Source organism: Streptomyces sp. NPDC002845, from assembly GCF_053591955.1.
In genome coordinates this window covers 2,097-59,767 of sequence record NZ_JBSFUU010000036.1, presented here as the reverse complement: position 1 = coordinate 59,767, position 57,671 = coordinate 2,097, and the positions used below count along the sequence as shown (strand labels likewise).

The window sequence follows — 57,671 nt, the reverse complement described above, 5'->3', positions numbered from 1 at the left end:
GGCGTGTGGCAGGTCGCCTCCTTCGCGGAGAGCATCACAAAGTTCGAGTGGGCGAGCGTCCCGACTCCCGCCCAGCCGGTGCAGGCCAGTGACGTCAACAGCGGCGGCATGACGGTGGGCTTCAACAACAACGCCGACGCGGCCACCGCCGCGGAGAAGTTCCTGTCCTGGCTGTACGAGCCGGCCCACTACCAGGAGCTGTGTGAGGCGTCCGGGTTCCTGCCGGTCGAGAGCGGTCTGAACCCGGAGTACCCCTTCAAGTCCGAGGCGGCGCAGGCGGCGTTCAAGCTGTACAACGAGTCGATCCCGCTCTACGACCCGATCTCCGGCTACTTCAACAGCGCGCAGACGAACTGGGTGCTCAAGGGCAAGAGCCTCACCGAGGACCCGACCAAGACGGAGCTCGGCAAGGCGATCAACGGCCAGCAGTCGGCCGACGAGGCCCTGGAGAACATCGTGGCCGGCTACAACCAGCAGGTCGGCGGCTGAGCGTGGGCCCGAGGCCGGGCGGCGGTGTTCTCGACCCCGCCGCCCGGCCTCGGGCCCCCACGTGATGCCGGGCTCATGGCCTGAGCCCAGGAACCTATTTCACCAGCACGGAGTCAGGAAGATGACAAAACGCGCCTCGGACGTGTCCGTGAGCCCGCCCAGGAGACGCAGTAAGTACACCCTTGCGCCGCTCGTCCTCATCGCGGCCAATGTCGTGCTCTTCGCGCTGTTCTTCGCCTGGCCGGCGGTGATCGGGCTCGTCTACTCCTTCACGAACTACACGGGCGTAGGGGCGTTCCAGTTCGTCGGACTGGACAACTACCAGAACCTGGCTGGGGACTCCACCTTCTACGGCGCGCTGACCCGGACGCTGCTGTACACCGTGCTCTTCGTTCCGCTGAACTTCGTGCTCTCGCTGCTCATCGCCAACGTGCTGGTGGGCAAGCACGCCAAGGGTGTGTCGGTCGCCCGCGTCTTCTTCTTCATCCCGTGGCTGCTGTCGCCCATCGTCGTGGGTGTCCTGTGGCGGTGGCTGTTCGGTGAGAACTTCGGACTGGTCAACTACGTCATCGAGAAGTTCGGCGGAAGCGCGGTTCCGTGGCAGTCAAACGCGGACCTGTCGCTGATGGTGGTGGTCGTGGCGGCGTCCTGGGCCTGGACGGGCTTCTCGATGCTGCTGTTCATCGCGGCGATCAAGAACGTACCGGTGTCCTACTACGAGGCGGCCTCGCTCGACGGCGCCGGTCCGTGGCGCCAGTTCATCAGCATCACACTGCCGAGCATCGCGCCGACTTCCTTCATTGTCATCCTGCTCAACACGATCCACGCGATGAAGGAATACCCGCTGTTCGCCTCCCTCAACAACGGCGGACCCGGAACGTCGAACAACCTGCTTGTCCAGTACATCTACCAGACCGGCTTCAAATCGGGCCAGATCGGCTACGCGAGCGCCGCGTCGTTCGTGCTCATGCTCATCCTGATGGCCGTCGCGATCATCCAGCTGATCGTCAACCGGCGGGTGGAGAACCGATGACAACCACAGACATGCCACGCCCGGTCGACGCCGAGCCCGGACGGGCCGTTCCCAAGAAGCGGCCCCGCGGCGCGGCCGGCGGTGGGCTTCGGCGCGCGGTGCCCGCGACGACACTGCTGTGGGTCCTGGCGGCCATCTACGGGTTTCCGGTGCTGTGGTTCGTCCTCAGCTCCTTCAAACCGGCGGGAGACTTGTTCACCTCGCTGTCGCTGTTTCCGAGCGACCCCACCCTGTCGGGCTACCAGGCAGCGTGGGACGGCGCCAACTTCTCCCAGTACTTCATCAACACGGCCATCGTGTGTGTGATCGCGACGATCCTCACGGTGGGAGTCAGCTGCTGCACGGGGTACGCGCTGGCCAAGTACGACAACAAGTGGCTCAAGGTGTTCTTCATCTGCGTCCTGGCCACGACGATGCTGCCGTCCGAGGTCATGCTCGCCCCGCAGTTCCTGGTGGTCCGCGACCTGGGCCTCTACAACTCGCTCGCCGGCATCATCTTCCCGGCCCTGCTCACCGCGACCGGGTGCTTCATGTTCCGCCAGTTCTTCCTGACGGTCCCCGACGAGCTCATCGAGGCCGCCCGCATCGACGGGGCGCGTGAGCTGTCGATCTTTCTGAGGATCATGGTGCCGGTCTCCCGGCCCATCATGCTGACGCTCGCCATCCTGTCGTTCCAGTGGCGGTGGAACGACTACATCTGGCCGCTGCTGATGCTCAACGACCCCGAGAAGTTCACCGTGCAGATCGGCATCCAGAGCCTCGTCGGCGCGCAGAACATCAACTGGTCGGTGGTGCTCGGCGGATCGGTCATCTCCATGATTCCGCTGATCGTCGTCTTCCTGGTGTTCCAGCGTTACGTCATGAACGCCGACATCAACGCCGGACTGAAGGACTGACCTTGCCCACCCCGCTCGACCACGAGTTCGTCCGCGCGGCGGCCCGCGCCGCCGACCGGCCGGCCGCCCCGCTGGCGGCCGACCCCGGCGAGGAACCCGCCGGTGTGCCCCACCGCGCTCTGGCCCGCCGGGTGAAGACCCTGGTCGCGGCGTACCGTTCCACGGACTCGGCACTGCACGGCAGCGGGCAGGCCGTCGCCGCCGCGATGACCCACCTGCGCGCCCTGCGGGCCGTGCAGACCACCACCGGCCTCTTCGCCGGCGGCGACAACGTGCAGTCACCGCCGGACTCCGCGTTCACCGTCAACGACGTGTGCGACGCGCACGTCCTCGCCGCCGGCGCGGGGCCGGAACTGCGCGACGTCACGGCCGCGCTCGCCGAGATCGCCGACGCCGCCACCGGCAGTCTCCTGACCGGTGGGGTGCACACCCCGAACCATCGCTGGGAGCTGTGCGCGGCGCTCACCCGGCTGCACCGGTCGTTCCCGGACGACCGGCTGCTCGACCGCGTGGAGGAGTGGCTCGCCGAGGGCGTCGACATCGACGCGGAGGGCCTGTACTCGGAACGAAGCGCCAACTATGCGGCCCATGTGTCCAACCCATCGCTGCTCCTGCTGGCCGACGTGCTCGGCCGCGCCGACCTGCTGGACGCCGTCGAACACAACCTCGCCACCACCCTGGACCTCATCAGGCCGGACGGCACGGTGGAGACCGTGCACTCGCGACGGCAGGACCAGAACCGCCCGTTCCCGCTGGCGCCCTACCTGCCGCACTACCGGCTGCTCGCGATCCGCACCGGCCGGGGCGACTTCAGCCGGGCGGCGCGGCTGGCGGCCGTCGGCGGCATCGACGACGCCGACCTGCTCGCCCAGACCCTCCTCACCCCGGCCCTGTGCCGCGCCCTGCCGGCCCCGGCCGCGGAGACACTTCCGCGCGACCGGTACATCACCACCGCACGCCTCGCCGCACACGCCTCGGCCGACGTGCACACGGTGGTGTACGGCGGCTCCGACGTGCCCGAGCACCGGCGCATCCGCTCGGGCCTCGCCTGCAATCCCACCTTCCTGCGCCTGTTCGCCGGCGACGCCGTCCTGGACGCGGTCCGTCTGACGCGGGGGTTCTTCGACCTGGGCCCGTTCCGCGCCGCCGGCATGCAACAGCTCGCCGACAACCGGTACCGGCTCACCGAGACCCTCACGGCCGCCTACTACCAGCCGCTCCCGACCGACCGGAGGCGCGACGACGGCGGCTACCGGCTGGTGGACGAGGGACGCTTCTCGGCCGCGATGGCCTTCCCGGACCGGCCTCGGGACGAGGTCTCCCACACGACCCGCGTCGAGGTGGACCTGCGGGAGGACGGCGCGGACCTGCGGATCGACATCAGCGGACCACGGGTGCCCTGGGCCCTCGAACTGACCTTCCGGCCTGGTGGCGTGCCAGAGGGCGCCGTACCGATCGGCGACGGACGCTGGTGCCTGACGACCGAACCGATGACCTACCGGGTCGGCGACGACGAGATCCGGGTCGAGGCCGGCGTCGAGGCAGGCGAACCGCCGGCCGGGCCGGACCGGAGCGACGTACTGCGGTACGACCCGGGTCAGGACTACACCGTGGTGGGCGGCACCGATGCGACGACCGGGAACCGTGTCTACATCGGTGGACTCGGCCCGCACACACTGACCGTCGCACTGCGTGCCCGCCGGCCCGCACCTGTCGTGTGACCCGGACGACCCACGCCATGGCGACCTCCGGCCTGAAGGGCTGATCCCCGTGCACCGCACGCCCCCTCCCGTACACCTCACGCACCAGCGCGGCCCGCTGCACGACCTGCCGGACAGCCCGCAGGCATACGACGCCGTCCTCGCGGACGTCGTCGAGCAGGCCCTTGCGCGCCTGACGCCCGAGGGCAACCTCGAACACCCCGACTGCGTCGACGACATCGGTGACACCTCCCTCGGCATCACCTCCCTGCTCGCGCTCGGCTGGCAGCGCACCAAGGACCCGCGGCTGCCGACGGCCATCCACCGCAGCACCCAGTTCCATCTGCGCCGGCGGGTCTTCACCGAGGACAATCCCGGCTATCCCAACCTGAAGATCCGCGGCTCCGGCCTGCCGTACGCCCGTTACGTGCCGGCACCGGGCGCCCACCCCATCGGCGACTGGCCGAGCACGGTGTGGGCGCTGCTGCAACTCGTCAACGTCGTCGAGGCGGCCGAGAACATCCTCGACGACGAACTTCGCTGGGAGCTCATCGAGCTGGGACACGGCTACTGGCACTGGCTGACCGAGGCGACCTTCTTCAACCCGCAGGAAGCCGGCAACCAGGCCATCGGCTGCGTCGTGGGCGGCCTCATGCTGGCCCGCCACCTGCCGTACGCCGAGGCCGAGACGGTCCGCTCCCGCGCGCTCGGCCTCTACGCCGACGAGATCCGCGCCCACCGCGTACGCGACCGGGGCGCGCTGCTGCCCCCGGAGCACGGCGGCGCGTACGACAACAACTACGGCCCGATCTCCCTGTCCTTCCTCGCCCAGGCCCACCGCGTCAGCGGCGAGCAGGTCTTCGCCGAGGACGGCCAGGCGCTGGCCCGCTACCTCGACGCCCGCCTGACCAACAGCGGCTTCGACGTCGGCGGCCCCCGCTACAGCGAACAGCACTCCGGCTTCGAGTCCGTCCTCGGCCTGCGCTACTTCGGCCACCGCATCGGCGCCGACCTCGGCCGCTACCGCGGCGACACCCGCTGGGGCCGGCACGCGGTCGCGGCGGACGGCGGCATCGACGGCCACTTCGCGTTCATGCTGGTCTGGCAGATCCAGGACACGACCCCCTGGCACCGCACACCGTCGGGGGAACCGGTCCGCCACCAGTTGCGCGCGGGCACGGTCTCGGTCGCCTTCGACGACCGGATGACGCCGTCACTGGTGGAGGCGGCCGGCACGTATCTGCTGCCCGCCGCCGTCAACCGCCAGCACGGGTTCGGCCCCGTCACGGACGGCTTCCTGCTCAGCCGCCCCATGGGCGAGGTCCGGGTCCGGGACGTCCAGGCCGACGGCCTGACCGCCAAGCTCGTCACCAAGCCCGTCGTCACCCGCGACCACGTCCTGCGGCACGTCCGGTCCCTGTACGTCACCGACGGCACCCGGCTGTGGATGACGGTCGCCGTCGAACGGCTCGACGGCACGCCGTACCTGCTCGCCGGACTGCCGTATGTGACGGACGACGAAGGGCGCCTGCGCAGGGTCGCCGAGGCCGACGTGACCTCCGCAGGTCCCCTGCGCCTGACCCACCCGTCGGCCGGGGGCGCCGAGTTCTTCGACGCCCGTTCGGAGACGACCCAGGAGCAGGCGGCCTTCGCCCTCGCGGCCGACCCGCGCGGCTACGGCAACCCCGACGAGGGCTGGCGGTACGTCGTGGCGTCCACGGCCTACGAGGCGGAACCGGCGCCGGGCGCCCCGGAGGACCTGAACATCTTCGCCGTGCGCTACGGGGCGGGCGGCGGTTTCGCCCCCGCCTTCGAGCGCGTGCCGGAAGGCCTGACCGTCCGGACCGAGGCGTTCACCGCGGTGATCGGAGGCATGGCGGGTGACGCCGCGGGGGAGCCGGTGCTGACACTGCGGGGGGTCTGAGCGGCGAGCTCATCCCGGCAGCACGGCGCCGGGCACGACGAGGTCGGCCAGGTCCCGGGTCGCGGCCACCAGTTGGGCATTGCGCCGGTCGGAGCCCATGACCCAGGCCACGGCCTCCTCGTGCCCCTTGCCGAACTCCTCGTGGCGGGCGACGAGACGCCGTACGCGCTCCTCCTCGTCGATCTCGCAGAACCACACCTCGTCGACCAGGGACCGCACACGGGCCCAGGCGCCGTCGTCCAGGAGCAGGTAGTTCCCCTCGGTGACGACGAGCCGGGCCGTGCGCGGCACCGGGATCGCGCCCGCGATCGGCTGCTCCAGGGTGCGTTCGAAGCCCGGGGCGTAGACCACGTCGTCCGCGTCGACTCCTTCATCCCCCTCATCCCCTTCGTCCCGCAGCCTGCGCAGCAGCGCCGCGTAGCCGGCCGCGTCGAACGTGTCGGGCGCCCCCTTGCGGTCACGGCGCCCGAGGCGCTCCAACTCGACGTCCGCGAGGTGGAACCCGTCCATCGGCACATGCGCCACCCACGGTTCCCCGTCGCCGTTCAGCGCCCGGACCAGGTGCTCGGCCAGCGTCGTCTTGCCCGCCCCGGGGCTGCCCGCGATGCCGAGGAGGGCGCGGTGGCCGGGACGTACCAGTGACGCGGCCCGCCGCACCAGGCCGGCGAACGTCAGGGTGCGTACCAGGCGAGTCTGCTGGATCTCCGGGCCGAGTGTCATGCCGAGACCGTAAGGCTTTGGGGGCAGGGCGCGCATCAGCCGGGGTACCGGCCCAGCGGTGCCCTCGGCAGGAGCTCCGCGTCCGTCAGGCCCAGCAGCCGGGCCGCGTTGCCCAGGAGCCAGTCGTGGGTGACGGTGTCGCCGAGGCCGAGGTCGGCGACCTCCTGGACCAGGGTGCGGGCGGGGACGGAGTGGACCCAGGTCGCCGTGCCGAACATGACCTTGCGTAGCGCGTTCACCATCCCGGTACCCGTGGAGGCCGGCCGCGCCGTCCTCGCCATGTGCCAGGCGGTCGCCCAGTGGTACCGCCCCGACGGCCCCCTCCCGCCCCACGAGATCGCCCACCGCTACGTCACCATCGCCCTGGCGACGGTGGGCCACCGCGGGCGTCCCTGACACCGAGGCAAGCACCTGCCGGACGTGGACGGGATGACCGTGGAACCGGCCGGGGCGCCGGTGGTCGCGCACTCCGGCAAGCGGGACGCCGCCGCGACCCGGACCCGTGAGCGTATGTGCGGCCACCGTCCACGCCGGCTCGGAGCAGCCCCCGTGCCACCCGGCGTCGGCGGAAGACCGGCCGACCGGTGCGGTGCCAGCGGGACCGAGGCCTCCGCGGAACCCGTCGGCAGCGGGGCCCGGACCGGCAGGGTGACGACAAGGGTTCTGCCGTCCGCCCGGCCGCCGAGTCCGGTCGTCGGCCATGGCGTTCAGGACAGCGGCGCCGTGGACCCCCTGATCACCATCCGGCAGGGCAGGGCCTCGACCCCCGAGCGCCGCGCCCCGGCGATCGCCGTGAACAAGGCGTGCGCGGCCGCGCGGCCGACCTGTTCGAGGTTCATGTCGACGCTGGTCAGCGGCGGGCGGGAGGCGGAGGTCAGGACCTGCCAGTTGTCGAAGCCCATGACCGCCACGTCCTCCGGCACCCGGTGGCCGCGCTCGCGCAGGACGTCCATGACGCCCCGGGCGATCTGATCGCTGCCGCACAGGACGGCGTCCACGTCCGGGTGCTGGTCGAGCAGCATCGCGGTGGCCGCGCGCCCCCAGCCCTCCGACCACGCCCCGAAGCGCGGTTCACCGACCAGGGCCAGGCCGGCGTCGGCGAGCGCGGCCCGAGCGCCGTCCGCCCGCTCCCGCGCCGCGGCGTACCCGGGGTCGCCGGTGATGTGCGCGATCCGGGTACGGCCGCACGCGAGCAGATGGTCCACGGCGATCCGGCCGGCGCCGACACTGTCGGGGACGATGGACAGATCCTCCGGATCCTCCGACGGCGCGTACGCGTAGACGACGGGAACGGACAGTTCGCGACCGAGGGACGGGCGCGGATCGGTCCGGCTGCCCACCACGATGAGGCCGTCCACCCGGCGGCCGAGCAGCGCGCGTACATGGTGCTGCTCGCGGATCGCGTCACCACGGGCGTCGCAGAGGAACACCGCGACCTCGCCCGCTCCGAACGCGTCCTCGGCGCCCATGAGGATCGGAATGCTGAACCGGCCCTCCAGGTCGCTGGTGAGCAGACCGACAGTACCCGTCCGCCCGGCCAGCAGGCCACGGGCCAGCTGGTTGGGCCGGAACGACAGCCGCTCGGCCGCTTCGATCACCCGCTGTCTCGTCTCCGCGCGCACCTGACTGCGGCCGTTGAGTGCCTTGGACGCCGTGGCGATGGACACGCCCGCGAGCCGGGCGACATCGCTGAGCGTGGCGGGATGCGAACGAGAGGGGCCGGTGGCCCGTGCCATGGGTGTTCTCCTGTCTCGCGTCGCGTGCCGACGCCGTTGAGGGTGGCATGCCGCGCGTAGAACCGTACGCGAAAAGTTTCGGACAAGGCGCTGTCGCAAGTTTCGGTGATCCTCCAAAATCCTTGCGTCCCAAGGGGATTGACGGGCAGTGAGTCGAGTCCTAGCTTCGCAGAAAGCCTTTTCGGCCCGTTTTTGTCGGAGAACTCGCGGAGTTCACGGAGTTCGCGGAGTTCGCGGAGTTCAGTGCCACCGCATCCATCGTCCCGACCGGCAGGCCTGCCCACGGTCCGCCGCCACACAAGGGGGATCGACCATGGGGAGCACGGCCGGACCACTTGGACGCTTACGCCGCCTCGCCACCGGCGCCGTCGCGCTGCTCGCCGCCGCGAGTCTGGTCACGGCATGCGGCTCGGGGGAGGGCGCCTCGGGCGACGGCGGAGGAGGCGGAACGGCGGACGCCACGGGGGTCGACGACGGCACCACGCTCACGATGTGGACGCGTGCCGCGACCCGGCCGCAGAGCGAGGCCCTTGTCGAGGCGTACAACGCGAGCCACGAGAACAAGGTCGAACTCACCGTCGTCCCCACCGACGACTACCAGGCCAAGGTCGGCGCCGCCGCAGGCTCCCGCGACCTCCCCGACCTGTTCGCCTCCGACGTCGTCTTCGTCCCGAACTACACCTCCAGCGGCCTCTTCGCCGACATCACCGAACGCGTCGACGCCCTGCCCTTCGCCGAGCACCTGGCCCAGTCGCACATCAAGGCCGGTACGTACGAGGACCGGAAGTACGTCGTGCCGCACACCCTCGACCTGTCGGTGCTCTTCTACAACAAGGAGCTCTACCGGCGGGCGAAGCTCGACCCGGAGCAACCGCCCGCCAGCCTGCGCGAGTGGGACCGGCACGCCCGGGCCGTGGACGCGCTGGGCGGGAACGTCAGCGGCACCTTCTTCGGCGGCAACTGCGGTGGCTGCGGCGTCTTCACCTGGTGGCCGTCCATCTGGGCCGCGGGCGAGGACGTACTGAACGAGGAGGGAACCGAGGCGCTGCTCTCCTCCAGTACCGCGCAGAAGGTCTACGAGACCTACCGCGGATGGGTGGAGGACGACATCGTGGCCCCCGGCGCACGCGACGAGACGGGCACGACCTGGACCGGCGTCTTCCCGAAGGGCGAGGTCGGCGTGATGCCCATGCCGTCGACCACGCTCGGGCTGATGCCCAAGGACCTCGACCTCGGCGTCGCGCCCATCCCCGGACCCGACGGCGGCAGGTCCACCTTCGTCGGCGGTGACGCCATCGGCATCTCCGCCACCAGCGAGTCGGCCGACCAGGCCTGGAACTTCCTCGCCTGGTCACTGGGCGACAAGGCACAGGTCGATGTCGTCGCCGCGCACAAGGACGTGGTGGCGCGCACCGATCTCGCTTCCAACAAGCACTCCGACGCGGACCCGAGGCTCGTGACGATCAACGAACTCGTGGCCGACGGGCACACCCCGTACGCGCTGAAGTTCGGCCAGACCTTCAACGACCCCAACGGGCCCTGGCTGACCCTGATGCGCAACGCCGTCTTCGGCGACGGGGCGTCCGTCGAGAAGGACAACGACGCGGTCAGTGCCTCGCTCGCCGACTGACAGGAGAGCCATGCAGGTGAAGGCGCCCGACCGAGCGGCAGCCGAGCCCCGGGTCCGGCCGGAACACCCGACGCGCCGACCCCGTACGTTCAAGCCCCTGTGGCGCTCCCGCAAGGTCCAGGGGCTCGGCTACGCCGCCCCCACGGCCGTATTCGTCGCGGTCTTCTTCCTGCTGCCCCTGCTGCTCGTCGGGCAGATGTCGCTCAGCGACTGGCCCCTGCTCATGGGAGACCAGGGCGTCAACGCCCCCGAGAACTACACCGACGTCACCGACAGCCCCCTGTTCTGGCCCGCGATCCGCTTCACCCTCCTCTACACCGTGATCGTCACGGTCGTACTCCTCGGACTGGCCCTCCTCCTCGCGCTGCTGGTGCAGGAGTCCCGCCCCGGCGCGGGCCTCTTCCGCACGGTCTACTTCCTGCCCGGCGCCCTCGGACTGGCCTCCGCCTCCCTGCTGTTCTGGGGCCTGTACAGCCCCACCACCGGCCCGCTCAGCCGCATCCTGGAAAACCTGGGCCTCGTCGACGAGCCGGTGTCCTTCCTCGGCACGCCGACCGCCGCCCTGCTGTCGACGGTCTTCCTCATCGTCTGGAAGTTCGCCGGCTTCTACATGCTCATCCTGCTCGTGGGTCTCCAGCGCATCCCCCACGAGGTGTACGAGGCGGCGCGGATGGACGGCGCGAGCCGCGGCCAGATCTTCCGCTCCATCACGCTGCCGCTGCTGCGGCCGTCCCTCGCCCTGTCCCTGCTGCTCTGTGTGACCGGGTCGCTGCTCGCCTTCGACCAGTTCTTCATCCTCACCAAGGGCGGACCGGACAACAGCACCGTCACCGTGGTCCAGTTGATCTACCGCGAGGCCTTCCAGCGGCTCGACCTCGGTACCGCGGCGGCCCTCTCGATCATCGTGCTGGCCGCGCTGCTCCTGCTCAACGTCGTGCAGTTCCGCGGTCTGCGCCGCGCCGACGAGTCATGACGCCCACCTTCCGGAGAAGGGACCCCACGGTGCTCACCCGCGCCCTCGGCCGGACGCCCCACTACGTCGTCGCCGGAGGTCTGGCCGTCATCTTCCTCTTCCCCCTGCTGTGGAACGCCTGGGCCTCGGTCAGCGCACAGCCGGGCACCGCACAGGAATCGGGCTACGGCCTCGGCAACTACCGCACGCTCCTCGACTACGACGCGGGCCTGTGGCAGTACCTCCTCAACAGCACCGTCGTCTCGGCCCTGACCGTCGCCCTGACCCTCGGTGTGTCACTGCTGGGCGGCTACGCCTTCGCCCGCTTCGACTTCCCCGGCAAGAACCTGCTGTTCCTGCTGACCCTGGCCATCCTCATGGTCCCGTACGCCACGCTCCTCATCCCGCTCTACGTGCTGCTCGGGAGGCTCCATCTGCAGAACTCGCTGGTCGGGCTGAGCCTGGTCCTGGCCATGTTCCAGCTGCCGTTCGCCACCTTCATGATGCGGATCTCCTTCGAGGCCGTGCCACGCGAACTGGAGGAGTCGGCGCTCGTCGACGGCTGCGGCACGGCGGGCGCACTGCGCCGGGTCCTCCTCCCGGCGGTGCGACCGGGCCTGATCACCGTCGGGCTCTTCGCCTTCCTCGCGGCCTGGAACGACTTCATCGCGCCGCTGATCCTCATCTCCGACAGCGAGAAGGCGCCGCTGCCGCTGGCCGTCGCGAATCTGCGGCAGCAGAGCATGGGCGCCGTCGACTACGGCGCCACCGAGGCGGGCGTGGTGGTCCTCGCCGTGCCCTGCCTCCTGCTCTTCCTGCTGCTGCAACGGCACTACGTACGGGGCTTCATGTCGGGCGCGCTCAAGGGCTGAGGCACCGGACCACACAGACGGACAACCGAAGGGACGAGCCGAAGGCATGAACTGGTGAGGGAGAACACGGCGCGGTCATCCGTCCTGCCGGCGGCACCGACCCGGGGCCGGCTGCGACCGCTCGGCCTCGACGAGGTCAGGATCACCGGCGGCTTCTGGGCCCGGCGCCGGCACACGAACGCCACCGCCACACTCGCCCACTGCCGCGACTGGATGGAACGCGTGGGCTGGATCGGCAACTTCCGGGCCGCCGCCGAGGGCCGGGTCCACCGCGACCGGCGCGGCCGGGAGTTCGCCGACTCCGATGTCTACAAGCTCCTCGAAGCCATGGCCTGGCACGCCGGGCACGGCGGCGCCGACATCCCCTCGCTCGACGCGGAGATCGCCGCACTCACCGAGACCATCGCACCCGCCCAGGAACCGGACGGCTACCTGAACACCGCCTTCGGCCGCCCCGGTCAGCAGCCCCGGTACAGCGACCTCGCATGGGGCCACGAGCTGTACTGCTACGGGCACTTGATCCAGGCGGGCGTGGCCCAGACCCGGGCCCGGGGCGAGGGCGAGCTGGCCAAGATCGCCCGGCGCGCCGCCGACCACGTCTGCGCCACCTTCGGCCAAGGAGGCATCGAGGGCGTCTGCGGGCACCCCGAGATCGAGACGGCCCTGGTGGAGCTGGCCAGGCTGACGGGGGAGCAGCGCTACCTCGACCAGGCCGCGCTCTTCGTCGACCGCCGAGGACACCGCACGCTCGCCGACACCGAGTTCGGCCGGGCCTACTACCAGGACGACATCCCCGTACGGGAGGCCACGGTGCTGCGCGGCCACGCCGTCCGCGCCCTCTACCTCGCGGCCGGTGCCGTCGACGTGGCCGTGGAGACCGGGGACGACGCCTTGCTCGCCGCGGTCGTACGGCAGTGGGAGGCGACGGTCGCCCGGCGGACCCATCTGACCGGCGGCATGGGCTCGCACCACCGGGACGAGTCCTTCGGCGACGACTTCGTACTCCCGCCGGACCGCGCCTACGCGGAGACCTGCGCCGGTGTCGCCTCCGTGATGCTCAGCTGGCGCCTGCTGCTGGCCACCGGCGAGCCGCGCTTCGCCGACCTGGCCGAGCGGACCCTGTTCAACGTGGTCGCGACCTCACCGTCCGAGGACGGCCGCGCCTTCTTCTACGCCAACACCCTGCACCGGCGCCGCCGGGGCACCGTGCCCCCCGCGGACACCGCAAGCCCGCGTGCCGAATCGAGCCTGCGCGCACCCTGGTTCGCGGTGTCCTGCTGCCCGACCAACGTGGCCCGGACCCTGGCCCAACTGCCCGCGCATCTGGCGACGGTGGACGACCACGGCGTCCAGCTCCACCAGTACGCCGACGCGGAGATCGCCACCTCCCTCGCCGACGGCCACGGCGTAGCGTTGCGGGTCCGTACCGGCTACCCCTCCGATGGCAACGTGGTCGTGCGGATCGGCCGGTCCCTGGACCACAGCCCGTGGACCCTGTCGCTGCGCGTCCCCGCATGGACGGCGGGCGCCACCGCGTGGCTGACCGACCCGGACGGGGTACGCTGTGCCGTCACCCCGGGCACGGCCGAGGTCACCCAGGTCTTCCGGCCCGGTGACGAGGTACGCCTCGAACTGCCCGTCACGCCGCGCTGGACCGGCGCCGATCCGCGCATCGACGCGGTACGCGGCACCGTGGCCGTCCAGCGCGGGCCGCTGGTCTACTGCGCCGAGTCGGTGGACCTGCCGGGCGGACACGACGTCGACGCGATACGCGTGGACCCGTCCGCCGAGCCGGAGGACGGGCCGGACGGGACCGTAGTCGTCGCCGGTGAACTTGCCGCGCACGCCGAGCAGAACGAAGCGGCCTGGCCGTACCAGCCGCTCGACCGCCCCGCCGCCGCACCTGCCCCCGACCACGGAGGGATCGTCCTGGTGCCCTACCACTCCTGGGCGAACCGCGGGCCCTCGACGATGCGGGTGTGGCTGCCGACCACCGACCCGGACCGTCCCGCCGACCCGGACCACCCCACAGCACCGGACAGCACTCCCACAGGGAGGTAGTCGTGCACGGACCGCGAAGACGGCACCACCGGAGAACCCTCGCCGGAGCGCTGGCCCTGGGGCTGCTGGCCTCGCTCGCCGCCACCGCCCCGGCCACGGCGGACAACTCGGCCATCGGCTACCCGGTGTACTCCGGAACCGACGAGCCCGTTCCCGCCCTCCCGGCGGGCTTCACCGTCCACCGCACGATGCACGCCCAGTACGAGGCCGACCGGCGGACCGGGGACGGCACCGACTTCTGGATGGACCGGATGCTGGCCCGCAAGGGCCAGGACCCCGCCGGCGACTGGCTGTTCACCCGGGGCCGGGCGGTGTTCATGAAGGAGCACGCCCCCTCCCGGCTCGGGTTCGGCGGCAAGGTGGCGTACTGGGAGAGCATCGACAACCGGTCCGCGTACACCATCGACCTGTCCGTCAACGGCGAGAACCTCACCCTCCGGGAGAACACCGACGCCAGAACCCAGACCCCCAGCCACTGGCGCAGCGAGTTCACCCACGAGGCCACCGGCCTGAAGGTGACGCAGACCAAGTTCATCACCGACGCCAACGTCGCCGTGACGAACCTGGCCCTCACCAACACCGGTTCCGCACCCCGCGAGGTCACGCTGCGCGCCTCGTCCCCGTACACCACGACTGCCGAAGGCCGTGAACTCACCGGCGCGGTGGCCGCCAAGAACAACCTCACCACCGTCTTCCCCCGGTTGAGCGGTGACGGCATGGCCCCCGCACCCGGCAGCAAGGCCCTGACACGCTCCCTCGCGGTGCCGGTCGGCGACACCGTCACCACCAAAGTCCAACTCGGCTTCGTCACCGAGGAGATCACCCGCTCCCGTCCGGAGTACGACTCCGTGCGCACCGCGACCCCGGCCGCCGCCTTCCGGAACCACGTACAGACGTACAACCGCTGGTGGGCGGATAACCTGCCGTACACCGACATCCCGGACGACAACATCGAGAAGACGCTCTACTACCGCTGGTGGCTGCTGCGTTACAACTACCTCGACGCCGACATTCCCGGCAACGACTACCAGTTCCCCACCTCGATGGAAGGCGTACTGGGCTACAACAACGCCATCGCCCTGACCGTCGGCATGTTCGTCGACGACCTCAAGTACCTGCGCGATCCGAGCTATTCCTACGGCCCCTGGGTATCGGCCGGAGAGGTGTCGAAGAACAGCAAGTACACCGACAACCCGGGCGACCCGGAGAACTGGTCCAACAGCTACACCCAGTACATCTCCGAGGCCGCCTGGCGCTCCTACCAGGTGCACGGCGGACCCGACGGAATCGTGCGCAACCTCGCGCGGTACGCCGAGAAGGACGTGCGCGGCCAGCTGGCGAACTACGACCACGACGGCAACGGCCTGATCGAGTACGACTGGGGCGCCATGACCGGCAACGACGCCGACGCGGTGTCCTTCGACTGGCGGCCCGGGAACCTCGACCGCGCCGAATCGGCGTACGTCCACAGCAACGCCACAGCGGCGGCCCGCGCGTACGAACTGCTCGGCGAGAACGCCAAGGCGGAGGACATGCGCGGCGTCGCGAACCGGGTGAAGGACGCCGTCCTGGAGCACCTGTGGGACCCGCAGGACAAGCTGCTCAAGCACCGGCACGTGGCCACCGACGCCCTGGTGCCCTGGAAGGAGATCAACAACTACTACCCGTACAGCGTCGGCCTGATGCCCACACCGGACGAGGACCCCCAGTACCTCGAAGCCCTGCGGCTGTGGGCGGACGCCGAGCAGTACCCCGTCTTCCCGTTCTTCACCGCCAACCAGGCCGACAAGGCGGAAGCGGCGGAGCAGGGGCACCCGGGGAGCAACAACTTCTCCGTCATCAACTCCACCGTCACCTTCCGCTTCCTCTCCTCGGTGCTGCGGAAGTACCCGAACACGTACATCGACAGCACCTGGTACAAGAAGCTGCTGTCCTGGAACGCCTGGGCGCACTACATCGACGGTGACAACCGGTGGCCCGACCAGAACGAGTTCTGGGCCGACGGCAGCGCCGACCCGCAGCGGATCGGCTACCGCTCCTGGATCCACCACACCATCCTCGGCACCACCAACTGGACCGTGATCGAGGACGCGATGGGCTTCCGGCCGCGCACCGACGACAAGATCGAGCTGCGGCCGATCGACGTCGACTGGCCGCACTTCGCCGTCACCGACATCAACTACCGCGGCACCGACGTGGCCGTCCTGTGGGACGAACCGGGCGACGGGAAACGGCCGTACGGCCGTCAGGTCCCCGAGGGCTACTCCGTCTACCTCGACGGGAACCTCGCCCTCACCGCCGACTCCCTCACCCACCTCGTCTACGACCCCGCCACCCGCAAGGTCACTTTCCCCGACGGAGGAGGGGCCAAGGCCCGAACCACTGCTCTGCGTACGGATGTTGCCGAACCGCAGGACGTCGAATACGGCCCGGAGGACCGCGTCACCGACCTCTTCGCCAAGGCGGGCCGCGACCTGACAGGTGTGGCGAAGGAGAACGTCGCCGCCGGAGCCACCGCCCGCGCATCCCACGCGGCCCAGGGGCGTGGCGTGGCCGGCGCGGTCGACGGCTTCACGATCAACGAGCCTTTCTGGGGCGCCCGCGGCTCGGGCAACACCGAGGACTGGTACGAGATCGACTTCGGTCGGCCGCGCCAGGTCGACGACGTCAGGCTCCACTTCTACAGCGACAAACGGCCGGGCGGATACACCGAGCCCGCTCTCTACACCGTGCAGTACCAGGACGGCGCCGGGCAGTGGAAGGACGTGGCCCGCCCCGCCAAGTCACCGGTCAACCCGAGAGCCAACCTCAACCAGGTGAGCTTCGAAGAGGTGACGACCGAGAAGCTACGGGTGCTGATGCGCCACCGGGACGGCCACACCACCGGCCTGAAGGAGGTTCAGGCGTTCGCCACCGGTGTCCAGCCCTCAGCGGCCCGGAACCAGCCTCCGTACGTCGAGGCGTGGCGCGACACCACGTACAGCCGCCCCGGCCAGGTCAGGCTGACGGGGATCGTCGAGGACGACGGGCTCCCGGAGCGGAAGCTCTCCGCCACGTGGACGACGGCGGACGGCCCGGACGGCGGCACCGTCATCTTCGACGATCCGCGCGCCTCGACGACCGTCGCCCGCTTCACCGAGGCGGGCACCTACACCCTCGAACTCACCGCCACCGACGGCGCGTTGCAGTCGTCCAAGAAGGTCGTGGTCAGGGCGGAGGGGTCCGGGGACGGGCAGCTGAACCTGGCGCCGTCCGCCACACCCACCGCGTCCTACACCTCGGGCTGGGAGTCCGTGGCTGCGATCAACGACGGCCGGGAACCCGCCTCGTCCTCCGACGCCCCGCGCTGGGGCAGCTGGCCCCAGAAGGGCACCCAGTGGGTCCAGTACACCTGGAACGACCCGGTCCGCGTGACCGGCTCCGACATGTACTTCTTCCGCGACGCACAGCCGGGCGCGGCCGACGGCGTCGGCGTCCCGGCGTCCTGGGTAATCGAGTACCGCGACGGCGACACCTGGCGCGAGGTCGCCTCACCCAGCGACTACGGCACCGCCGAGAACCGCTACAACCGGACCACCTTCACCCCCGTCACCACGACGGCCCTGCGGGCCCGGCTGACCGGACACCCGGGCCTCGCGCTGGGCGTGCAGGAGTGGAAGGTGTACGCCGAGGCACCTCAGTCCGTACGCGAGGTCCATGTGCCCACTCTCCGAGGCGAGATCCCCGACCTGCCCGGACAGGTGACGCTGGTGTACGCCGACGGCTCGACGGCGCGCTCGCCCGTGGTCTGGCCCGCCCTCACCGAGGAGCAGGTCGCCGAGGGCGGCACCAGCGTACGGATCACCGGCCTCGCCGACCGGACCGCGCGGCCCGTCACCGTGACCGTGTGGGTGCGCCACACCGACGCGGTCGAGATCACCAGCGTCGCGGAGGAACACATCACCACCCGGGCGGGCACGGCACCCGCACTCCCGGCGGCCGTCGTCGCCACCTACAACGACGGCTCCAAGGACAGCCGGGTCCCGGTCACTTGGGACCCGGTGGAGCCCGACCAGTACGCCGGGCCGGGCACCTTCGAGGTGCAGGGAACCGTGGCGGGCACCACCTACCGTGCCACGGCGACCGTCACGGTGACTGCTACTTGGTGACTGCTTCTTCATGTCCGCGCGACGCCGTTCCCCTGCCCAAGCCGACCGATGACCGACAACCGACACGACCGGAGTTCGAGCATGTCCCAACCCCCCACCCGCCGACGACTGTTGAGTCTCGCCGCCGGGGCCGCGGCTGCCTCGCCGCTCGTACACGCGGCCTCGCCGGCGCATGCCACCCCAACCGCGCCCGCCCAGGCCACCACCGCGGCTTCGGTGCCCGCCCCGCCCGCCTGGGCGGTACGCCCCTTCCCCCTGGACCAAGTGACCCTCGGCGACGGCGTCTTCCGCCACAAGCGCGACCTGATGCTCGACTACGCCAGGTCCTACCCGGCCGACCGCATCCTGGCCGTCTTCCGGGCCAACGCCGGTCTCGACACCCGCGGTGCCCGGCCGCCCGGCGGCTGGGAGACCTCCGACGGCAACCTGCGCGGCCACTACGGCGGCCACTTCCTGACCCTCGTCGCCCAGGCGTACGCCGACACACAGGAGGCGGCGCTGAAGGACAAGGTCGACTACTTGGTCACCGCGCTCGCAGAGTGCCAGAAGGCCCTGGCGGAACACGGCTCACCGAGACCCAGTCACCTCGGCTACCTGGCGGCGTACCCGGAGACGCAGTTCATCCTCCTGGAGAGCTACACGACGTACCCCACCATCTGGGCGCCGTACTACACCTGCCACAAGATCATGCGCGGTCTCCTCGACGCGCACACCCTGGCCGGGAACGAGCAGGCGCTGTCCATCGCCTCGAAGATGGGCGACTGGGTGCACAGCCGGCTCGGCCGTCTGCCGAAGGCGCAGCTGGAGCGCATGTGGTCCATCTACATCGCGGGTGAGTACGGCGGAATGAACGAGGTCATGGCGGATCTGTACGCCCTCACCAACCGGGCGGAACACCTCGCCGCCGCCCGCTGCTTCGACAACACCGCACTGCTGGACGCCTGCGCCGAGGACCGCGACATCCTGGAGGGACGGCACGCCAACCAGCACATCCCGCAGTTCACCGGCTATCTGCGGCTGTTCGACCACACGGGGGAGGAGGAGTACGCCGCCGCGGCCCGCAACTTCTGGGGCATGGTCGCGGGCCCCCGGATGTACAGCCTGGGCGGCACGGGCCAGGGTGAGATGTTCCGGGCCCGGGGTGCCGTCGCGGCCACCCTGGACGACAAGAACGCCGAGACCTGCGCGACGTACAACATGCTCAAGCTGACCCGGCAGCTGTTCTTCCGCGAGCCGGACCCCGCTTACATGGACTACTACGAGCGGGGCCTGACCAACCACATCCTCGCCTCCCGCCGGGACGCGCCCAGCACGGGCAGCCCGGAGGTCACCTACTTCGTCGGAATGGGCCCGGGGGTCGTGCGCCAGTACGGCAACACCGGCACCTGCTGCGGCGGCACCGGCATGGAGAACCACACCAAGTACCAGGACTCCGTCTACTTCCGCTCCGCCGACGGAAGCGCGCTGTACGTCAACCTCTACCTCGCCTCGACGCTGCGGTGGCCGGAGCGGGGCTTCGTGATCGAGCAGACGAGCGACTACCCGGCCGAGGGCGTACGCACCCTGACGTTCGTTCAGGGCAGCGGCAGGCTCGATCTGAAACTCCGGGTCCCCTCCTGGGCCACGGGCGGCTTCACCGTCACGGTCAACGGAGTCCGCCAACGGGTGGCGGCGGCCGGGGCCGTGCCCGGCAGCTACCTCACCCTGAGCAGAAGCTGGCGGCGCGGCGACCGCGTGCGGATCTCCGCTCCGTACCGCCTGCGCGTCGAAAGGGCCCTGGACGATCGCGCCGTCCAGTCCGTGTTCTACGGGCCGGTACTGCTGGTCGCCCAGAGCGCGGCACAGGAGTTCCGCGCGTTCTCCTTCTACAAGGACTTCACGCTCCGGGGCGACCTCGCCGCCGCGATCAGGCCCGAGGGCCGGCCGATGCACTTCACCACGCACGGCCTGACCCTCGCACCGTTCTTCGTCGCGGACGACACCCGCTACCACGCCTACTTCAGGCGTGCCGAACCCGTCGTCGTGTTCGGCACCGCCGACTCGGGCGTACCCAACCGCGCCCTCGGTGACGGTCCGACCTTCCTCGATGTGCTCTGGGAGCAGGCACCCTTCGCGACAGCCGGGCACTTCGTACGGACGGTGCGCACCCTCGCCGACAGCTGGCTGTCCGAGGGGGTGTTCACGCGCACCGAGCGGGACCGCGTCGTGGCGGCGGCAGTCGGTGCGGACCTGAGGCACTGAGCACTGGGACCACGGCCGCGCCGCCGGGTGCGGTCACCCGGAGTGCGGGCGTGCTGCGGGAGGATCCCGGCATGATGCGACGACAGGCGGTGACGGTGGGCGTCGACCTGGCCGCGAGCGCACGGCGTACCGCTGTGTGCCGGATGGTCTGGCGGGACGAGGGCGGCTTGGCGGCGGAGTTCGTGGTGCCTGAGGGGGACGAGGATCTGCTGGCGGTGGTCCGGGCGGCCGGCAAGACGGGCCTCGACTGTCCTCTCGGCTGGCCGTCGAGCTTCGTGGACACGGTCCTGGCCCACCACCGGGGCGAGCGGCTGCCGCCTCCCGCCCGGTTCGAGGAGCGTGCGGACGGCAGGCCGGGGCTGGACGCGCTGCGGTTCCGGCTGACCGACGACGTCACCTGGAAGGTCACCGCGATGCGGCCTCCGCTGTCGGTTTCCACCGATCTTCTCGGTGTCGTGGCGCTGCGAGCGGCCCGTCTGCTGGACGCCCTCGCGGCGACGGGCGTCCCTGTGCCGCGGGACGGATCCGGACCGGTCGCCGAGGTCTACCCCGCCGCCGCACTGCGGCGGTGGGGAATCCGCACCACCGGCAGCTACAAGCGCGCCACCCCCGAAGCGCGTGCTGTCCGGGAGCACATCGTCCGCTCGGTCGAGGCCGGCTTGGGGGTGCCTCTCCCCGAGCCGGTGCGCGCGAAGTGCGTCGACAGCCACGACCATCTCGACGCCGTGGTCTGCGCCCTGGTCGCGCGCGCGGTCCAGGTCGGGGACACCCTGTGGCCGCGTTCTCCGGACGAGCACGCGGCCGCCCGGCAGGAGGGCTGGATCCACCTGCCCGGCGAGGATCTCGCCGCCCTTCGCCGCTGACGTTCTGGTGACGGTCCCTCAGCGGATGCGGGCGCGGAGGTGTGCCTGGGGTGTGCCTGGGAGCGGTTGCCGCCCCCAGGCGTCGGCTCGTGAGGTTCTCGTGAGGCTACAGACCGTCACGCACCATGGCGGAGACGATCCGGACGTGACGATCGGCCGCCGTGTTCGAGAACTCGTTTTCGTAGTTCAGGCCGTACGGCCAGAAGTGCCCACCGCCGGTGGACAGCGTGGCGCCCGAACCGTCGAACTGCCTGACGAGTGCCGTGGCCTGCGCGCCGCGCCAGGTACCCCCGGCGGCGAGAGAGGACCAGCCCGAACTGGTGCCCACGCCGATGGTGTGGGCGATCTCGTGCAGAGCGGTCCTCTCGGTCATGTAACTGCGGTTGCCGAAGCGGATGGTTCCGTTGATGTTGCCGTCAGCGGTGGGCACGCCCGGGTCGTAGCGGACGGTGATGTTCTTGCCCAGGTCGCTGAGGTTGTTGTACCGGGCCACCGCGGCGTTCATGGCCGCCGTGATCAGGTTGTAGGCCGTCTGCTGGTCCTGGGTGGGGTTGCTCGCCCGTTCGAGGGTCCAGGTGATGTCGGCCGCCGCCACCTGTTCCTGGGATGCCGGTACGGCCGGCGGTGCGGTCTGAGGTGCGGCCTGCGCGACGCTGGGCCCGGCCAGCACGGCGGCTGCCAGCGCGGCCGAGACCACCTTGCCGCGCCAGGGTATGGCCGTTCGCTCAGCGGGCTCCTGGGTTCGTCCTGAACTCATCGAGGGGTCCTCCTGTGGGGGTGGGCCGTCGAGTGTGGGGATGACGGCATGAACAGTCCTTCCGCCGAGGACGCGGAAGGCCGGAACGGCAGTTCTTCTCACTGCGGGTGGGGCGTCGCGTGAAGCAATGGCACTTGAAAAGCCTTGAGCGGCACCGCTCACGTTGTTCGAGATATCGATCGCGCATTGCGCCGGTGGGGGGTTGGGGGGAAATTGGTGCGCGCTTCTCGAATTCCCGTGGCCTGGGAAACCCGTTGCCCGCAAGTATCCAGCCGTGATATATGGCGTCAAGAGGTCCCGCACGGACAACTCCGCAGGCAGAGGCCGGTTTTGTTCCTGTTTATTCCTGCGACCGCATCGGCTTCCGCTCACCCGCGAACTCACTGTGCTGCGCCCATGGCAAGATCGAGCCACGACGCAACGCCGACGAGCAGAGCCCCGACCCCGTGGTCCCGCAGCGACTCCAACAGGTCACGGGGCGGGTCGGGTTCGAGCAGGTCTCCTTCCGCTACGAGCCGGCCGAGCCGCTGATCGAGGACCTCGATCTCACCGTCGCCCCGCACCAGACCGTCGCCATCGTCGGCCCCACCGGCGCGGGCAAGGCCACCCTGGTCAACCTGCTGTTGCGCTTCTACGAACCCACCGGCGGCCGCATCACCCTCGACGGCACCGACATCGCCGCCCTGCCGCGCGCCGAACTGCGCGCCCGCATCGGCATGGTGCTTCAGGACACCTGGCTCTTCGAGGGCACCATCGCCGACAACATCGCCTACGGCAAGGACGACGCCACGTACGACGAGATCGTGGCCGCCGCCAAGGCGGCCCGTGCCGACCACTTCATCCGCACCCTCCCCGACGGCTACGACACCCTCCTCGACGAGAACGGCGAGGGCCTCAGCGCGGGCGAACGCCAACTGCTCACCATCGCCCGCGCCTTCCTCACCCAGCCGTCGATCCTCGTCCTCGACGAGGCCACCTCCTCCGTCGACACCCGCACCGAGGCACTCGTCCAGCACGCCATGGCCGACCTGCGCACCGGCCGCACCAGCTTCGTCATCGCCCACCGGCTCTCCACCATCCGCGACGCCGACACCATCCTCGTCATGGAGGCGGGCCACATCGTCGAACAGGGCACGCACGAGGAGCTGCTGGCCGCCGACGGTGCCTACGCGCGGCTCTACGCGGCCCAGTTCGCGCAGGCGGCTACGCAACCCGCCTGACCGGCCTCCCGGTGAGGGCGCGGCAGGGCGAGCGACACGACGGCCACGGCAGCCAGGACCACCCAGCTCGCGCCTGGCCGACCGGCGCACCCCGGAAGCGGCCTTCCTATGTGAGTACGGAAGTGAACTGCTCGTCGGGAGGGTCGTTGGACCAGGGCGAACCCCCGCCGGGGTGGAGGGTCCAGGAGCCGGGCGCGCCGGTCATGGCAGGGGGAGGGACAGTGAGCGGTGGAGGCGGTAGCGCCCGCCATGGGTGAGCCGTACGCCGGGCGTGCCGGACATGATCGTGTGGGCCTGGTCGTGGTCACCGGCCTCGGCGGCTTCCTGGTGTGCCTCGATGCTGGTCCACTCGGTGTAGAGGAGCACCCTGGTGCCGTCGGCGCTGAGCAGGAAGTGCGCGGAGATCGCGCCGGGGTGCCCGCCGTCCTCGGGCTGGACGGCGATGAGGCTGTCGACGAGGTGCCGCTGCCGCTCGGGGCCGTCGACGTCGAAGGCGGCGCTGATCAGGCAGCCCGGGACGCGGGTTTCGCTCTCCTCGGCCAGGCTGCGGTGGAGGCCGTAGCGGGGCGGGACGGCCAGCGGGGCCGCGCAGCCGCCGCCGCGCAGGTACGCGTCGTGTGCCAGGTCGCTGTCCCACTGTGCGAGCGTCAGCACGGTCTCGCCGTCCGTACCGGCGAACCAGCTCACGGCGGCGAGGCCACGGGGTGGGGACGTGCGGTCCAGTGCATTGGCTTCGGCATCGGCGACGAGCTGTTGCCGGTCGGGGCCTGAGACGTACCGGGTGCCGATCACGGCCGTACCGGTGCGGGCAAGGTCCGGGAAGGGGCTGGTGGTCAACACGGTCTCCCTGGGAGGTGGACGGCCGGATCCCGACGATGATGCCGGGGCGGGAGGGGTGGCCGGCAACTGCTTTACTGAGCCCCGGGGTAGGCGCTGGGCACGCAGGCGGAGGCCCGTGTCACACCTCGCACTCCGCTTCGGCGTACCGCTTCTGCGGCACCGTCTTCAGCGTTTTCCCAGCCTCCGTCGGCGACATCATCACGATGTCGGTGCCGGGCGGCGCTGCCGAGACGACTACGGCAGCAGTCTGTCTGCGGCTGCCCTTGGTTCCACTCGCTTGCAAACCTACCTTAACGAGAGGGTAGGTTTGTGGTCCGGCAAGGGTGCCGGCACACGAGGCGAGGCGGTGGAGTCGTGGGCGAGAAGCTGATGCAGATCGGCGAGGTGTCCGAGCGCACGGGGCTGTCGCTGCGCACGATCCGCCACTACGAGGACGTCGGCGTGGTCGCTCCCAGCGAGCGCAGTATGGGAGGCTTCCGCCTCTACACCGAGGCCGAGGTGCGCCGTCTGGCGCTGGTGCGGCGGATGCGGCCGCTGGGCCTCTGCCTCGACGACATCCGCGCCCTGCTGGACGTACTGGAACAACTCACCGATGACGGCAGGCCGTTGCCGGAGAACGACGAGCAGGCACACGAGGAACTGGTGGAACGGTTGCGTACGTACTGGGTGAAGGCCGACGCGCGGTGCGAGGACCTGCGCCGACAACTGGCGGAGGCCGAAGGCTTCGCCCGCTCCCTGCACGGCCACCTGGCCCGGCTCGTGGCCGCCACGGCCGCGGTGGACGCGGAGGCGGTCCGATGAGCTCCTCCAGTGACCGGGCAGCGTCCGCGGCGGCCCGGCGGCGGACGTTCGCCGTGATCAGCCACCCGGACGCGGGCAAGTCCACCCTGACCGAGGCCCTGGCCCTGCACGCCCGGGCCATCACCGAGGCGGGCGCGGTACACGGCAAGGCCGGGCGGCGAGGGGTGGCCTCGGACTGGATGGAGATGGAGAAGGCGCGCGGCATCTCCGTCACCTCAGCCGTCCTCCAGTTCGCCCACCGTGACTGCGTGCTGAACCTGCTGGACACCCCCGGACACGCCGACTTCTCCGAGGACACCTACCGCGTCCTGGCCGCGGTGGACTGCGCGGTGATGCTCATCGACGCGGCCAAGGGCCTGGAGGAGCAGACCCGCAAGCTGTTCGATGTGTGCCGGCACCGGGGCATCCCCGTGATCACGTTCGTCAACAAGTGGGACCGGCCCGGCCGTGAGGCCCTGGAGCTGCTGGACGAGATCGAGCGCGAATTCCGCCTCAAACCGACCCCCGTCACCTGGCCGGTCGGCGACGCGGGCTACCTGCGCGGGCTCATCGACGTACGGGACCCGGGGCGGATGCTGCGTTACACTCGCACCCCCGGTGGCGCCCACGAGGCGATCGAGGAGACCGTTCCGGCCGGGCAGGCCGCCGCAGAGGACGGCGCGGACTGGGAGAAGGCCGCCGAGGAACTGGAGTTGCTGCACGCCGACGGCGCGGAACACGACCAGGAGGCGTTCCTCGCGGGCCGCACCACCCCGGTCTTCTTCGGCGCGGCGATCTCCAACATCGGCGTACGGCTGCTCCTTGACGCCGTCGTCGACCTCGCACCGCCGCCCGGCCCACGGGAGCTGGAGGGCGGCGGCACCCGGCCCGTGGACGCGCCGTTCTCCGGGCTGGTGTTCAAGGTGCAGGCCAACATGGACCCCGCCCACCGCGACCGGATCGCCTTCATGCGGGTCTGCTCGGGGATCTTCGAGCGTGGCATGACCGTCACCCGCGCCGCCAGCGGCAAGCCGTTCGCCACCAAGTACGCGCACAGCGTCTTCGGCCAGGACCGCTCCATGGTCGACATCGCCTACCCTGGCGACGTGGTCGGGCTGGTCAACGCCACCGCGCTGCGCGTCGGCGACACCCTCTACACCGAGCAGGCGGCGGTGTTCCCGCCCATGCCGACCTTCGCCCCCGAGCACTTTGCCGTGGTGCGCCCGGTCGATCTCAGCCGCTCCAAGCAGTTCCGGCGCGGCATCGCACAGTTGGACGAGGAGGGTGTCGTCCAGGTCCTCGTCTCCGAACTGCGCGGCGACCAGGCTCCCGTGCTCGCGGCCGTGGGGCCGATGCAGTTCGACGTCGTCACCGCCCGTATGGCGGGGGAGTTCTCCGCCGCCGTAAAACTGGAGCCGCTCCCGTACCACCTGGCCCGCGCCACCGACACGGCCGGCGCCGAGGCGCTCAACCGCTCCCGGATCGTCAAGGGCGAGGCCCTCACCCGCGTCCGGGACAAGGCGCAGCTCGCCCTCTTCCCCGACCGCTGGCAGGCCAACTCCTTCGAGCGGGAGTTCCCCGACGCCCGGCTCGATCACCTCATCGCCGCTCACGAGTAGGACGGACGATGGGGGAGGCGGAGAGCAGGAGGCGGGCAGTGAAGTCGTGCTGCGGGGAGTGCGAGAGCCGTGTCCAGAAGGAGGAAAGCCCGGACCGGAAGCCTACTCTCACGTGACGGTAGACTTCGGCGGGTAAGGGCTCTGCGGTGAGGAGGGGGGACGATCATGGCGGGTGTGGCGGAGTGTCCGTCGTGCGGGGAGGCCGAGGACCTGCGCGGCGAACCCGTGGACGACGATATCCGGATCACCTGTCTGACCTGCGACGCGCAATGGATGCGCGGTGGCGTGCGCTGTGCCGACTGCGGCGGCCAGGACATCGTCCACCGCCCGCAGGCCATGACCCGGCACTCGCGGGGCACCCAGCTGTCCATCATCGGCTGGCGCGAACTCCCGCTGTGCCGCAGCTGCGATGCCGAGGCACTGGAAACCTCCATCTCTCAGAACGTCCCCGTGCCCAGCGACTACGTCGCAGCCTGTCTCGGTGCCGCCCAGAGCCGAGAGGCGCCCGTTGCACCGCCCCGGGCGGCGCCCGCACCCACTCCTGAACCCACTCCCGCCGTCGCGGCCAAACCGGCCCCGGCCGCGAAGGGTTCACCCGCGCCACGCGCCCCGGCGCGCCCGCGGCCGCCCCGGCCGAAGGCCGCGCCGTCGCCGTCCATGGTGCCCACGGTCCGGCAGGCCATCGCCGCGTTCATGGGCGAGTCCTCCGGGCAGGCCGATGCCACCGCGATGCTGCTGCTGGGCACCCATCTCGGCTCCCACAACCGGCTGACCGTGCTGGAGGAGGACGGCGCCGCCGACCGGCTCGCCGAGTGGGGCCTCGGGCACTGGGGTGACGGCAGCGACCGCGCCCAGCGGTGTGTGAGCACGATCTGCCGAGCCGTCGACTTCTGGGGCGCCCGCGGCTGGCTCGCCTCCGACCCGGCCGCCGGCCTCCGCTGAGCAGCGCAGCGCCACGAACGGGAGCAGCCCAGAGCCATGAACACATGGAGGACCTGCCCGGGGCTGCCGTGCCGGGGGACCTGTCCAATGAATCCACCGGAGCCCACAACTCTGTCCTGGCGTAAGGTTCAGATCCTCTTCATCCAGCGTGGTGACTGCTTCACACCGGCCAGACTCTCGCGTTAGGTTAGAGATGAACGGTCGGAGCGCCGTCGTTCGTCCCGCCTCGGGCCACAGAGGCGGGGCCGCGGGGCCGTCGTTCCGAAGCGGCCGTCGGCCGCAGCCCGCGAGGCCAACTCCTGTCCTGACACGCAGGTCTCGCGGGCCCGTACGCCCCCGGCGCGGCTGCGGGCCGCCTTCCCGACGCCGCCGGTCCGGTCCGTCCCGAGCGCGCAAGGAGCCCGCATGCTGTCCTCGGTTTCGACCTCGTCCCCCGACGCCGGATCCGCCTGGGACGCGCCAGGGACCGAGCGCCTCCTGGCCGCCGCCGCACACCTCGCCGATACCCTCCCGGCCGCGCGCCGCACGTGGGGCACCGTGCGCGGCTGGAACCGCGGCGATCGGGAGTGAGCCCGGCTGCTGCGCACAGGTCTGGCCGAACAGGGCATCCGCAGCACGGAGTTGAGTCCCATCCCCGAAGCCGGAGGGGGAGCCGAGCCCTGGCCGTGTTCATGCCGCAGCTCGCTGTCGGCCCGGGGTCTCTCGGCGGCCCGCAGGAACGTCTCGACCGCACCCCCGGTTGTCGAGGGCAGGTGCCATGACCGTCGCATTCAACCCGAGCCGCTCCACTCGACTCGATGCGTTCGATCCCGGCGGGGAACACGGCACCGGCCAGCAGCGCCCGGCCGCCGGGCTGCACAGGATTGGTGCGCCTCACCGCACCGTCGGCGAGGGGCAGCGCCGTCACTTTCTGCGCCTGACGCTGCACGGCGTCACGGCACTCGACGTGCGCTCCGAAGAGCAGGGCAGGCCGACCGAAAACCGCTCGACGCCGCTGGAGAAGGGTGTCTACGATCCCTGGCGCGGCATCGCGTGTCGGTCACCGGCCGGGTGAGGCATGGAGGCGCCGCGGAGATGCCCGTGGAGGCATTGACCAGTGTCAGTCGAGTTCAACCACACCATCGTTCTCACCCGCGACCGGGAGAAGTCCGCTCATTTCCTCGCCGAGATCCTGGGGCTGGAGGTCGAGGAGCCGGCCGGGATGTTCCTGCCGGTGACGACCGCCAACGGCGTCACGCTGGACTTCGCGACCGTCGATATCGACATCCCCATGCAGCACTACGCGTTCCTCGTCTCCGAGGATGAGTTCGACCAGGTCCTCACGCGGCTCGTCGCGGCCGAGATCCCCATCCAGGCCGACCCGCACGGCAGGCATCCGCGCCGGATCAACCGTAACGACGGCGGGCGGGGGGTGTACTTCATGGATCCGGCCGGTCACGGCCTGGAGGTCATCACCCGTCCGTACGGCAGCGATCCGGCCTCTGAACTGAACGGCGTCACCGAAGAGGTGCCGGGAGCCGCAGGCGGCTGACCGGCATGCGGCCGGATGGCATCGAGCGGCGCGGTCTGCCACGGGCCGCGCTGCTCACCCGCATCGTGACCGGAACGGCTCAGGTGGCCGAGCGGGCATCTGCCACATCTGCCTGCAGGCGGCGGCGCAGCGTGGTGGCGAAGTCCTCGGCCATCTCCAGCCGGGCCCGCAGGGTCTCGCAGCGGGCGTCGGCCACCTTCCGGTAGGAGTCCAGCCGTTCTCGCAGGCGTTCGAGCTCCTCGCCGACGGGTCGGTCGTCGGTGGCGGCGAGCCGGTCGGTGATGTCCAGCAGGTCCCGCATCTCCTCCAGGGAGAAGTCCAGCGGCTTCATCCGGCGGATCACCATCAGGCGCTCGACGTCGGCTTCCGTATACAGCCGGAAGCCGCCCTTGCTGCGGGCCGAGGGGATCACCAGGCCCACTTCCTCGTAGTGGCGGATGGTGCGCAGCGACAAACCGGTCCGCTCGGCCACTTCGCCGATCTGCATCTGCCGCTGATCCGTCATCGCCCCATGATCCCCTTCGTTGTTTCCTTCGATTTTCGAATCCGTAAAGCACCACAGCTTACGTGAGATGAATCACAGGATCTTGGCGGGTGTTTACCTGCGTTTCACATGCCGCAAGTCGCACCCTGCCCTCACGTCAGGGTAGAGTCTCCACGTGTTCGCCGCCGCCGTCGAGAGTGACGGCACGAGTGAACGCCATGGCGCGGGCCCTCACCGGGCCCCCGATGGCATCCGAAGACTTCCGGGCCATGATGCCCGACCGGCAGCCGGACGGCTGCCTTGCAGATCGGCTGGGCCCCGTTGAAGTGGCCGGGTCACCGAGGGATTCCGCTCCTTGCTGTGCGCGGAGTCATGTACGACGTGGACGCGTCCGCCCGCTGGTGGCGCATCCGCCTGAACAGAAACGGTTGCATGTCCTCACCGCTGTCCGCAGCCCCCAAGTTCCGCCTGTCCAGGCCGGACTGGCTCGACTCCCCGAAGGTCCTGCGCACCGAGGTGCTGGCGGGTCTGGTCGTCGCCCTGGCCCTGATCCCCGAGGCGATCTCCTTCTCGATCATCGCCGGGGTCGACCCGGCGGTCGGTCTGTTCGCGTCCTTCACCATGGCGGTCGTCATCTCGGTCGTGGGCGGCCGCAAGGCGATGATCTCCGCTGCGACCGGCGCGATCGCCCTGGTCATCGCCCCGCTCAACCACGAGTACGGCCTCGGCTACCTGATCGCGGCCGTCATCCTCGCCGGCGTCTTCCAGGTCGTCCTGGGCGCGCTCGGCGTCGCCAAGCTGATGCGGTTCGTGCCGCGCAGCGTGATGGTCGGCTTCGTCAACGCCCTCGCCATCCTGATCTTCATGGCGCAGGTGCCGGAGCTGACGGACGTGCCGTGGATGGTCTACCCGCTGGTTGCCGGCGGTCTCGCCCTGATGGTGTTCTTCCCGAAGGTCACCACGGTGGTCCCGGCCCCGCTGGTCTCCATCGTCATCCTCACCGTGATCACCGTGGCGGCCGCGATCGCGGTGCCGACCGTCGGTGACAAGGGCGAGCTGCCGTCCTCCCTGCCCGTCCCGGGCCTGCCGGACGTGCCGTTCACGATGGACACGCTGACCACCATCGCCCCGTACGCCTTCGCGATGGCGCTGGTCGGCCTGATGGAGTCGCTGATGACGGCCAAACTGGTCGACGACATCACCGACACCCACTCCAACAAGACCCGCGAGTCCGTCGGCCAGGGCATCGCCAACATCGTCACCGGCTTCTTCGGCGGCATGGGCGGCTGCGCCATGATCGGCCAGACGATGATCAACGTGAAGGTGTCCGGCGCGCGTACCCGCCTGTCGACATTCCTGTCCGGCGTGTTCCTGATGCTCCTGTGCATCGCCTTCGGCCCGGTCGTCTCCGACATTCCGATGGCCGCCCTGGTCGCCGTCATGATCATGGTGTCGGTGGCCACCTTCGACTGGCACTCCATCGCCCCGAAGACGCTCAAGCGGATGCCGCTCGGCGAGATGACCGTCATGGTGGTCACCGTGGCGTGCGTGGTCGCCACCCACAACCTCGCCATCGGTGTCGTCGTCGGCTGCATCACCGCGATGGTGGTCTTCGCCAAGCGCGTCGCGCACATGGTCAACGTCTCCGGTGTCGTCGACCCCGACGGCAACCAGGTCGTCTACGCGGTCACCGGCGAACTCTTCTTCGCCTCCTCCAACGACCTCGTCTACCAGTTCGACTACAAGGGCGACCCGGACGACGTGGTCATCGACCTCTCCGACGCCCACATCTGGGACGCCTCCTCCGTGGCCGCCCTGGACGCGGTCGAGACCAAGTACGCCCAGCGCGGCAAGAAGGTCACCATCATCGGCCTGAACAAGCCCAGCGCCGACATGCACGGGCGCCTCGCCGGCCAGCTGACCGGCAGCCACTAGACCGGACCGGCCGCCCTTCCCCGACCACGGACGTAGCGGGGTGGGGCGGCCTTTCCGCGCGTGAGCCAGGCCCGGGAGAATGCCCTGACGCCTGCAGTCCGCTCCATGCCGCCGGAATGCCGCTCCTTGGGGACGACTCCTTGGGGACGAGGAAGCGGCCGGGAGGAGAACCCCTGAGCCGCAGCGCCAAGCCCTTCCGTACCCAAGCCGACCCCACCCGTTGCACCCGTCTCAGCCAGCGGCGGCCAGGTGACACAGCTCTCCTCCGCCCCTGGACGTCGGCTGCTCGTTCTCGCCCCCGAGGCCCGTCAGCCACCGCACGGCACCGGCCAGGGCCACCGCGGCGGGAAACACCGTCAGAGCGCCGGTGGCCCGCCAACCGGTCACCCCGGTTTTCGGGAAGGAAACGGTGCTGGCCTCCGGGCCGACGCCACAGTCGGGATTTCGCCGTGAGTATGGCCACCGAACGCCTCATGAAGTGGCTTTGACGGAGTGTCCCCAGGCGGGGTCGAAGGGGCGGCAGCCCCGGGACGGGAACGGATAGGGGCGGCGGGGGCGACCAACAACCGTGACGGAAGCCCACGCCCCGGCCACCCTCAGAGCCGCTCAACAACCATCGCGTTGGCCATCCCCCCACCCTCGCAAATCGTCTGCAACCCGAACCGCCCGCCACTCGCCTCCAACTGCCCCAGAAGCGTGGCCAACAGCCGCGTACCCGACGCCCCGAGCGGATGCCCCAGAGCGATGGCACCACCCCGCGCGTTGAGCCGCTCGGGATCGGCACCGAACTCCCGCTGCCAGACAAGCGGTACGGGTGCGAACGCCTCGTTGACCTCGTACGCGTCGACCGCGGACAGCGTGAGCCCGGCCCGCGCGAGCACCTTCTCGGTCGCCGCGAGCACCCCGGTCAGCATCAGCAACGGATCGGAGCCGACCACCGCGAACGAGTGGAAGCGGGCCCGCGGCCGCAACCCCAGAGCAGCGGCCCGCTCCCCGCTCATGACGAGCGCGGCTGACGCGCCGTCGGTGAGGGGTGAGGAGTTGCCCGCGGTGATCGACCACCCGATCTGAGGGAACCGCTCGCCGAGCACGGGATCGGCAAAGGCCGGGCTCAGTCCGGCCAGACCCTCCGCCGTGGTCGCCGGACGGACGGTCTCGTCGACCGAGTGGCCGCCGACCGGGACGATCTCCCCGTCGAATCCACCGGATGCCGCCGTGGCCGCGGCCCGCCGATGCGAACGCGCCGCGAACCCGTCCAGCTCCTGGCGGCCCAACTTCCACCGCGAGGCGACGAGTTCGGCACTCATCCCCTGAGCGACCAGCCCCTCCGGGTAGCGCGTGGCCAGCGGGGCGTACGGATCGCCGCCCTGCGTACTGCTGAACATCGGCACCCGGCTCATCGACTCCACCCCGCACGCGACAACGACGTCGTACGCGCCCGCGAGGACCCCCTGTGCCGCGAAATGCAGGGCCTGCTGACTCGAACCGCACTGCCGGTCGACCGTCGTCGCGGGCACCGACTCAGGGAACCCGGCGGCCAGCAGCGCGGTCCGCCCGATGTTGAGGGCCTGTTCCCCGCTTTGTGAGACGCAGCCCGTGATCACGTCGTCGACCGTCGCGGGATCGAGGTCGTTGCGGTCGAGCAGGGCCCGCAGCACGGTCGCCAGCAGCTCGGCCGGATGCACCCCGGAGAGCGCACCTCCGGGTTTGCCCTTGCCGGAGGCGGTGCGGACGGCGTCGACAATGACGGCATCGGCCATGGAATTCACTCCCAGCGACTCGGTCGGGGTCTGTGCAGCCGTCGGCGTGGCCCGTATCTCAGCGAGCGATAAGTAGGTGAACCAGAGTTCGAGCACACCCGCCCAGAGCCGAGGGGACCGCACCGTGAGCCGTGTGCTGACCGACTTCTCCGACGGCGTCGCCGTCGTCACGATCAACCGTCCCGAGGTCCGCAACGCGATCGACTCCGAGGTGGCGGGGCTGCTCGCCCGGGCGATGGACGAAGTGGACGCACGCGCCGACATCGTCGTGGGCGTCCTCACCGGAGCCGGCGGCACGTTCTGCGCGGGCATGGACCTCAAGGCGTACCTCCGCGGCGAGCGCCCCTCGATCGAAGAGCGTGGCTTCGCCGGAATCACCGAACGGCCTCCGAGCAAACCGCTGATCGCCGCCGTCGAGGGCTGGGCGCTGGTCGGCGGCTGCGAACTCGCCCTGGCCGCGGACCTGATCGTCGCCGCGCCCGGCGTCAGGTTCGGGCTGCCCGAGGTCAAACGCGGCCTGGCCGCGACAGCCGGCGGACTGCTGCGGCTGCCGAAGGCGCTGCCGTACCAGCTGGCCATGGAGGCCGCGCTCACCGGCGACCCGCTGACCGCCGAGGCCGCCCACGCCCTCATGGGCGCCCGCGAACTGGCCGCCCGCATCGCCGCCAACGGCCCGCTCGCGGTCCGCGCGTCCAAGCAGGTCGTGTCGATGTCCCGCGGCTACCTCGACGCCGAGGCGTACGCCCGGCAACGGCAGATCACCGCCCCCGTCCTCGACTCGGCCGACGCCCGCGAAGGCGCCCGCGCCTTCACCGAGAAACGCGCCCCTGTCTGGCGCGGAGAATGACCAACGCCAGACACCCCGGCCGCGCCCGCCGGACCGGGCCGCTGGGGGATCGTGGACCGTATGACAGAGATGACCGAGCTCGGTCTGCCCAAGTCCATCCTGGCCTGCCTCTTCGACCTCGACGGGGTCATCACCAAGACCGCCGTCGTCCACGCGGCCGCGTGGAAGCGGACGTTCGACGCTTTTCTGCGAGCACGTGACGGCGCGGACTTCCGGCCCTTCGACGACGTCACGGACTACGACGAGTACGTGGACGGCCTGCCCCGCGCCGACGGCGTCCGCACCTTCCTCGCCTCCCGCGGCATCGAACTCCCCGAGGGCGGCCCCGACGACCCGCCCGACGCCGAGACGGTCCACGGCATCGGCAACCGCAAGAACGAACTGCTGCTGGACCTGATCCGCACCGAGGGCGTCGAGGCGTACGACAGCACCCTGCGCTACGTCGAGGCCGTCCGCGCCCACGGTCTGCGCACCGCCGTCGTCTCCTCCAGCGCCAACTGCCAGGGCATCCTGCGCTCGGTCGGAGTGGAGCACCTGTTCGACGTACGCATCGACGGTGTCATCGCCGCCGAACGGCGGCTGCCCGGCAAACCCCGCCCCGACACCTTTCTCGCCGCCGCCCGCGACCTCGGCGCCGAACCGTCCCGGGCCGCCGTGTTCGAGGATGCCCTGGCCGGCATGGACGCCGGGCGCTCGGGCCACTTCGGATACGTCGTCGGCGTGGACCGCGCCGACCAGGCGGACGCACTGCGCGCGCACGGCGCCGACCACGTCGTACGGGATCTCGACGAACTGCTGGGGAAGAGCGCGTGATGAATCTGCCACCCCCTACACCCTGCACCTTGCCGCGAGCGCGTGCCCAACTCGGCCTGAAGGGGGCGCACGCCGGAGGCCTCAGGCGCCGAACAGCTGTGTCCAGTACGTGCCCGCCGATCCGCCTCCGGCGAAGCCGATGCCTATGTGGGTGAAGTCGGGCTTGAGGATGTTGGCCCGGTGGCCGGGGCTGTCCATCCAGCCGCGGACGACCTCGGCGGGGGAGCGCTGACCGCAGGCGATGTTCTCACCGATCGTGCGCCGGGTGGAGCCCGCGGCGGCCGCCCGGTGCCAGGGCTCGCTGCCGTCGGGAGAGGTGTGCGAGTAGAAGGCACGGGCCACCATGTCGGCGCTGTGCGCCTGCGCCGCGGTGGTGAGGTACGGGTCGGCGGCAAGCGGCGGCAGACCCGCCCCGGCCCGCTCGGCGTTGGTGAGCGCTATGACCTCGGCGGCCGTCCGCTCCAGCCCTGCCGGGGTGAAGGGCCGGGCCCACAACGCCGTCCAGTACACGGTCCCGGAGCGCGGTTCGGCGACGTACCCCACCCCGGCCTCGCTGAACGCGGGCTCGCACAGTGTGGCGCGGGACTGCTCGGCCGACAGGCAGTACTCCACGAACTCGGCCGGCGTCCGCGGGCCGGAGACCAGGTGCTCGCCGACGGTGAGGTACGCGTATCCGCCCGCGGTGAGCCGTTGGTACATGGAGACCCCGTCCGGCCCTTCGGCGGTGAGGCGCCCCCGCGCGGCCATCCGGGCGGCGTGCTCCCGCGCGGCCGCCGTGAGCCGTGCGTCGAGTACGACGGGAGGCGAACCGGCCGAGGCCCGCGCGGAGTTGACAAGCCCGAGCAGACCGTCCGGGTCGGGCACGGGGCCCGGCATCCGGGAGCTGTCCTGCCGCGGGACGGAACGCGAGATGGGGGAGTGGGCCGGTTCCGCCGTGGCTCCCGGCCTGCCGAAGCCCCGCAGACCGGTCACCGCTCTCGGCAACCGCAGGCCACGTCGGCCGGGCCCCGCTCCTGGCACCCGGCGGCTGTCCGCGGCGGTGGGCGCGGGTGCGGCACCCGGATGCGGCTGTGAGCCCACCGGACGTGGCTGTGAGCCCGCTGCCACACTGCCCGTCGGCTCGGCCTCCTCCAGGACGTCGACCCCGAAGTCCCGAGCGATGCCCGCCAGCCCTTCCGCGTACCCCTGCCCCAGGGCCCGCAGCTTCCAGCCGGGACCCCGGCGGTAGACCTCCGCGAGCAGCAGCACGGTCTCCCGCTCCGGCCGGGGCGGGGTGAACCGGGCGACGAGGCGTCCGCCGGGCCCGGTGACGTGCAGCGTCGGCGTGGGCAACTGCCCGAGCGGAGTGCCGGGGTCGGCGGGGCTGACGACCAGGGTGACGCGGCTCGCCCCGTTCCGCAGCGCCGGCGGATCGACGGTGAGCCCGTCGCCGAGGAGGCGGGCCCCGGGTGCGGCCGGCTGGTTGTAGAACACGAAGTCGCCGTCCCCGCGCACCTTCCCGCTGTCGTCGGTGATGAGCGCGGACACGTCGAAGGGCCCCGGCACCCGGAGTGTCAGGGTGCTGCCGGGCAGGGGCAGATTGCCCCCGGGAACCAGATCGCTCATACGTGCCGCCTGTCGGGTTGACCGTCAGCCGGACAACGTCTCACTCGCGCAGGACAGTTCCCGCGTCCTCGTCCCGCGCGGCCCGCATCGACCTGAGCGCCAGCAGCAGAACCCCGATGTCGTCCAGGTACACGGGATCGGGCAGCAGATCGGCCGGGAGTACGAGATAGAGCACGGCACCCCAGAACACCCACCGCGGCCCGGTCGGCAACCCGGCACGTCGCAACTCGCGCCGCGTCCGTACGAGCCGCAGCAGCAACACGACCGCTATGCCGAGAACAACGGCGGCGAGCACCACGGCAACGACGACGACCCACGCCCAGGAATCCACGACCTAGGTCTTCCCACGACAACGGTTCCTATTGCGCAACGGTTGCTATTGTCCGGCCCGCTTGCGCAACGGTTCCTATTGCCCGGCCCGCGCGAGGTTGCTGTCCACCAGCGCCTGACTCACCGCCCGAATACTCCGGGCGATGTGGTTGAGTTGCATCACTTCCGCCGCGTACATCTTGATCGTGTGCTCGATGACCGACTCGGTGAGCCCGAGCCCGGGCAGCTCGGCCCGCGCGGTCTGCAGGGCCGTGCGAGCGACCCGGATCTCGTGCTGGACCTGGATCTGCGCGTGCCGGGCGAGCAGTACGGGGTGACGCATCATCGCCGGATAGCTGCCGTAGCGGGCCGGCACCAACTCGCGCAGCCACTTGGCCGCGGACCGCTCCCAGTCGTAACTGCCGGGTGTCTTGACCTGACACGGCCAGTCCGAGCTGATCGGCGAGTAGGTGAGGGCCATGATCATCGCTCCGGTCTTACATCGACGCCAGGGGTGGGGAGTCCGGGTGGCCCCGGCCTAGGGGATGACCGGGGCCACCACGCCCGGGGCGCCGTGGCGGGCAGGAGCGGACGGTCCCGGGCGGACGACGTGTCCCGGCGTCCCACCGGGTCACGACCCGCGAGCAGTATTTATATATACCGATGAGTTTGCAAGGACATGAAAAAATTCATGCTGGACATGGTGTGAATAATCCTGTGATGCGGTGCTGAAGAGGGATGCGCCGGACGGGCCTCCCGCCCCCGTGGAGCGCTTCAGTCTCGCAGGAAGAACTGGTGCTGCTCGGCGCTCTGCTCGTACTCCTCCAGCCGGGCCTGCGTGCGCTCGGGGTCGGCGTCGGTCATGGCCTGGAGCAGCGCCGCGGACATGACGACGGGCGCCGAGTAGGAGTCGAAGACCAGACGGGAGCCGGTTCCGGTGGCGAAGACGACGTCGGCCCCGTCCGCGAGCGGGCCGAGCCCCAGGTCGGTGACCAGGGCGACCTTCAGCCCCGCGCCCCGGGCGACCTGCAGGGCGGTGAGCGTCTCGTGGGCGTGCCGCGGCATCGAGAAGGCCAGCACCCAGGTGCCCCCTGCCTCCCGCGACTGCAGTAGCGCGTCGTATGCGACGGTGTCGCCCCGCGTCACCAGCCGTACGTCCGGATGGATACGGCGTGCGGCGTACCCGAAGTACTCGGCCAGCGCCCCGGAGATCCGCAGCCCCAGCACCGTCAGCGGCGTCGACCGCGACAGAGCCCGCCCGACCTCGATCACCTGGTCCGGGTCGGCGAAGTCGCGCCGCAGGTTCTCCAGGTTGGTGATCTCGGCGTCCACCGCTGCCTGGAGTTCATTGCTGCGGTACTCCGTGTCCTCCGCGAGCGAGCCGCCGGGCGCGCTGCCGAGGGTGCTGAGGGCGATGGCCTGGAGCCTCTCCCGCAGGGCCGGGTAACCGCTGAAGCCCACGGCGGCGGCGAACCGGGTGACCGAGGGCTGGCTCACCCCGACGCGCTCCGCGAGATCGGTGATCGACAGGAACGCGGCCTCGGTGATGTGCTCGATCAGGTACTGGGCGATCCGCCGCTGCCCCGGGGAGAGCCGGGGCCCGTCGAACAGCTCCCTGAGCCGGGACGTGGGGGCCGCTTCCTCCCCGGGGGCCGTCCGACCCGAGGTGATCGCAGATGCCTGTGCGCGTGCCTGCTGCGGCGATGGCACCCGAGCGCCTTCTTCGTCTCCCACGACCACTCAACATAGCCGACGGGCCGTGTTGACCAGGGCATGCAGAGCGGCACGGGGGCAGGGGACCGGCATGCACCGGCCTGTTTCGGCCGCATCCCTGGGGTACCCGGATCGTGCCGTCGAGATCGCCTTCGGAGCACGCGTCCAGGACACGCGTTCAGAACGGGTATCCGGATCAGGTATCCAGACCAGGGAGGACCCCGTGACTCTGCCCCGGCTTCCCGTGTCACACGTCCAGGTCGTCGTCAGTGACTGCTCCGCCGAGGACGCCGGACGCCTGTTCGCCGCCCTGTGCACGCAATTCGCCTCCGACCGCGGCGCCCACGACGAACCGCACGAGACCCCCTGGGACCGCCCCACCGTGTGGACCGGCACCTTCGACCTCTCCGGCGAAACCGGGAACGTGCCCCACCCCGAACCGCTGACGGGACCGGTCATGGCCGAGGTCCAGGGCAGCCCCCTCGCCGTACGGCGGCTGCGGCGCGTGCTGGAGGAGAACTTCGCCGTCCACGAAGTGGGCCACATCGCCGGTGACCAGGAGGTCGAGGTCGAACTGCGACTCGAAGCACCCGGGACCGTCACGCCCCCTCCGGACATGGCGGGTTGAACCCCCGAGGATGCACGTCACACCGGTGACGTAGGACGCGCCACGGTGTGTCGGGCGCGCCCGACAGGGTCAGTGCGGACCGATGCCGGTGGGTGTGGAACGAATGTGTCGACAAGTCCAGGGCCGTACACCTGCACAACAAGACCACCGGCCAGAAAGCCACGTGCGGCCCGGCTCAGCTCGACAGGATGCTGACCGAAGCCCGCACCCGTACGCCGTGGCTACGTGAGGGCTCGTCGGTTCCCCAGCAGCGTCGAGAGCTACAGCGCGCGAGGCGTCCGTTTCTCCCTCGTCGCCACCCCGTTCACCGCCGCCCCGTTCACCGCCGCGCCGCTCCTCGGCGCGGACCCCTCCCTCGCCGACGACCCCCGCGTCACTGCGGTGACGCCCCCGTGGGACGCAGCCGCCGTACGCCGGTCCGGGACCGTGCCGCCGACTCTGGCCCAACTCGCCACCCTGCGCACGGAGACCGACATCTACCGACGCGTCCTGGCCACCGGTGGCATCGTGGCCCTCGGCACCGACCAGCCCCTCGTCCCCGTCGGCCTCGCCCTCCACCTTGGCCGGCGCGCCCTGTACCGGGGCGGTCTGTCCCCGGCCCGGGCACTGCGCACCGCGACCGTCCTGCCCCCCCGCCTCTTCGGCCTCGACCGTGATCTCGGCACGGTCGAGCCGGGCAGGCTCGCCGACCTCACGATCGTCGACGGCGACCCGTTCACGGACTTCCGCAGCCTCGTCCGTACGGTCTCGGTCCTCCGGGGCGGAGTGCCGTACGCCACCGAGGACTTGGTGGCAGCCTTCACCCCGTCGGCCGGCGCGCGAGCGACTGGCTGGGTTGGGATCGGTCGGCTGATGCGGCGGGACGGTTGCCGCGACGCATGACCGGGGGCGGAATTATCTTGAGGGGTCCTCCGGTTGGCAGTTGCTGTACCAGTCGCCACGGCAGCCTCGGCACGGCGCCGAGCACGGAGGGAACCGGAACCCATGAACGACGTCACGACCCCGGAACGCGGCAGCGGCACCCTGAAGGAGACCGTCGGACGGTACGGCGTCTGGAGCGCCGGTCTGCGCTCCGAGGACCCGGCAGGGCGCGGCGAACGTGCCGAGGCCGCGGCCGAACTGGAGCAACTCGGCTTCGGCGCCGTCTGGTTGGGCGGCAACAGCGCGGCCGGGCATGCCGCACCTCTTGTCGAGGCGGCCTCCCGGCTCACCGTGGCCACCGGTATCCAGAGCATCTGGCAGTACGACGCCACCGACAGCGCGGCCGGCTTCGCCGAGCTGGAGGCGGCCCACCCCGGCCGCTTCCTGCTCGGCCTCGGCGTCAGCCACGCCAAGCTCGCGGACCGGTACCGCCGCCCGTACGCGGCCATGGTCGGCTATCTGGACGCCCTGGACGCCGCCGGGGTGCCTGCCGGGCGGCGGGTCCTGGCCGCGCTCGGCCCGAAGATGCTGCAGCTGTCGCGCGACCGGGCCGCCGGTTCGCACCCGTACCTCGTCACCCCCGAGCACACCGCCCAGGCCCGCGAGACACTGGGCGATTCCCCGCTGCTGGCACCGGAGCTGAAGGTCGTCCTGGAGACGGACCCGGACCGCGCCCGCACCATCGCCCGCGACTACCTCTCCTTCTATCTCGGCCTGCCGAACTACACCAACAGCTTCCTGCGCCTCGGCTTCACCGAGGACGACTTCGCGGACGGCGGCAGCGACCGCCTGATCGACGCGGTCTACGCCTGGGGCGACGACGACCGCATCCGCACGCGCATTGACGCCTTCCACGCGGCCGGCGCCGACCATGTCGCCCTGCAGGTCGTCGACGACGGACCGCGCGACGCCCTCCCCCGGCCGGCGTGGCGCCGTCTGGCGGATCTGCTGAGCTGACTCGACGTTGACTCGACGGCGTGCCGGACCCACCGGCACGCCGTCGGCGTTAGGAGAGAGGGAAGCTGCGGAAGGAGCTGCCCGGCGGTGTCAATGTCGAGCCGGACGACCACGGGCTCGGGTGCTCGCGGGGCGCCCCTCGGCGTGGTTGTTAGAAATTTGGAGCATCTGTTAGGGTCAAAGTGCCACTTGAAAGTTCAACTATGCACTCCGAAAGGCCGTCGCCTATGACCTCCCTGCTCGACACCGGCGTTGTCACTTCCCGTCACTCCTCCTCCGCCGCAGGGGAAAACGTTTCGCCGAACCATGACGTGGCGTTGCTCGTCATGCGCCTCGCGCTGGGCTTCCTCCTGATCGGGCACGGCACGCAGAAGCTGTTCGGCTGGTTCGGGGGCGGCGGCATCGAGGGCACCGGCCAGTTCTTCGAACTGAGCGGTTTCCCGGCCGCCAGGACCATGGCGCTCGTCGCCGGGCTCACCGAGACCCTGGGCGGGCTGGGCCTCGCCCTCGGCCTGCTCACTCCGCTGGCCGGGGCCGCCGTCTTCGGGACGATGCTCAACGCGATGGCCGTGAACTGGGCCGGCGGCTTCTTCATGATGGACCAGGACGGGGGAGTGGAGCTCGACGTCCTGGTGGCCGCCGGTGCCGCCGCGCTGGTGCTGGCCGGGCCCGGCCGCTTCGCCGCCGACCGCTTCCTGCCCGTCCTGCGTACCCACCGACCCGCGTACGGAATCGCCGCGCTGGTACTCGGTGCCGTGACGGCCGGTGTCGTCCTGCTCGTCCGCAACTAAGCCTGAATCCACCGATGCCCATGAAGGGCGGCCTACGTCTTCCCAGGTCACCGGCCCTTCGGGGGGTAATCGATCTCCACCTGGGAGGTGAAGGCGCGGAGTGGCTCGATCTGGCCGCTGACTTGGACGAAAGCTGCGCGGACCCGGTTTCGTCGGTGGATTCAGGCTAAGCGCTCCGCTGGAAGTCCGGTGCCTCATCTGCGGGTCCGTCGTGGCTGGTCACGCCCCGCGGCGGAGCCGCATATGTACACAGCCCCGCGCCCCGGACTTCGCCTGGCCCGCTCAGCGCGACAACCAGGTCCGATCATCCCGGCGCCCGCCGTCGGTGCGGCGCCCAGGCAAGACATCGGCTGTAAGGCCTGAGGGTGGCCCGCACCGACGTGCTCGGCTTCGCCGCCGGGTACCAGGTGCCCGGCCCCAAGATCCCCGACAGGGCCGAGCTCAGGTCCGCGGGATGAACCGAACGAAGGGGATACGCTCCCCGACGCTCCGGAAGTCCGCCTCCGAACCGTCGACCGAGAAGCCCATCAGCCGGGGAAGGAGCAGCTTGGCCGCCACACGGTGCCGGGCCGCATACCGGGCGAAGATCTCCGCCCCCTCGTCCGCGGGGAGCGGCACGCCCCTCACCGGCATTGTGCGCCGGCCGACCTGGATGGTGACGTCCGGCGTGTGGAGCACGTTGCGGTACCACGCGGCGGTAGGTCCCCACCCGGACGCGACCACGTAACTGCCCTCGTCGGCATCGTGGTCGACGACCTCCAGGATGACCTGGCGCCGCTTGCCGGTGGCCCTGCCGATGTGGTTGACGAGCATGATGCGACGGCCGAACAGCCATCCCAGACCCATCCGGTAGAGATGGATCGGCAGCCGGAAGAGCAGCCGCTTCACACCTGTCGGCGGTCGAACCCTCTTGACGATCTCCATGACTACGCTCCCTCGATCTTCAATGGACGCCGGTGACGCTGGTCGTCACGCCTGCCGTGCTCAACCGACGAGCCTGCGCAGGACGGCCCCCATCGGCCCGGTGTCCGGGGCGACACCCAGCCCGCGTTGCAGCAGCAGTCCGTCGACCGCGGCCACCAGAGCGGCGGCGGTCTCCTCGGGCGCGGCCACTCCCCGCTCACCCAGCCGGCGGCCGAACCGCTGCCGGAACCCCTCGACCACGTCGGCGACCTGTCGGCGCAGCTGCTCGTCCCGAGTGGCTGCCAGGTACGTCTCGGTGAACAGCAGCGACAGCGGATCCGCCCCGGTGTAACGGTCCACCGACGCGAGCATCGCATCGACTGCGTCGGCCGGGGTGCGCGCGGCGTCGAGGAAGGCGTCCAGCTCGGCCAGCACCTGCTGCATGGCGCCGACCACAGCCTCGTTCAGCAGCGCCTTCAAGGACGGGAAGTGGTAGTGCACCACGCTTGGTGTCACCCCGGCGCGTTCGGCCAGGACGCGTGTACTCACCGCGGTCCAGCCGCGCTCGGGGATGAGTTCGGCCGCAGCGGACAGCAACCGCTGCCGTACCTCGCGCCCTTGTGCCGCCGAAGAGACCATGGCATTCCTCCCGTCAGGACGATTGCCCTGAACAGTCGATCTGTACGACTGCCCTGACAGTAGAACGCAGGTGAGCCGGGCACAAGTAGGGGGCTTCTGCCGGCGAGGTCGGCCAACCCCGTTCGCTGCCGGCGAGGCGCTGCGATGTGTGCTTCGGCGCACGCTCGCGCCAGGAGACCTCCACAGCGTCTCGCTGGGCTCGGTCCGCCTGTCAAGCTGGTGCTAGTGGTCGGTGTCCTTGCCGAGGAACAGCTCGGCGAAGCTCGTCGCCGCCTCGCGCGAGCCGAGGATCCGTCGCAGCCGGGCGGCCGCCGCCCCCGCCCGGAACGGATCGCCGGACGACGGGCCGTGCAGCAGCTCGGCCAGCCACTGCGAGAACTCCTGGTAGTGCCAGACCCGCCGCAGACAGGCCTCCGAGTAGCCGCGCAGCCCGCTGTGGTCCCCCTTGCCGCAGTACGCGACGAGCGCGTCGCCGAGCAGCAGCGCGTCGTGCAGCGCGAGGTTCATTCCCTTCGCGGCGATCGGCGCCACCAGGTGCGCCGAGTCGCCCGCGAGGTACAGCCGCCCGTACGTCATCGGCTCGACGACGAAGTTGTGCATGTCGAGCACGCGCTTCTCGATCAGCTTCCCCTCGGTGAGCGGCGGGGCGCCGTCCACCGTCAGGCGGGCGCGCAGCTCGGACCACACCCGCTCGTACGGCCAGTTCTCCGGGTCGTCGCCCGGTGGGACCTCCAGGTAGTAGCGGGTCACCTCGGGGCTGCGGGCCATGTGACCGGCGAAGCCGCGCGGATGCACCCCGAGGATCACGCAGTCGGAGGACGGCGGCGCCTCGGCCAGCAGCGCGAGCCAGCCGACCCCGTGGTCGTGCCGGGCGATGACGTGCTCCGCCGGTACGGCCGCGCGCGTCACCCCGCGGGCGCCGTCGCACCCGGCGACGAACTCGCAGCGCAGAACCCGCCGTTCACCGGTCTCCGGATCGGTGTACGACACCGAGGGCCGGCCGCCGTCGAGGCCGTGCAGCTCCACATCGCGTACGCCGAACCGGATGTCGCCGCCCCGGACGTCCGCGTACTCCCGCACCAGGTCGGTCACCAGCAGCGGCTGCGGATAGACGTAGTGACGGTGACCGGTGAACTCGGTGTACCGGAACCGTTGCCGTTCCCCGGAGAAGCGGAACTCGAACTCCTGGTGCGTCGGCGCCCGTTCGACGATCCGGTCGGCCAGCCCGCGTCGCTCCAGAGCGCGCACGGCCCACTCCTCCAGGAAGCCCGCGCGCGGCCGCTGTTCGATGAACTCCCGGCTCTCGGCCTCCAGCACGACACAGTCGACGGAGGCGGCCCGAAGGATGTTGGCGACGGTCAGCCCGGCGGGCCCCGCGCCCACGATGACGACGGGGACGTGCTGGTCCGGTGTGGGGGAGGGGGTGGTCACCCGACCATTATGGCGGCGCCCGACGCGGCCCGTTTCCCCAATTGCCGCCGGAGTCCGTCCTGTTGCCGCCGGGGACCGGCCGGCCTCGTGCCGGCCGTGCGGTCACTCGCCGGCCACATGGTCCACGAGATCCGGCGACTGAGCGAGCGCCTAACTCCGCAGCGTCTCCGCCCAGTTCGCGGGGACGCGTCCGGCCGGTCCCGGGGCGGGCTGGTCCGCGGGACGGCTGAGCGAGGTCGGGGCCGGACTCGTACAACTCGGAGGTGTCGTAGTTCCAGAACCAGCTCTCGCCGGGCTCGTCACTGCGGACCAGGGGATGGCCGGTCTCCCGCGCGTGCGCGGTGGCGTGCTGGGCGGGGGAGGAGTCGCAGCAGCCGATGTGGCCGCACTGGGCGCAGCGCCGCAGATGGAACCACCAGCCGTCGGCCGCCTCGCACTCCAGGCAGCCCGGGCCGCTCGGCGGGACGCCTGGTCGATTCCCGCGTGCAGGGTCATGACGCCTCCTCGGGCGTGTCGGGGTCCGGGGCGGCCAGCGGGAGCAGCACTTGGAATCGCGTGTCGCCCGGCAGGGAGCGCACTTCGAGATGCCCGTGGTGCTTGTTGACGACGATGCGCCAGGAGATGTCGAGGCCGAGCCCCGTGCCCTGCCCGACCGGCTTGGTGGTGAAGAACGGGTCGAAGATCCGGCCCTTGATGTCCGCGGGCACCCCGGGCCCGGTGTCGCGGAACTCCACCAGCAGCCAGTCGTGTTCGAGGGCCGTGCGCACGGTCGGCGTGCCCTCCCCGCCGCCCTCGTCGATCGCCGCGACCTCGTTGTCGATGAGGTTGGTCCACACCTGGTTGAGCTCGCCCGGGTAGGCCGGGATGCGGGGGAGGGCGCGGTCGTACTCCTTGACCACGGTGATCCGCTCGCCGATCTTCCCGGACAGCATCATCAGGGTGCTGTCGAGGAGTTCGTGCACGTCGGCGACCTGGTACGGAGCCCGGTCGAGCTGCGAGTACTGCCTGGCCGCGTCGACGAGGCTGGAGATACGGGTGGTGGAGTCCCCGACTCGTCCATCAACAGCTCGGTCTCGACGGTGTAGTTGAGCCACCGTATGGCGCCTTCGAGGGTCTGCTCGTCCACGGCGGCCGCGACCTGGTCCAGCCAGTCGGTGTCGAGCCCGGCCTGCCCGCCGGTCGCCGACCGCTCCACGAGCGCGGTCCGCAGCCCCTCGGACGCCCCGTACACGGCGGCGCCGAGCCCGGCGGGCCCGCCGCCGATGACGACCAGGTCGTAGAACTCGGCGGCCGGCGTGGTCGCGAGCCCCACCCGCGCGGCCAGCTCCGGATCCTCGGGCGCGATCAGCGGCGTACCGTCCGGGGTGACGACGAGCGGCAGTCGCTCCCCGTCCGTCCCGGCCGCGGCGAGCAGCCGGCGGCCCTCCGGCTCGTCGGACGAGTACCAGCGGTACGCACCTGATTGCGCGCCAGGAACTCCCGCACACCCGACGAACGGGCCGACCACCGGTGCCCGACCACCTTCGTGGTGCCCACGCACCGCCGGCCGGCGGCCCGCCATGCCTGGAGCAGATCGTCGACGACGGGGTAGAGCTTCTCCTCGGGCGGATCCCACGGCTTGAGCAGGTAATGGTCGAGATCGATCACATTGATCGCGTCGATGGCCGCGTTCGTGTCCGCGTACGCGGTCAGCAGCACCCGCCGCGCCTCGGGATACACGTCGAGGGCCTGCTCCAGGAACTCGATCCCGTTCATCCGCGGCATCCGGTAGTCCGCCAGGATCACCGCCACCTGATCGCCGCGCAGCTTCAGCTCCCGCAGTGCTTCGAGCGCGGCCTCGCCGGACTCCGCCCGCACGATCCGGTACGACTCGCCGTAGCGTCGGCGCAGGTCGCGGGCGACGGCCCGCGACACCCCCGGATCGTCGTCCACGGTCAGAATGACGTTCCGTGCCGGACCGGCATCCCGTGCCATACGTCTCCCACTCCGCCGAGCCTGTCGGCGTCTCGCGCTCCGCTCATCGTATGGTCGTCCGGCTTGTTTCGCTCCGGAACTCAGGTGCACTCCGTGTACTGGGGGAGGTGCGATACGACATCGACTTCAGCGAGGGAAAGGCAGCCGTATGACCCGCCCGATCACCGTAGGCGTGGACGGATCACCGGAGAGCGCGGCCGCCGCGGCCTGGGCCGGCCGGGAGGCCGTCCGCCGCGCACTGCCCCTGCGTCTCGTGCACGCCTGGCAGTGGGAACCGCAGGACGTGGCCGTGGCCGCCGACCGGGAGACCCAGGAGCGGTGGGCGCGTGAAGCCCTGCGGGAGGCCGAGCGGACCGCCGCCGCACGCCACCCGGGCCTCACCGTGACCGCCCAGCTGCTGGGCGGCAGCGCCGTCGAGAACCTCGTCGCCGAGGCGGCCGAGGCCGAGCTGCTCGTGCTGGGCTCGCGCGGGCACGGGGCGATCGTCGGCTTCCTCCTGGGCTCGGTCGGCCAGCAGGTCATCGCCGAGGCCGCGCGCCCCGTTCTCCTGGTCCGCTTCGACGACCGGCCCGAGGCCGAGGCGGGTGGCCGCGAGATCGTCGTCGGCCAGCACGGCGCCCCCGACGACAGCGCCGCGGCCCTGCGCTTCGCCTTCGAGACGGCGGCCGCACGCGGCGCCGGGGTGCGTGCCGTACGGGCCTGGAGCCTGCCCCCGGTGTTCGGCTACAGCCCCGGCTCGCTGAAGCTGGCCGACGAGGCCGGCGGTTTGGAGCCGTACGAGAAGCAGGCCCTCGGCGAGGCGCTGCGGCCCTGGCGGGAACGGTTCCCCGACGTGCCCGTGACCGAGCACGTGGAGATCGGCAGCGCGGCCCAGGTGCTGCTGTCGGTGGCGGGCGGGGCCCAGCTGATCGTGGCCGGACGCCGCGCCCACCGCCGGGCCGTGGGATCACGCATCGGCTCGGTGGCCCACGCGCTCGTGCATCACGCGCCCTGCCCGGTGGCCGTCGTACCGCCCTGCTGAGCCGGCTCTCCCTCGGCCGGGGCGGGCAGGCCCGCGCGGACCTTGGGCAGGATGTTCGTGAGGTAGTCCTCGACGGCCGTGTCGAGGCCGATGTCGTGCTGCGCGCGCTCCGACAGGTACCAGCGGTGCTCCAGGAGCTGGTGGTACAGCTCCGCGGGGTCCATCTGGCCGCGCAGCTCCAGCGGTACAGCCCGTACGGTCGGCCGGAACACGTCCCGGACCCAGCGGTGCGCCAGCACCTCCGGGCGGGCCGCGAGGGGATCGCCGGGCGCGTAGTCGTCCTGGGTGGCCATCCAGCTCTCCAGGTCGTTCAGCAGCCGCCGCGCCTGGTTCTCCTCCGTGTCCAGCCCCGTCAGCCGCAGCAGCTGCCGCTGATGGTGGCCCGCGTCGACGACCTTGGGCACGAAGGTGACCGTGTCGCCGTTCGAGGAGTGCTCGATCTGCATCTCGGCGACGTCGAAGCCGAGGTCGTTGAGGCGGCGGATGCGGCGCTCGATGTAGTGGTACTTGCCCGCCGGATACACGGAGGTCCGGGTGAGCTCCCGCCACAGCCCCTGGTAGCGCGCGCAGATCTCGGTGCCGAAGTCGATCGGGTCCACCGACGGGTGCAGCGCCCCGGACGCCTCCAGGTCCAGCAGCTCCCCGCTGATGTTGACGCGCGCGAGATCGAGGTCGTAGTCGCGCTGCCCGTCGCTGAGTCTCGGGTGCAGCTCCCCGGTCTCCGCGTCCACCAGATACGCGGCGAACGCGCCCGCGTCCCGCCGGAACAGTGTGTTGGACAGCGAACAGTCACCCCACGCGAACCCGGTCAGGTGCAGCCGCACCAGCAGCACGGCCAGCGCGTCCATCAGCCGGTGCATGGTGGCCGGGCGCATCGTGGTCTCGAACATGGCCCGGTACGGCATGGAGCCGCCGAGGTGACGCGTGATGAGTACGGGTTCCAGGGGCGCCCCGTCGCCGTCGGCGCGGCCGGTCACCACGGCCAGCGGGTCCACCGCCGGGATGCCGATCCGGTCGAGGCCCCGCAGCAGCTCGAACTCCCGCACCGCGGGCCGCTCGGCGAGCTCCTTGACCGCCACGACCTCCGCACCGGCACGGGCGTAGCGCACCACGTGCCGTGAGATACCGCGCGGCAGCGGCACCAGATGGTGCTCCGGCCACTCCTCCAGGGGCAGGTGCCACGGCAGTTCGAGCAGCAGCGCGGGGTGTTCGGGGTTGGTGGCGCTGATCTGCAGTGCCATGGGTGTCCTGCCCTCGTCTCACGGTCGTGCGTCGGATGTCCGGGGAGCATCTCCGCACTTGGAGGGCCGTTTCGTCAACCGACGGGTGTCAGCGCCTGTGTCATGTCCCCGGCCGGGCGCACGCCGCCTGGCACGCACGCTCGGAACATGACACAGGCGCTCACTCGCCGTCCCGGCGGCGTGTGGTGAGCAGGACCGCGATGTCGTCGGGCCGGTCGGCGGTCCGGCGGGCCTTGTCGGTGAGTTCGTCCGCGACACCGGCCAGGGGCGCGGCGCCCGGCCCGGCGGCATGCGCGCCCGCCCGGGACAGCACCGCGCGCAGGGCCTCGATGCCCTCGTCGATGTCGGCCCCCGGCCGCTCGACCAGCCCGTCGGTGTACAGCGCCAGGACGGCCCCCGGCTCCAGCCGGAACTCCGTCACCGGATAGCGGGCCTGCGCGTCGACGCCGAGCACCACACCGCCGGCCAGGTCCAGGACGTCGGTGCGGCCGTCGGGGCGGCGCAGCAGGGGCTGCGGGTGCCCGGCGCGGGTGGCCCGGGCGAGCCCCGTGACCGGATCGAGCCGGATGTAGCAGCAGCTGGCGAACTGGCCCGGGTCCAGATCGATCAGCAGCCGGTTGGTGCCGCTCATCACCTCGTCCGGCGGATGGTCGCCCAGCGCGAACGCCCGTACCGCACTGCGCAGTTGACCCATGGTCGCCGCGGCCTGCACACCCCGGCCCTGGACGTCGCCGATGACCAGGGCCAGTCCGTCGCCGACCTCGACGACGTCGTACCAGTCACCGCCCACGTCGATGCCCTGCGTGCCGGGCAGATACCGCCCGGCCGTCTCCACCCGCGGATGCGACGCCAGGCGGTGCGGCAGCAGGGCCTCCTGCAGACCCCGGGCGAGCATCGCCTCGGTGTCGTAGCGCCGGGCCCGCTCCAGGGCCTGGGCGATGAGCCCGGCGAGCGCGGTGAGCACCGTACGCTCCTCGCCGCTGAAGCCGCGGGACCGGTCGAAGCCCAGGATGCAGGAGCCGACCGGCCGCCCGGAGGCGATCAGCGGCAGGAAGGCCCGTGCCCCCTCGGTGGCGTCCAGCGGGATGCCCGGATAGGCCTCGGCGAGTTGCTGCATCGACTCGAAGAACAGCGGGCGGCCGGTGGTGAGCGCCTCGACCCCCGGCAGCTGGGCGTCCAGCCCCACCCCGTCGAAGGGGGCCAGGAACCCCTTCGGGAACCCGGTCTCCCAGGCCAGGTACAGCCGCCGCTCCTGCAGCAGATAGATGGCCAGCCGGCGGCCGCCGAACGCGGGCAGCAGCTCACGCATCACGACCTCGGAGACCTGGCGGGCCGTCACCGCCTCGGACAGGGCGATGGCGAGCACGATCGGCCGGTACACCGGGGCCATCGAGGCGACCCCGTTCACGGTCGGCGTGTCCTCCACGGGGGCGGCCGCCGCGGTGTCCGCGACCTGGCCCAGGGGCACCACCCGGCAGGTCAGGATGTCCGGGCCCGGATGCACCGACAGCGCCAGCCAGTCGCCGTCGTCCTGGTGCCGCAGCGTCCCGCGGAAGCCCGTCCGGGGCCGCCGCGCCTGGAAGTGCACCGGCTCCGTGGACAGCAGCGCGCACCGCAGATGGTCCTCGTACGCGGACCGGCCCAGCCACGGCACGGCCTCCCACAGCGGCCGCCCGAGCAGCTCGGCGCGCGCCCGTCCCAGCAGCTCGGCGGCGCGCGGATTGACGTAGGTGATCAGGCCCAGCCGGTCGAAGGCGAACACCCCGTCCGGCAGCAGGTCGGCCGCGCTGTCGGCCGCCGGTCCCGGTCCCGGATCGACGACCAGCCCGTTCACCCGGTGTGCCCCGGACGCCGTGTCCTCGGCCCAGAACTCCAGCAGCCGCAGCCGCCCGTCCGCGGCCCGCACCCGCACGGGCTGCCCGGGAGGGTGCCCGGCCGCCGTGTCGTCGAGGGCCTCCAGCACCAGCCGGGCGTCGTCGGCGGCCACGGCGTCGGCGAACGCCTCAGGTGTCCCGGACAGCTTGCCCGGTGAGGCGCCGGCCAGGGCCAGCAGGGCGTCGTCGGCGGTCACCGTCGCGCTCGCCGGGTCCCAGGTGAAGTGCCCGATGTGCCCCGCCGGAGGGCCCAGGGCCGGCGGCCTTACAGTCAGCGGGTCCTCGTCCCAGACGACGGGGTCCCCGGCGTTCTCCAGCTCCAGCAGAGCGGCGCCCAGCTCGTCCGCCACCGCCGTGAGCCGGTCGGCGCCGGACAGCAGGTCCGGGGCGTCCGGGGCCGAGGGACGCAGCACCGTCAGCACCCCGTACACCGCGGAGCCGCCCACCACGGGGATGTACGCCGAGCCGAACCGGAACGGCAGACTCGCCGCGAGCTGCGGATAGCGGCGCATCATCTCCGTGGCGTCGCCGAGCACCACCCGTACGCCGATTTTGTAGGCGTCCGCGACGGGGAACGGCCGGTCGGCGTGCATCTGCCACCACGGGCGGAACATCGGCCCGGGCAGCCCGGCGAGCACCGAGAGCCGCAGCAGTCCCGGCGTACTGGAGCGCAGGTAAACGCCCCCCGCGCAGCCGCCGACCGCCCGGACGGCGTCCGCCACCGCGTCGGTGAGTGCTGTCGTCGGCCTCCCGGGCGCCGGGTCATCGCGCTCGGTGCTCCTATGCATCGCTCTGCCTTCGTCCGGCCAACACAGCAAGAATGCGCCACCCTCACCCGGCCGCGCATCCGGACGCCGCAACCAGGGGTCGGGCGCCTACCGGCCGCTGTCGGCCCGGGGCCGACAGCGGTCCTGTCACCGCACCCGGCGGAACACGTCGTCGGAGTCCTCCCAGCTGTGGAACTCCTCCGGCACGCTCCGCCAGGCCGTACGGGTGGAAGTCTCGTACATCGCCTCGATGTCGTCCGCGTACTGCCGCACGATGGCGTCCCTGCGCAGCTTCATCGACGGCGTCATCATCCCGTTGGCCAGATCGAAGGGTTCCGGCAGGATACGGAACACCCGAATGGACTCGGAACGCGACACGGTGCTGTTGGCCGCGGCGATGGCGCGCATGACCTCCTGCCGCAGCGCGTTCTCCTCCCGCGTCTCCCGGCGCGACATGTCCGGGTCCTGGGCGAACAGCAGCCCGCGCCAGTGCGAGACGAAATCGGGGTCGAGCGTGATCAGGGCTCCCACGCAGGGCCGGTTGTCGCCCACGACGACCGCCTGGTGGATGAGCGGGTGCATGCGCAGGCGCTGCTCCAGTGCCGCCGGAGCCACGCTCTTGCCGCTGCTGGTGACGATGACGTCCTTCTTGCGCCCCGTGATCGACAGATACCCCTCGGTGTCGAGGCGCCCGAGATCACCGGTGGCCAGCCAGCCGTCCCGCAGCACCGCCCCGGTGGCGGCGTCGTCGTTGACGTACCCCTGGAACACCGAGGGCCCGCGGACCATGATCTCCCCGTCCTCCGCCACGCGTACGTCGACGTCCGGCAGCGGACGCCCCACGGTGGCGAACTTCTCCCGCCCGACCGGCTGCGCGGTGATGCCGCCGCTGGTCTCCGTGAGGCCGTATCCGTCGTGGACGAGGATGCCGATTCCCGCGTAGAAGAGGGCGAGTTCACGGTTCAGGGGCGATCCGCCGGAGCAGCCGCCCTGCACCCGGCCGCCCAGTGCGGCGCGGAGCCTGCGGTACACGGTCCGTTCGTAGAAGGCGTGCTGCAGTCTCAGCTCGACCCCGGGTCCCGGCCCGCGGTCCAGCCGTTGCCGCTCGGTGGCCGCGGCGTACTCCCGGGCCGTGCGCACCGCACGGTCGAACAGCGTGCCCCGGCCCGTCTGCTGGGCCGTTCTGAGGAAATTCTTGTAGAGCTTCTCGAAGAGGGACGGAACGCCGTAGAGGAACGTCGGCCGGAAGGAGAGCAGCGCGGCGCCCAGGGCCTCCTGACGCAGATCGGGCTCGTGCCCCATCAGCGTCCCGCCGCGCAGACAGAGTTCCTGGACCATGAGCCCATAGACATGGGAGAGCGGCAGGAAGGCGAGGACCGCGGCCTGTTGTCCGGGCGGGGCGGTGGTGTGTCCCCAGCCGGCCAGCAGCGTGTCGCAGGGGCTCGCCACACTGCGGTGGGACAGGGCGCAGCCCCGGGGACGCCCGGTCGTGCCGGAGGTGTAGGCGACCACCGCGGTCGAGTCCGGCAGGACGATCCGGCGCAGCGAGTCGACCGTCGTGACCGACACGTTCAGCCCCCGCTCGGTCAGCCGGGGCAGCGCTCCGGCGTCCAGTTGCCAGACGTGCCGCAGCCGGGGCAGCGCGGCGCACAGCGAGCCGACGGTCATCGCGCCCTGCTCGTCCTCGACCACCACGCCGGCGCAGTCCGCGTCCTTGAGGATCCACTCGACCTGGTCGCGCGAGGACGTCGGGTAGACCGGCACGATCTCCGCCCCCACCGCCCACAGGGCGTGGCTGAGCACGGTCCACTCGTAGCGGGTGCGCGCCATGATGGCCACGCGGTTCCCCGGCTGGATCCCGGACGCCACGAACCCCTTGGCCAGCGCGGTCACTTCGTCCCGCAGCTCGACCGCGCTCACCTGCGTCCACGGACCGGCGGCCCCGTCGGGCCGACGCGCGACCAGGGGCAGGCCCGGGTCCCGGACCGCCGTCTCGAAGACACTGTCGGCGAGTCCTCCCACGAGGGTCGATGTGGCCGGTGGAGCAATCCCGAAGTTGCGCATGCGCCGCTCCTGAGCCTTCCCTGCGACGTCGCCGATGGTGCGGGGACCGGCGGTGATCGAAGGTAGCGCATACGACGCACGACCGTGCGCGGAACCGACAAGTAGTTTCACGCCTCTGTCGTCTCGGCTGGTCACCGGCAATGTCCCGTCCGGCCGACGCTTGCGCGAAGCGATCACACGGCCCGGCCGGAAGGCACGGGTGTGCCATGGGCGCGACAATGTGCGCGCCGGACGTGATGTGCGGCACGTGGGCACATACCTCCGCGTACCCGGCGACAGGAATTGTGGCTGGACACGGCTTGATCGCCGATCAAGCAGCGGAAATGCCCTGGCCGCGACGCCTCCCACCCGTTTGACACGATGTCCCGCGCGCGGATAGGAAGCGTTCGGCCCGGGTCGGAGGTGGAAGGTGCGCGTACCCAATGTGATGGGGGACTGGCAGGAGTACGGGGACGGCCATGCCGGTCTGCGGGTTCGCGTCCACGGCCTGGAAAAGACGGAACCTCCGCGCGGGCGCGACGACGCCGCGGAAGGACTGACGTATTTCACATTCCGTGTCACCGTGGAAAACCGCTCGGACACGGTATACGGCATTCATCTCGAAGACGGCCAGCTCGATATCCGCACCGGCCCCGACGGCGAGAGCGCGTACTTCGACTGGCGCAATTCCCAATTCATCGAGGGCTTCGACCTCTACCCCCTGCGCCGGGTCACCGCCGTCTTCTACGCCGCCGCTGCGGAGCCCTCACTCACCCGCGTGGACATCCAGGTCCAGCTGAAGACGGACGAGGAATGGGCCGACCGTCGCCTCTGGTCCGGCGACTTCACGCTCCACGGAGGTCCCGTCGGCACGGGCAACGACACCGACACCGGCGGCGAGGGCCTGGCTTGCCAGGTCAGCACCTTCTTGCGCGGCGAGCCGGAGCAGGGGCCGGGCGCCTGAGCCACTCGGTCGCGTGGGCCACGGCCGGGGCGAGGCCGAGCAGCCGGCTCTCCGCACCGCCGACGCGTCCCCGGGCCACGGCCCCGGTGGCCTCGCAGGACCGGCCCGGCTCGGCGGACGGGGAGGCGTCGAGGGCGACATCGCGGAAGTGGTACCAGGCGCGGCTGTTCCGGTCGTCGGCGACCACGCACGCGTACGGCGCCCACGGCCGCCCGGGAACCCCGGTACTCCGCCAGATGGAAGGCCGTGCACACGTCGTACCCCACACCCCCTACCTCACACCCAGCAGCACCCGTGCGCCGAGCCGTTCGAGCCGGGCCAGCGGCGACCGCTCGCCCAGTCGGCAGTGACCAGCGCCGGCGCCCCTGGCGACACCGCCGGACGTCTCCGTGACGGAAACGCCATTCGGGGCGGGCGACTTTCCATAGGCTCTGCCCGCTGCCGATGACCGGGCGGCACCCGGGGATCACGTGTGCACGGGCACGCACGGCAGACAAGGGCACCGTACGTGCAGAAGGATGTGAGCGGTTCCGAGTTCGTCTCGGTTCTGGTGGACATCGCGGATCTGCCCATGGGACTCCCCGATCTGCCGGACACCGTCCTGGCCGAACAACTGTGCCGCGTCGTCGGCGAGGCACTGAACCCGACGAGCGAGGGCTTCGCCGCGTTCCAACCGGCCCCTCCCGACTCCTGACGTCCGGGGGCTTCGAGCCCCCGGGCCAGCCGTTGCCCGCCGCGTAGGCCGTTGGATGCGCGCCCACCTCAAGACCCCACGTGTGCCCCCTCTGCGGAGGGAGCACACGCATGAGCGCCCGCCGCCGTCGACCACGGCTTCCTGAGAGATTCCCATGAATCTCCGAGGCAATTGAACGCATCGGGCTCCTGTTCCGTATGGGGCGAGGGTTTTCCATGCCTGGCCCGCCATGGGGCAGAGACGTAGAGGAGTTTTCCGTGGGACGCAACAGACGCAGACGCCCAACCGGCGCACGGCGCGCGACCTCTGCGGCGGTCGGGCTGATCCTGGGCGGAAGCGGGCTGGTGGTGGCGAACGTCTACGCGTCCGCGACCGAGACAGGTTCGGGTGGCGAGTCGGTTCAGAACGAGACCGATCGGACCCTGGCTTCGACAGGCTCCACGATCGACTGCCCTGACGTCGGCAGTCAGTTGACGGCGGTGCCGGACCAGGCAAGGCCCGAGGTCGACAAGGAACTCGCGGTCCTGGACCAGCAGATAGCCGCGGCCTACCAGCGGCTGCAGAACTCGGCGCAGGCCATACAGCAGGACAGCGGCTTCGCCGACAGCGCGATCGTCAATCCGCTGAAGGAGAAGCGGGCCGCGACGATCGAGCGGATCGCCATCAGCATCGGCCGCGTGGGAGACCGCCCGCAAGGACTCGAAGCCCTCGCGGCCTGCACACTGCGCGCTTCCGGCAACGAGACCGACCAGACCGGCGGCGAGGAGAACACCGGCCAGGACAACGGCGACCAGGGCAACGGCGGCGAGAACGAAGACGGCCAGAACCAGGGCCAGGGCAGCGAGCAGAACGAGGACGAGCAGCAGGGCGGCAACGGCGGTCAGGCCGGCAACGGGCCCGTGGCCGCGGACTACGCCGACATCACCACCGTCCAGCCCAACGTGCGGAGCCCGCGCCTCAAGGGCGACGCCTCACGAGGCACCTTCACCACCAGCTGCGGTGTGAACGCCAATGGCCTGTTCAACTCCGACAACATCATCGTCGCCCCCGGCGTGACGAACGGCGCCCACCACTTCCACGACTACATCGGCAACCAGGCCAACAACGCCTTCGCCAGCGACGAGGATCTGGCGAACGCCGACACGACCTGTGAGAACGAGGGCGACAAGTCCACGTACTACTGGCCCGTGCTGCGCCTGCAGAACGGCACCCAGGAACGGGACGCCGACTCGCCCGGCGGCGGGATCGAGGGCAACGCCGGTGAGATCGTCACGGCAAAGCAGGTCACGCTGACGTTCGTGGGCAGCCCGCAGGGCAAGGTCACGGCCATGCCGCGGCTGCTGCGCATCATCACCGGCGACGCAAAGGCGTTCGTCAACGGCACCGCCAACGCCAACGCCTCATGGAGCTGCACCGGCTTCGAGGACCGGCAGCTGAAGGACAAGTACCCGCTCTGCCCCGACGGCAGCGACGTGGTCCGCACCTTCAAGTTCCAGAGCTGCTGGGACGGCCGGAACATCGACAGCGCCAACCACCGCACCCACGTGGCGTTCGCCGACGCCGAAGGCAAGTGCGGGGAGGGCTTCCAGGCCATTCCGCAGCTGGTGCAGCGCATCGTCTACGACGTCGACGCGCCGAGCCTCGAAGACGGCGGACGGACGGTCCCGCTGTTCGCGGTGGACTCCTTCCCCGAGCAGTTGCACAAGCCGGTCACGGACCACGGCGATTTCATCAACGTCTTCGACGAAGACCTCATGCGGGACATGGTCGACTGCATCAACGGCGGCCGACACTGCGACGCCGGCTCCGACACGGGTTCCGACCCCGGCCCCGGCGCCGGTGAGGAGCCGCAGGACAAGCCGACGCCGACTCCTGACGCCCCGTCCGGCGGAAACGGCGAAGAATACGGCGAAGGCGACGGCGAGGCGAACTCCGGCAACACCGGGGGCAAGGACACGCCCGACACCGAAGAACCGGCAGGCGTCGGTTCACCCACCGCCCGCGGCAGTGCAAACCCCAAGGCCTACACGACGCCCCAGGCCGGCCAGAGCGCCCCGGCCACGTCACCGGCGGAGGGCTCGGCCGACGACCAGGGCAGCGAACCGGACAGCGCCGACCAGACCCCGACCGCGGGTACGGAAGCCCCGCCCGCCGAGGCAGGCTCGGGGACCGAACCGCAGGCCATCACGGGCGGACTCGCCGAGACGGGAGCACAACTGTGGCCGGCCGCGGCCGGAGGGGTCCTCGTGCTCGCGGGCCTGGTGCTCCTCCGCCGTATCAGGCTCGGTTCCGCGTGACGTCGACCGCGGAGACGGAGAACGTCATATGAGCGGCGGGGGGGGGGGGGCCCCCGGCGCCCCCCCCCCCCACGAGAGGGACGCGGGCCGCGTGGGGGGGCCCGGG

Annotated in this window: 48 protein-coding genes and 4 pseudogenes (1 of these 52 only partly in view); 31 read left to right on the top strand and 21 right to left on the bottom strand. The window is 71.0% G+C overall.

Features of this window, described 5'->3' with window-relative positions; all coding sequences use genetic code 11:
• The 5 genes from ACWD3C_RS25650 to ACWD3C_RS25630 all read left to right on the top strand — a co-directional run.
• A protein-coding gene (locus ACWD3C_RS25650; RefSeq protein WP_451147719.1) for an extracellular solute-binding protein crosses the window boundary here: on the top strand, positions 1–489 show its end. 834 nt of this gene lie to the left of the window's left edge; the window shows 489 of its 1,323 coding nt (coding positions 835–1,323); the start codon falls outside the window, past its left edge; it ends in the stop codon at positions 487–489.
• Positions 490–610: 121 nt separating this feature from the next.
• Positions 611–1,522: a carbohydrate ABC transporter permease gene (locus tag ACWD3C_RS25645; protein ID WP_451147717.1), complete on the top strand. Its 912-nt coding sequence runs from the start codon at positions 611–613 to the stop codon at positions 1,520–1,522.
• Entirely contained in the window at positions 1,519–2,418 is a 900-nt protein-coding gene (locus tag ACWD3C_RS25640; protein ID WP_451147715.1) for a carbohydrate ABC transporter permease, read from the top strand. Before ACWD3C_RS25645 ends, ACWD3C_RS25640 begins: the two co-directional genes overlap by 4 nt.
• Before the next feature lie 2 nt (positions 2,419–2,420).
• Positions 2,421–4,139: a hypothetical protein gene (locus ACWD3C_RS25635; RefSeq protein WP_451147713.1), complete on the top strand. Its 1,719-nt coding sequence runs from the start codon at positions 2,421–2,423 to the stop codon at positions 4,137–4,139.
• Between the two features lie 49 nt (positions 4,140–4,188).
• A complete protein-coding gene (locus tag ACWD3C_RS25630) occupies positions 4,189–6,042 on the top strand; it encodes a hypothetical protein (RefSeq protein WP_451147711.1) in 1,854 nt (617 codons plus the stop codon).
• Between the two features lie 9 nt (positions 6,043–6,051).
• On the opposite strand, the gene ACWD3C_RS25625 is transcribed toward ACWD3C_RS25630, so the two are convergent.
• Both ACWD3C_RS25625 and ACWD3C_RS25620 read right to left on the bottom strand, forming a co-directional pair.
• Positions 6,052–6,762, bottom strand: coding sequence for a nucleoside/nucleotide kinase family protein (locus ACWD3C_RS25625; RefSeq protein WP_451147709.1), 711 nt, complete (start codon positions 6,760–6,762; stop codon positions 6,052–6,054).
• A 35-nt stretch (positions 6,763–6,797) separates the two neighbouring features.
• Complete coding sequence (locus ACWD3C_RS25620) at positions 6,798–6,980, bottom strand: hypothetical protein (protein WP_451147707.1); 183 nt, start codon at positions 6,978–6,980, stop codon at positions 6,798–6,800.
• Between ACWD3C_RS25620 and ACWD3C_RS25615 the strand changes: the two genes are divergently transcribed.
• Positions 6,979–7,158, top strand: coding sequence for a hypothetical protein (locus tag ACWD3C_RS25615; protein ID WP_451147705.1), 180 nt, complete (start codon positions 6,979–6,981; stop codon positions 7,156–7,158). The two genes, ACWD3C_RS25620 and ACWD3C_RS25615, sit on opposite strands and share 2 nt — an antisense overlap.
• Positions 7,159–7,469: 311 nt before the next feature.
• Here ACWD3C_RS25615 and ACWD3C_RS25610 read toward each other — a convergent pair whose 3' ends face one another.
• Entirely contained in the window at positions 7,470–8,498 is a 1,029-nt protein-coding gene (locus ACWD3C_RS25610; protein ID WP_451147703.1) for a LacI family DNA-binding transcriptional regulator, read from the bottom strand.
• Between the two features lie 313 nt (positions 8,499–8,811).
• Here ACWD3C_RS25610 and ACWD3C_RS25605 point away from each other — a divergent pair, with 313 nt between their 5' ends.
• The 7 genes from ACWD3C_RS25605 (at position 8,812) to ACWD3C_RS25575 (ending at position 21,265) form a co-directional block, all read left to right on the top strand.
• Positions 8,812–10,128, top strand: coding sequence for an ABC transporter substrate-binding protein (locus tag ACWD3C_RS25605; RefSeq protein WP_451147701.1), 1,317 nt, complete (start codon positions 8,812–8,814; stop codon positions 10,126–10,128).
• Between the two features lie 10 nt (positions 10,129–10,138).
• On the top strand, positions 10,139–11,101 hold the full coding sequence (locus ACWD3C_RS25600) for a carbohydrate ABC transporter permease (protein ID WP_451147699.1): 963 nt from the start codon (positions 10,139–10,141) through the stop codon (positions 11,099–11,101).
• A gap of 29 nt (positions 11,102–11,130) precedes the next feature.
• Positions 11,131–11,952, top strand: a complete 822-nt coding sequence (locus ACWD3C_RS25595; protein WP_451147801.1) for a carbohydrate ABC transporter permease — start codon at positions 11,131–11,133, stop codon at positions 11,950–11,952.
• Between the two features lie 54 nt (positions 11,953–12,006).
• Positions 12,007–14,013: a glycoside hydrolase family 127 protein gene (locus ACWD3C_RS25590; protein ID WP_451147697.1), complete on the top strand. Its 2,007-nt coding sequence runs from the start codon at positions 12,007–12,009 to the stop codon at positions 14,011–14,013.
• 2 nt (positions 14,014–14,015) lie between these two features.
• Positions 14,016–18,161 (top strand): Ig-like domain-containing protein, encoded by a 4,146-nt coding sequence (locus ACWD3C_RS25585; protein ID WP_451147695.1) that lies wholly within the window; start codon positions 14,016–14,018, stop codon positions 18,159–18,161.
• 81 nt (positions 18,162–18,242) lie between these two features.
• Positions 18,243–20,402: a glycoside hydrolase family 127 protein gene (locus ACWD3C_RS25580; protein WP_451147693.1), complete on the top strand. Its 2,160-nt coding sequence runs from the start codon at positions 18,243–18,245 to the stop codon at positions 20,400–20,402.
• Between the two features lie 71 nt (positions 20,403–20,473).
• Positions 20,474–21,265, top strand: coding sequence for a DUF429 domain-containing protein (locus ACWD3C_RS25575; protein ID WP_451147691.1), 792 nt, complete (start codon positions 20,474–20,476; stop codon positions 21,263–21,265).
• Between the two features lie 106 nt (positions 21,266–21,371).
• Here the strand turns inward: ACWD3C_RS25575 and ACWD3C_RS25570 are convergent, their stop codons facing one another.
• Positions 21,372–22,022 carry a hypothetical protein gene (locus ACWD3C_RS25570; RefSeq protein ID WP_451147689.1) on the bottom strand — a complete coding sequence of 217 codons (651 nt, stop codon included), beginning with the start codon at positions 22,020–22,022 and terminating at the stop codon, positions 21,372–21,374.
• Between the two features lie 419 nt (positions 22,023–22,441).
• Here ACWD3C_RS25570 and ACWD3C_RS25565 point away from each other — a divergent pair.
• Positions 22,442–23,242: pseudogene (locus ACWD3C_RS25565) on the top strand (ABC transporter ATP-binding protein); the annotation flags it as partial.
• 201 nt (positions 23,243–23,443) lie between these two features.
• Here the strand turns inward: ACWD3C_RS25565 and ACWD3C_RS25560 are convergent.
• Positions 23,444–24,079, bottom strand: coding sequence for an antibiotic biosynthesis monooxygenase family protein (locus tag ACWD3C_RS25560; protein ID WP_451147687.1), 636 nt, complete (start codon positions 24,077–24,079; stop codon positions 23,444–23,446).
• A gap of 357 nt (positions 24,080–24,436) precedes the next feature.
• Between ACWD3C_RS25560 and ACWD3C_RS25555 the strand changes: the two genes are divergently transcribed.
• The 6 genes from ACWD3C_RS25555 (at position 24,437) to ACWD3C_RS25530 (ending at position 28,954) form a co-directional block, all read left to right on the top strand.
• The gene (locus tag ACWD3C_RS25555) at positions 24,437–24,883 is read left to right on the top strand and encodes a MerR family transcriptional regulator (protein ID WP_451147685.1); all 447 of its coding nucleotides are present in this window, start codon (positions 24,437–24,439) and stop codon (positions 24,881–24,883) included.
• Positions 24,880–26,481, top strand: a complete 1,602-nt coding sequence (locus ACWD3C_RS25550) for a peptide chain release factor 3 (RefSeq protein WP_451147683.1) — start codon at positions 24,880–24,882, stop codon at positions 26,479–26,481. Before ACWD3C_RS25555 ends, ACWD3C_RS25550 begins: the two co-directional genes overlap by 4 nt.
• Positions 26,482–26,646: 165 nt before the next feature.
• Complete coding sequence (locus ACWD3C_RS25545; RefSeq protein WP_451147681.1) at positions 26,647–27,423, top strand: hypothetical protein; 777 nt, start codon at positions 26,647–26,649, stop codon at positions 27,421–27,423.
• A 405-nt stretch (positions 27,424–27,828) separates the two neighbouring features.
• Positions 27,829–27,993: a hypothetical protein gene (locus ACWD3C_RS25540; protein WP_451147679.1), complete on the top strand. Its 165-nt coding sequence runs from the start codon at positions 27,829–27,831 to the stop codon at positions 27,991–27,993.
• 187 nt (positions 27,994–28,180) lie between these two features.
• Positions 28,181–28,477, top strand: a complete 297-nt coding sequence (locus ACWD3C_RS25535) for a hypothetical protein (RefSeq protein WP_451147677.1) — start codon at positions 28,181–28,183, stop codon at positions 28,475–28,477.
• A gap of 42 nt (positions 28,478–28,519) precedes the next feature.
• Positions 28,520–28,954 carry a VOC family protein gene (locus tag ACWD3C_RS25530; protein WP_451147675.1) on the top strand — a complete coding sequence of 145 codons (435 nt, stop codon included), beginning with the start codon at positions 28,520–28,522 and terminating at the stop codon, positions 28,952–28,954.
• Positions 28,955–29,033: 79 nt separating this feature from the next.
• Here the strand turns inward: ACWD3C_RS25530 and ACWD3C_RS25525 are convergent, their stop codons facing one another.
• Positions 29,034–29,459: a MerR family transcriptional regulator gene (locus ACWD3C_RS25525; protein WP_451147673.1), complete on the bottom strand. Its 426-nt coding sequence runs from the start codon at positions 29,457–29,459 to the stop codon at positions 29,034–29,036.
• A 411-nt stretch (positions 29,460–29,870) separates the two neighbouring features.
• On the opposite strand from ACWD3C_RS25525, the gene ACWD3C_RS25520 reads away from it, so the two are divergent.
• Positions 29,871–31,373 carry a SulP family inorganic anion transporter gene (locus ACWD3C_RS25520; RefSeq protein WP_451147799.1) on the top strand — a complete coding sequence of 501 codons (1,503 nt, stop codon included), beginning with the start codon at positions 29,871–29,873 and terminating at the stop codon, positions 31,371–31,373.
• A gap of 596 nt (positions 31,374–31,969) precedes the next feature.
• Here the strand turns inward: ACWD3C_RS25520 and ACWD3C_RS25515 are convergent.
• Positions 31,970–33,133: a thiolase family protein gene (locus ACWD3C_RS25515; RefSeq protein WP_451147671.1), complete on the bottom strand. Its 1,164-nt coding sequence runs from the start codon at positions 33,131–33,133 to the stop codon at positions 31,970–31,972.
• 124 nt (positions 33,134–33,257) lie between these two features.
• Here ACWD3C_RS25515 and ACWD3C_RS25510 point away from each other — a divergent pair, with 124 nt between their 5' ends.
• Positions 33,258–33,980, top strand: coding sequence for a crotonase/enoyl-CoA hydratase family protein (locus tag ACWD3C_RS25510; protein WP_451147669.1), 723 nt, complete (start codon positions 33,258–33,260; stop codon positions 33,978–33,980).
• 69 nt (positions 33,981–34,049) lie between these two features.
• Entirely contained in the window at positions 34,050–34,793 is a 744-nt protein-coding gene (locus tag ACWD3C_RS25505; protein WP_451147797.1) for an HAD family hydrolase, read from the top strand.
• Between the two features lie 81 nt (positions 34,794–34,874).
• On the opposite strand, the gene ACWD3C_RS25500 is transcribed toward ACWD3C_RS25505, so the two are convergent.
• The 4 genes from ACWD3C_RS25500 to ACWD3C_RS25485 all read right to left on the bottom strand — a co-directional run bounded on the left by ACWD3C_RS25500 (position 34,875) and on the right by ACWD3C_RS25485 (position 38,417).
• Positions 34,875–36,398 (bottom strand): CAP domain-containing protein, encoded by a 1,524-nt coding sequence (locus ACWD3C_RS25500; protein ID WP_451147667.1) that lies wholly within the window; start codon positions 36,396–36,398, stop codon positions 34,875–34,877.
• 40 nt (positions 36,399–36,438) lie between these two features.
• Positions 36,439–36,729, bottom strand: coding sequence for a DUF1232 domain-containing protein (locus tag ACWD3C_RS25495; protein ID WP_451147665.1), 291 nt, complete (start codon positions 36,727–36,729; stop codon positions 36,439–36,441).
• Positions 36,730–36,804: 75 nt separating this feature from the next.
• Positions 36,805–37,188 (bottom strand): hypothetical protein, encoded by a 384-nt coding sequence (locus ACWD3C_RS25490; protein WP_451147664.1) that lies wholly within the window; start codon positions 37,186–37,188, stop codon positions 36,805–36,807.
• A gap of 293 nt (positions 37,189–37,481) precedes the next feature.
• Positions 37,482–38,417, bottom strand: coding sequence for a MurR/RpiR family transcriptional regulator (locus ACWD3C_RS25485; protein ID WP_451147663.1), 936 nt, complete (start codon positions 38,415–38,417; stop codon positions 37,482–37,484).
• Between the two features lie 226 nt (positions 38,418–38,643).
• Between ACWD3C_RS25485 and ACWD3C_RS25480 the strand changes: the two genes are divergently transcribed.
• The 4 genes and pseudogenes from ACWD3C_RS25480 to ACWD3C_RS25465 all read left to right on the top strand — a co-directional run bounded on the left by ACWD3C_RS25480 (position 38,644) and on the right by ACWD3C_RS25465 (position 41,717).
• Positions 38,644–39,048 carry a hypothetical protein gene (locus ACWD3C_RS25480; RefSeq protein WP_451147662.1) on the top strand — a complete coding sequence of 135 codons (405 nt, stop codon included), beginning with the start codon at positions 38,644–38,646 and terminating at the stop codon, positions 39,046–39,048.
• Between the two features lie 252 nt (positions 39,049–39,300).
• Positions 39,301–39,930 (top strand): annotated as a pseudogene (locus tag ACWD3C_RS25475) (amidohydrolase family protein); the annotation flags it as partial.
• Positions 39,931–40,032: 102 nt separating this feature from the next.
• Positions 40,033–40,926: an LLM class F420-dependent oxidoreductase gene (locus ACWD3C_RS25470; protein ID WP_451147661.1), complete on the top strand. Its 894-nt coding sequence runs from the start codon at positions 40,033–40,035 to the stop codon at positions 40,924–40,926.
• Between the two features lie 227 nt (positions 40,927–41,153).
• Positions 41,154–41,717, top strand: a complete 564-nt coding sequence (locus ACWD3C_RS25465; RefSeq protein ID WP_451147660.1) for a DoxX family protein — start codon at positions 41,154–41,156, stop codon at positions 41,715–41,717.
• A gap of 441 nt (positions 41,718–42,158) precedes the next feature.
• Here ACWD3C_RS25465 and ACWD3C_RS25460 read toward each other — a convergent pair whose 3' ends face one another.
• The 6 genes and pseudogenes from ACWD3C_RS25460 to ACWD3C_RS25435 form a co-directional block, all read right to left on the bottom strand.
• Positions 42,159–42,641 carry a nitroreductase family deazaflavin-dependent oxidoreductase gene (locus ACWD3C_RS25460; protein WP_451147659.1) on the bottom strand — a complete coding sequence of 161 codons (483 nt, stop codon included), beginning with the start codon at positions 42,639–42,641 and terminating at the stop codon, positions 42,159–42,161.
• 60 nt (positions 42,642–42,701) lie between these two features.
• Entirely contained in the window at positions 42,702–43,259 is a 558-nt protein-coding gene (locus ACWD3C_RS25455; protein ID WP_451147658.1) for a TetR/AcrR family transcriptional regulator, read from the bottom strand.
• Positions 43,260–43,481: 222 nt separating this feature from the next.
• On the bottom strand, positions 43,482–44,690 hold the full coding sequence (locus ACWD3C_RS25450) for a 4-hydroxybenzoate 3-monooxygenase (protein WP_451147657.1): 1,209 nt from the start codon (positions 44,688–44,690) through the stop codon (positions 43,482–43,484).
• A gap of 150 nt (positions 44,691–44,840) precedes the next feature.
• Positions 44,841–45,132: pseudogene (locus ACWD3C_RS25445) on the bottom strand (UBP-type zinc finger domain-containing protein).
• Positions 45,133–45,181: 49 nt separating this feature from the next.
• Positions 45,182–45,652 (bottom strand): sensor histidine kinase, encoded by a 471-nt coding sequence (locus ACWD3C_RS25440; protein ID WP_451147656.1) that lies wholly within the window; start codon positions 45,650–45,652, stop codon positions 45,182–45,184.
• 200 nt (positions 45,653–45,852) lie between these two features.
• A pseudogene (locus tag ACWD3C_RS25435) lies at positions 45,853–46,664 on the bottom strand (response regulator); the annotation flags it as partial.
• Positions 46,665–46,812: 148 nt separating this feature from the next.
• On the opposite strand from ACWD3C_RS25435, the gene ACWD3C_RS25430 reads away from it, so the two are divergent.
• Positions 46,813–47,685: a universal stress protein gene (locus tag ACWD3C_RS25430; protein ID WP_451147654.1), complete on the top strand. Its 873-nt coding sequence runs from the start codon at positions 46,813–46,815 to the stop codon at positions 47,683–47,685.
• Here the strand turns inward: ACWD3C_RS25430 and ACWD3C_RS25425 are convergent.
• From ACWD3C_RS25425 to ACWD3C_RS25415, 3 genes are all read right to left on the bottom strand, one after another.
• Entirely contained in the window at positions 47,646–48,926 is a 1,281-nt protein-coding gene (locus tag ACWD3C_RS25425) for a DUF4032 domain-containing protein (protein WP_451147653.1), read from the bottom strand. The genes ACWD3C_RS25430 and ACWD3C_RS25425 overlap by 40 nt on opposite strands.
• Before the next feature lie 160 nt (positions 48,927–49,086).
• On the bottom strand, positions 49,087–51,588 hold the full coding sequence (locus ACWD3C_RS25420; RefSeq protein ID WP_451147651.1) for a SpoIIE family protein phosphatase: 2,502 nt from the start codon (positions 51,586–51,588) through the stop codon (positions 49,087–49,089).
• A 126-nt stretch (positions 51,589–51,714) separates the two neighbouring features.
• Positions 51,715–53,631, bottom strand: coding sequence for an AMP-dependent synthetase/ligase (locus tag ACWD3C_RS25415; protein ID WP_451147649.1), 1,917 nt, complete (start codon positions 53,629–53,631; stop codon positions 51,715–51,717).
• A 409-nt stretch (positions 53,632–54,040) separates the two neighbouring features.
• On the opposite strand from ACWD3C_RS25415, the gene ACWD3C_RS25410 reads away from it, so the two are divergent.
• Positions 54,041–54,574, top strand: a complete 534-nt coding sequence (locus ACWD3C_RS25410) for a hypothetical protein (protein WP_451147647.1) — start codon at positions 54,041–54,043, stop codon at positions 54,572–54,574.
• Here ACWD3C_RS25410 and ACWD3C_RS25405 read toward each other — a convergent pair.
• Entirely contained in the window at positions 54,528–54,761 is a 234-nt protein-coding gene (locus tag ACWD3C_RS25405) for an AAC(3) family N-acetyltransferase (RefSeq protein WP_451147645.1), read from the bottom strand. The genes ACWD3C_RS25410 and ACWD3C_RS25405 overlap by 47 nt on opposite strands.
• 321 nt (positions 54,762–55,082) lie before the next feature.
• Between ACWD3C_RS25405 and ACWD3C_RS25400 the strand changes: the two genes are divergently transcribed.
• Together ACWD3C_RS25400 and ACWD3C_RS25395 are read left to right on the top strand one after the other, a co-directional pair.
• A complete protein-coding gene (locus ACWD3C_RS25400; protein WP_451147643.1) occupies positions 55,083–55,268 on the top strand; it encodes an FxSxx-COOH cyclophane-containing RiPP peptide in 186 nt (61 codons plus the stop codon).
• A gap of 257 nt (positions 55,269–55,525) precedes the next feature.
• The gene (locus ACWD3C_RS25395) at positions 55,526–57,565 is read left to right on the top strand and encodes a DUF1996 domain-containing protein (RefSeq protein ID WP_451147641.1); all 2,040 of its coding nucleotides are present in this window, start codon (positions 55,526–55,528) and stop codon (positions 57,563–57,565) included.
• Positions 57,566–57,671: the final 106 nt, after the last annotated feature.

Coding starts and splice junctions, on each gene's coding strand:
- ACWD3C_RS25645 (WP_451147717.1), top strand. CDS start 611: ATGACAAAACGCGCCTCGGACGTGTCCGTGAGCCCGCCCAGGAGACGC.
- ACWD3C_RS25640 (WP_451147715.1), top strand. CDS start 1,519: ATGACAACCACAGACATGCCACGCCCGGTCGACGCCGAGCCCGGACGG.
- ACWD3C_RS25625 (WP_451147709.1), bottom strand. CDS start 6,762: ATGACACTCGGCCCGGAGATCCAGCAGACTCGCCTGGTACGCACCCTG.
- ACWD3C_RS25615 (WP_451147705.1), top strand. CDS start 6,979: ATGACCTTGCGTAGCGCGTTCACCATCCCGGTACCCGTGGAGGCCGGC.
- ACWD3C_RS25620 (WP_451147707.1), bottom strand. CDS start 6,980: ATGTTCGGCACGGCGACCTGGGTCCACTCCGTCCCCGCCCGCACCCTG.
- ACWD3C_RS25610 (WP_451147703.1), bottom strand. CDS start 8,498: ATGGCACGGGCCACCGGCCCCTCTCGTTCGCATCCCGCCACGCTCAGC.
- ACWD3C_RS25605 (WP_451147701.1), top strand. CDS start 8,812: ATGGGGAGCACGGCCGGACCACTTGGACGCTTACGCCGCCTCGCCACC.
- ACWD3C_RS25600 (WP_451147699.1), top strand. CDS start 10,139: ATGCAGGTGAAGGCGCCCGACCGAGCGGCAGCCGAGCCCCGGGTCCGG.
- ACWD3C_RS25580 (WP_451147693.1), top strand. CDS start 18,243: ATGTCCCAACCCCCCACCCGCCGACGACTGTTGAGTCTCGCCGCCGGG.
- ACWD3C_RS25575 (WP_451147691.1), top strand. CDS start 20,474: ATGATGCGACGACAGGCGGTGACGGTGGGCGTCGACCTGGCCGCGAGC.
- ACWD3C_RS25570 (WP_451147689.1), bottom strand. CDS start 22,022: ATGAGTTCAGGACGAACCCAGGAGCCCGCTGAGCGAACGGCCATACCC.
- ACWD3C_RS25550 (WP_451147683.1), top strand. CDS start 24,880: ATGAGCTCCTCCAGTGACCGGGCAGCGTCCGCGGCGGCCCGGCGGCGG.
- ACWD3C_RS25545 (WP_451147681.1), top strand. CDS start 26,647: ATGGCGGGTGTGGCGGAGTGTCCGTCGTGCGGGGAGGCCGAGGACCTG.
- ACWD3C_RS25540 (WP_451147679.1), top strand. CDS start 27,829: ATGCTGTCCTCGGTTTCGACCTCGTCCCCCGACGCCGGATCCGCCTGG.
- ACWD3C_RS25535 (WP_451147677.1), top strand. CDS start 28,181: ATGACCGTCGCATTCAACCCGAGCCGCTCCACTCGACTCGATGCGTTC.
- ACWD3C_RS25525 (WP_451147673.1), bottom strand. CDS start 29,459: ATGACGGATCAGCGGCAGATGCAGATCGGCGAAGTGGCCGAGCGGACC.
- ACWD3C_RS25520 (WP_451147799.1), top strand. CDS start 29,871: ATGTCCTCACCGCTGTCCGCAGCCCCCAAGTTCCGCCTGTCCAGGCCG.
- ACWD3C_RS25515 (WP_451147671.1), bottom strand. CDS start 33,133: ATGGCCGATGCCGTCATTGTCGACGCCGTCCGCACCGCCTCCGGCAAG.
- ACWD3C_RS25505 (WP_451147797.1), top strand. CDS start 34,050: ATGACCGAGCTCGGTCTGCCCAAGTCCATCCTGGCCTGCCTCTTCGAC.
- ACWD3C_RS25500 (WP_451147667.1), bottom strand. CDS start 36,398: ATGAGCGATCTGGTTCCCGGGGGCAATCTGCCCCTGCCCGGCAGCACC.
- ACWD3C_RS25490 (WP_451147664.1), bottom strand. CDS start 37,188: ATGGCCCTCACCTACTCGCCGATCAGCTCGGACTGGCCGTGTCAGGTC.
- ACWD3C_RS25470 (WP_451147661.1), top strand. CDS start 40,033: ATGAACGACGTCACGACCCCGGAACGCGGCAGCGGCACCCTGAAGGAG.
- ACWD3C_RS25465 (WP_451147660.1), top strand. CDS start 41,154: ATGACCTCCCTGCTCGACACCGGCGTTGTCACTTCCCGTCACTCCTCC.
- ACWD3C_RS25460 (WP_451147659.1), bottom strand. CDS start 42,641: ATGGAGATCGTCAAGAGGGTTCGACCGCCGACAGGTGTGAAGCGGCTG.
- ACWD3C_RS25455 (WP_451147658.1), bottom strand. CDS start 43,259: ATGGTCTCTTCGGCGGCACAAGGGCGCGAGGTACGGCAGCGGTTGCTG.
- ACWD3C_RS25430 (WP_451147654.1), top strand. CDS start 46,813: ATGACCCGCCCGATCACCGTAGGCGTGGACGGATCACCGGAGAGCGCG.
- ACWD3C_RS25425 (WP_451147653.1), bottom strand. CDS start 48,926: ATGGCACTGCAGATCAGCGCCACCAACCCCGAACACCCCGCGCTGCTG.
- ACWD3C_RS25420 (WP_451147651.1), bottom strand. CDS start 51,588: ATGCATAGGAGCACCGAGCGCGATGACCCGGCGCCCGGGAGGCCGACG.
- ACWD3C_RS25415 (WP_451147649.1), bottom strand. CDS start 53,631: ATGCGCAACTTCGGGATTGCTCCACCGGCCACATCGACCCTCGTGGGA.